We start from the raw sequence: 56,951 nt of genomic DNA, 5'->3' as shown, positions 1-56,951 counted from the left end.
TGCCGCTGCCGGCCCACATCGACGCGCACAAGGTCATCGAGGCCATCTCGCCGGCCAAGGACGTGGACGGTTTTCACGTCGCCAGCGCCGGCGCGCTCATGGTCGGCCAGCCGGGCTTCTGGCCCTGCACGCCTTACGGCTGCATGAAGATGCTGGAAAGCATCCACTACGACCTCAAGGGCAAGCATGCGATGGTGATTGGCCGCAGCAACATCGTCGGCAAGCCCATGGCACTGATGCTGCTGCAAAAAAATGCCACCGTCACGATTTGCCACAGCGCGACCAAAGACCTCAAGGCCATGACGCTGCAGGCCGACGTGATCGTGGCCGCCGTCGGCAAACGCAATGTGCTGACGGCCGACATGGTCAAGCCGGGCGCGGTCGTGATCGACGTGGGCATGAACCGCAACGACGAAGGCAAGCTCTGCGGCGACGTGGATTTTGAGGGCGTGAAGGAAGTCGCGGGCTACATCACGCCGGTGCCCGGCGGTGTCGGCCCCATGACCATCACCATGCTGCTGGTCAATACGCTCGAAGCCGCGGAACGCTGCTGAACGCTTTTCAGCCCGCGGCGGGCGGCGACTGAGCAGGTGGCGATGCTGGCACCAGGCGCCAAAGCGCCAAGCCGGCGCACAGCCATTGCACGACATACAAGGCCGTGCCCAGGCCATGCCAGAGCTTGAGATTGCCGCCTTCGGCGCGCGCACTGACGATGCGCGGCGCGATGCCAAACTCCACAACCAAAGCCAGCAACAGGCCGGCGACGACGAATTTCATCGCGGCCTGCGCTTGCCGCGCGAGGGTTGCGTCGTCCTTCTTATTGAGCACCACGAGTAGCAGCATGGCGCAGCCGGCACTGACCCAGGTTTGGGCGGTGAAAAGCTTGGCGGCCATGGCGCCTGCCACGGCGGGCGTGCCCAGGTTGGCGAACAGCATAGGGACTACGACGAAACCCAACGCTGTCAGGCTGCCCCACCAGAGGGCTGCCACCATCACATTGAAGCGCTGCTTCATCAAATTCAGTTTAGATGTACATCACCGCGATGATTTCATAGCGCTTGATGCCGCCCGGCGCCTGGACTTCGGCGGTATCGCCCTCGTCCTTGCCGATCAGGGCGCGCGCGATCGGCGAGCTGATGTTGACCCGGCCCTGCTTGATGTCGGCCTCGTCTTCGCCGACGATCTGGTAGGTCACCTTGTCGCCGGTGTCTTCGTCTTCCAGTTCGATGGTCGAGCCGAACACCACCTTGCCGCCGGCGTCCAGTTCGGACGGGTCGATGATCTGCGCGGCGGAAAGTTTGCCCTCGATTTCCTGGATGCGGCCTTCGATGAAACCCTGGCGGTCCTTGGCGGCGTCGTATTCGGCGTTTTCGCTCAGATCGCCCTGGGCGCGCGCTTCAGAAATCGAATTGATGACCCAGGGGCGGTCAACGGTCTTGAGCTGGTGCAGCTCGGCCTTGAGGCTTTCCGCGCCGCGCTTGGTGATGGGAATGGTGGCCATGTTTTTTGCTCCTGCAAAAGCGAAACCGCCACCAGTCACCTGGCGGCGGCGCTTGAATCCAAAATTTCAACGAAACAAGTTTAATGCAAATCGGGCCCGGCTCAAGCTGGGAATAGCCCTGGAAAAGCCCGGGAAAAACCCGGGCTACCCAGGCCGTCAGGCCAGCTGCGCGTGCAGCTCCTGCACGGAATACACCGGGAGGTTGTCCAGGTATTTCATGCCCTCCACGGCCGCTTCGGCGCCGGCAATGGTGGTGTAGGTCGTCACGCGGGCCAGCAGCGCCGAGGTCCGTATCTGGCGCGAATCGGTGATCGCGTTGCGCCGCTCTTCGACGGTGTTGATGACCAAGGCGATTTCGTTGTTCTTGATCATGTCCACCACGTGCGGCCGGCCTTCGGTGACCTTGTTGACCACGGTGCAGGCAATGCCCGCCGCCTGGATGGCCGCCGCCGTTCCCTTGGTCGCGACCAGCTCGAACTTCTGCGCGGCCAGCGCGCGCGCCACTTCCACGGCGCGCGGCTTGTCGTTGTTCTTGACGGTCAGGAAAACCTTGCCGGAGGTTGGCAGCTTGGTTCCCGCGCCCAGTTGGGATTTCACGAAGGCTTCGCCGAAGGTCTTGCCCACGCCCATGACTTCGCCGGTCGACTTCATCTCGGGGCCGAGAATCGTGTCCACGCCGGGGAACTTGACAAAGGGGAACACCGCTTCCTTGACGCTGAAGTAAGGCGGCGTGACTTCGTCCTTGATGCCTTGCGAAGCCAACGACTGGCCGACCATGCAGCGCGCCGCCACCTTGGCCAGCTGGATGCCGGTGGCCTTGCTGACGAAGGGCACGGTGCGCGAGGCACGCGGGTTGACTTCCAGCACGTAGATCACGTCCTTGCCGTCAATGTTCTGGATCGCGAACTGCACGTTCATGAGGCCCACCACAGTGAGCGCCTCGGCCATGGCCGCGGTCTGGCGCTTGATCTCGGTGACGGTTTCGGCGCTCAGCGAATACGGCGGCAGCGAGCAGGCCGAGTCGCCGCTGTGCACGCCGGCCTGTTCGATGTGCTCCATCACGCCGCCGATGAAAGTGCGGCCTTCAGGGTCGCGCAGGCAGTCGACGTCGCATTCGATGGCGTCGTTCAGGAAGCGGTCCAACAGCACCGGCGAGTCATGGCTGACCTTGACGGCTTCGCGCATGTAGCGTTCGAGGTCGCGCTGTTCGTGCACGATTTCCATGGCGCGGCCGCCCAGCACATAGCTGGGGCGCACGACCAGGGGGTAGCCCAGCGCGGCGGCTTTTTCGAGTGCTTCGGGTTCGGTGCGAGCCGTGGCGTTGGGCGGCTGGCGCAGCTTGAGTTCGTGCAGCAGCTTCTGGAAGCGCTCACGGTCTTCCGCCGCGTCGATCATGTCGGGCGAGGTGCCGATGATGGGCACGCCGTTGGCTTCCAGGTCCAGTGCCAGCTTCAAAGGTGTCTGGCCGCCGTACTGGACGATCACGCCCAGCGGCTTTTCCTTGTCGACGATCTCGAGCACGTCTTCGAGCGTCAGCGGCTCGAAATACAGGCGGTCGCTGGTGTCGTAGTCGGTGGAGACGGTCTCGGGGTTGCAGTTGACCATGATGGTCTCGTAGCCGTCTTCGCGCATGGCCAGCGCCGCGTGCACGCAGCAGTAGTCAAACTCGATGCCCTGCCCGATGCGGTTGGGCCCGCCGCCCAGCACCATGATTTTTTTCTTGTCGGTGGGCGCGGCTTCGCATTCGCTGCCTTCGGCCTCGTAGGTCGAATACATGTAGGCGGTGTTGGTCGCGAACTCGGCGGCGCAGGTGTCCACGCGCTTGTAGACCGGGCGCACGCCCAGCGCGCGGCGCTTCTCGCGGATCGCCGTGTCGGTGGTCTTGAGCTGCTTGGCCAGGCGGCGGTCGGAGAAGCCTTTTTGCTTGAGCGCGCGCAGCGTGACGGCGTCGATCTTGTCGAGCGAGGTGGTTTCGAGTTCAAGCTCGATCTTGACGATCTGCTCGATCTGCACGAGGAACCAGGGATCGATCTTGGTCAGCGCGAAAACTTCGTCGACGCTCATGCCCTGGGCGAAGGCATCGCCTACGTACCAGATGCGGTCAGGGCCGGGCGCGCCGAGTTCTTTCTCGAGCACTTCGCGGTCCTGGGTCTTTTCGTTCATGCCGTCCACGCCGACTTCCAGGCCGCGCAAAGCTTTCTGGAAAGACTCCTGGAAGGTACGGCCCATGGCCATGACTTCACCGACGGATTTCATCTGTGTGGTCAGGCGCGAATCGGCGGCCGGGAATTTTTCAAATGCAAAACGCGGGATCTTGGTGACGACGTAGTCGATGCTGGGCTCGAAACTCGCGGGGGTGGCGCCGCCCGTGATTTCGTTGCGCAACTCATCGAGCGTGTAGCCCACGGCCAACTTGGCGGCGACCTTGGCGATCGGGAAGCCCGTGGCCTTGGAAGCCAGCGCCGAGGAACGCGACACGCGCGGGTTCATCTCGATCACGACCATGCGGCCATCGACCGGATTGATGGAGAACTGCACGTTGGAGCCGCCGGTGTCCACGCCGATCTCACGCAGCACGGCCAGGGAGGCGTTGCGCAGGATCTGGTATTCCTTGTCGGTCAACGTCTGGGCCGGGGCCACCGTGATGGAGTCGCCGGTGTGCACGCCCATGGGGTCCAGGTTTTCAATGGAGCAGACGATGATGCAGTTGTCGGCGGTGTCGCGCACGACTTCCATCTCGTACTCTTTCCAGCCGAGCAGCGATTCCTCGATCAGCAGCTCGTTGGTGGGCGAGGCTTCGAGGCCGCGCTTGCAGATGACTTCAAACTCTTCGGAGTTGTAGGCGATGCCGCCGCCGGTGCCTCCCAGCGTGAAGCTGGGGCGGATCACGGTGGGGAAGCCGACGGTCTTCTGGACGGCCCAGGCCTCATCCATGCTGTGCGCGATGCCGGAACGGGCCGAGCCCAGCCCGATCTTGGTCATCGCGTCCTTGAACTTCAGGCGGTCTTCGGCCTTGTCGATGGCCTCGGGCTTGGCGCCAATCAACTCAACCTTGTATTTGTCGAGCACGCCGTTGTGCCAGAGGTCCAGCGCGCAGTTGAGCGCGGTCTGGCCGCCCATGGTCGGCAGGATGGCGTCGGGGCGCTCCTTGGCGATGATTTTTTCGACCGTCTGCCAGGTGATGGGCTCGATGTAAGTGACGTCGGCGGTGGCCGGGTCGGTCATGATCGTGGCAGGGTTGCTGTTGATCAGGATGACCTTGTAGCCTTCTTCACGCAAGGCCTTGCAGGCCTGCACGCCGGAGTAGTCGAACTCGCAGGCCTGGCCGATGATGATGGGGCCGGCGCCGATGATGAGGACGCTCTTGATGTCTGTGCGCTTAGGCATTTTTCTTCTCCCCAGCCTGTTCCATCAGCGCGGTGAAACGGTCAAACAAGTATGAAATATCGTGCGGGCCGGGCGAGGCTTCCGGGTGGCCCTGGAAGCAGAAGGCCGGCTTGTCGGTGCGGGCCAGGCCTTGCAGCGTGCCGTCGAACAGGCTGATGTGCGTGGGCCTGAGGTTGGCGGGCAGGCTTTTCTCATCGACCGCGAAACCATGGTTCTGGCTGGTGATGCTGACGCGGCCGTTGTCCAGGTCTTTGACCGGGTGGTTTGCGCCGTGGTGGCCGAACTTCATCTTGAAGGTCTTCGCGCCGCTGGCCAGCGCCATGATCTGGTGGCCCAGGCAGATGCCGAAGGTCGGGATGCCGGTTTCGATCAGTTCGCGCACCGCGGTGATTGCGTAGTCGCAAGGCTCCGGGTCGCCAGGGCCGTTGGCCAGGAAGATGCCGTCGGGTTTGAGCTTGAGCACGTCGGCCGCGGGCGTTTGCGCCGGCACCACTGTGATGCGCGCGCCGCGCTCGGCCATCATGCGCAGGATGTTTTTCTTCACGCCGAAGTCGAAGGCCACGACATGAAATTTCGGCGTGATCTGCACGCCGTAGCCCGCGCCGAGCTTCCACTCGGTCTGCGTCCATTCGTAGGTCTGCTTGACCGAGACGACTTTGGCCAGGTCCAGGCCGGCCATGCTGGGGGCGCCGCGCGCCGCCGCGACGGCTTTCTCGATCGCCGGCTGGCTCACCGCCTCGCCCGCGGGCAAGGCCAGGATGCAGCCGTTTTGCGCGCCCTTGGTGCGCAGGTGGCGGGTCAGCTGGCGGGTGTCTATGCCGGCGATGGCGACGGTGTTTTCCTTGACCAGGTATTCGGACAGGGTCATGGTCATGCGGAAGTTCGAGGCCAGCAGCGGCAGGTCCTTGATGATCAAGCCGGCGGCATGGACTTTTTCAGCTTCGACGTCTTCGGCATTGATGCCGTAGTTGCCGATATGCGGGTACGTGAGGGTGACGATCTGCTGGCAGTAGCTGGGATCCGTGAGGATTTCCTGGTAGCCGGTCATCGCGGTGTTGAACACCACTTCGCCGACCGTGGAGCCCGCGGCCCCAATCGAATTGCCGATAAAGACCGTGCCGTCTGCGAGCGCCAGGATGGCGTGAGGGGTGTTTCCCTGTAGAGACAAAAGCACTGGGTTCTCCGGGTTGGTTACGGTTCGCCCAAGCGTGCACAAGAAACGTCTCGGTCAAGACTCTTGCAGGCTGCTTTTGTGAGGGTGGTGGCTTTGTATGCGCTCGGGCGAAGCTGTGTTTTGAAAAGCCCTTGATTATAGCCTGAACACTGGCCCCCACGGTCGCTCACTGCGTGTAGCTCCCTGCCCCCTCGAGGGGGCCGCCCGCCTGCGGCCCGGCAAAGCCGGTTCCGCGGCTCATGCTGATGAAGAAAGGCCCCCACAGTCGCTCACTGCGTGTAGCTCCTTGCCCCCCCCGAGGGGGCCGCTGCGCCTGCGGCCTGGCAAAGCCAGTTCCGCGGCCCCGGCTGGAATTAAGAGCTCTTCACCAACGAGCTGGCATAGAGGCAAATCGCGGCGGCGGCGGCGACGTTGAGCGACTCCTCGCCGCCGGGCTGGTCTATGCGGACTTTGAGGGCTGCCCTGGCCATCAGGTCGTCGCCTACGCCCTGCCCTTCGTGACCCATGGCCCAGGCGCAGGGCATGGGCAGCTTTTGCTGGTGCAAAAAGTCGCCGTGGTGCGAGCTGGTGACGACGATGGGGACCGTCAACGCGGCCAGCGCCTCGGACTCCAGGCCTTCCACCAGTTGCAGGGCAAAGTGGGCGCCCATGCCGGCGCGCAAGACCTTGGGCGACCAGAGCGCCGCCGTGCCTTTGAGGGCGATGACCTGGCCGAAACCAAAGGCCGCGGCGCTGCGCAGGATGGAGCCGACGTTGCCGGCGTCCTGCACCCTGTCCAGGATCACCGAGGCCGCAGCAGGCTGCAGGCCGGTGGCGGCCGGCAAATCGAGCACAAAGCCCATGCGCGCGGGCGACTCCAGGCCGCTGATCTCGGGCAGCAAGGCGTCGGGGATGACGATGCTTTTGGGCGCAGCACGCGTCCATTCCGCGGGGGCGACCGGCCAATAGGATTCCGAAAAAACAGCCAGGGCAGGTTTGAGTCCCCGCGCCAGCGCCGCGCGGCACAGGTGATCGCCTTCCAGCCAGACGCGGCCCTGCTTGCGGTAGGCCGTGCTGTCCTGGGACAGCCTGCGCAAATCCTTGATCAGCGGGTTGTCGCGTGAGGTGACGTGGGTGACTTCGGCGGCAGGCCCGGAAGAGGAAGAAGAACCCTGGCTCACCGGAGGACCTCGGCCACCGGCGCGAAGGACCTGCGGTGCTGCGGGCAGGCGCCGTGCTCGCGCAGCGCGGCCAGGTGCTCGGCCGTGCCGTAGCCTTTGTGGTCGGCAAAGCCGTATTGGGGATATTCCAGGTGGAACTCGGCGCACCATCGGTCGCGGTGCACCTTGGCCAGGATGGAGGCCGCCGAGATGGCGGGCACCAGTGCGTCGCCGCCCACAATGGCTTCCGAAAGGATCACCAGCGTGGGCAGGCGGTTGCCGTCGACCAGCACCTTGTTGGGCTTGAGACGCAGGCCCTCCACCGCGCGCTTCATGGCCAGCATGGTGGCCTGCAGGATGTTGAGGCTGTCAATCTCTTCGACACTGGCCTGCGCAATCGAGCAGCACAGGGCCTTGGCACGGATTTCGTCGTAGAGCTTTTCGCGGCGCAGGGCCGTGAGCTTCTTGGAGTCGGCCAGTCCTTGGATCGGGTTCAATTCGTCAAGGATGACGGCGGCGGCCACCACCGGGCCCATCAAGGGGCCGCGCCCTGCCTCGTCAACGCCGGCCACCAGCCCGGGAATGTCCCAGGACAGCGCGGTTTGCTCAGCTTTCAAGAATTTGCTGGATCGCATCGGTCGCTAATGTTGAAGTATCCCGCCGCAGTTCGGTATGCAGCGCGGCGAATCGTTGTTCCACAGCCGCTATTTTGTCAGGTGCCGAGGATTTTGCCTCCACCCATTGCAGGACCGCCCCGGCCAGCGCCTCGGGCGTGGCCTGGTCCTGCAGCAGCTCGGGCACGACAAAGTCGCGGCACAGGATGTTGGGCAGGCCCACCCAGGGCTGCAGCTTTTTGCGCCGCATGATCTGCCAGGACAGCCAGTTCATGTTGTAGGCGATCACCATGGGCCGCTTGTACAGCGCGGCTTCCAGGGTGGCGGTACCGCTGGCGATCAGGGTGACATCACACGCGGCCAGGGCGGCGTGCGACTGGCCCTCAAGGATTTGCAGATGGGCCCGCATGCCAGTTTCGTCGGCGATGTGTTCGATCGTGGCTTTCAGGGCCGGGATGGCGGGCACGACGAACTGGATTGCGGGCTGCGACCTACGGATCAGGGCCGCAGCAGCGAAAAACCGCTGCGCCAGGTATTGGATTTCCGACTTCCGGCTGCCCGGCAGGATAGCGACCACGGTGCTGTCGTCCCGCAGCCCCAGCGCGCGCCGTGCGGCGGCGCGGTCGGGCTGCAGCGGAATGACACTGGCCAGCGGATGCCCGACATAGGTCGCGGCAATGCCGTGGGCGGCCAGCAAGGCCGGCTCGAACGGAAAAATGCACAGCACGTGGTCCACGCTGCGCCGTATTTTTTCAACGCGGTCGGCGCGCCAGGCCCAGATCGACGGACTGACAAAGTGCACGGTCTTGATGCCCTGCCCTTTCAAGGCGGCCTCGAGGTCCAGGTTGAAGTCGGGCGCATCCACGCCGACGAAAACATCGGGGCGCTGCGCCAGCAGGCGTTGTTTGAGTTGTTCGCGGATGCCGACGATCTCGCGGTAGTGGCGCAGCACCTCAACGTAGCCGCGCACGGCGAGCTTCTCGCTGGGCCACCAGGGCTCAAAACCGCGTTTGGCCATCTGCGGGCCGCCTATGCCGCTGGAGGCCAAAGCCGGCCAGCGGGCCTTGAGGCCGTCGAGCAGCAAACCCGCCAGCAGGTCGCCGGAGGTTTCCCCCGCGACCATGGCCACCTTGGGTGCGCGGCCGGCCGGCAGTGTTGCGGCGAGGCCGCCAGCCTCTCCACGGGCTGGCAGAGGGCTGGTCTCGAGAGACATGGCCTTACCGGACGATGCCGCGTTGCGGCGAGGTTTGCGCCAGGAAGGAGAGCATCATCTCCACGTCGGGCGCCGATTCCGGGTGTTTCGCGGTCAGTTCGGCAATGCGCGCGCGGGCCTGGTCGAGCGTGAGGTCGTCGCGGTACAGCGCCTTGTGCATGGCCTTGATGGCGGAAATACGATCGGGTGAAAAACCCCGACGCCGCAGCCCTTCGAAGTTCATGGACCGCGCCTCGGCCGGCTGGCCCTGTGCCATGACAAAAGGCGGCAAATCGGCGAACAGCAGCGAGCACATGGCGGTAAAGCTGTGGGCGCCGATTTTCACGAACTGGTGCGCGACGGTAAAACCGCCCAGGATCACCCAGTCGCCCACGTGCACATGCCCGCCCAGCTGGGTGTTGTTGGCAAAAATCGTGTTGTTGCCCACGACGCAGTCATGCGCCAGGTGCACATAGGCCATGAGCCAGTTGTCGTCGCCCACGCGCGTCACGCCCGTGTCGCCGGGCGAGCCGATGTTGAAGGTGCAGAACTCGCGAATGGTGTTGCGGTCGCCGATGACCAGCTCGCAAGGCTCACCCGCGTACTTTTTGTCCTGCGGGATGGCACCCAGCGAATTGAACTGGAAGATCCGGTTGTCGCGGCCTATGGTGGTGTGGCCTTCGATCACGCAGTGCGCGCCTATGGTCGTGCCCGCGCCGACTTTCACGTGGGGGCCGATGACGGTGTAGGGCCCGACGCTCACCGATTCGTGGAGTTGGGCTTGCGGGTCCACAAGGGCCGTGGCATGGACGCCCGGCGCGTTAGGGGATGCTGTCATGTCGCGCTCGCCTGGATGGTTGCGGCCCGGGTCACGCTATGGTGCGCATGGTGCACATCAGTTCGGCCTCGCAGGCAATGGTGTCGCCGACACGGGTCACGCCCTTGAATTTGAAAATGCCGGCCTTCATGCGGTCCAGCGTGACATCCATGATCAGCTGGTCGCCGGGCTCGACCGGGCGCTTGAAGCGCGCCCCGTCTATGCCGGCGAAGTAATAAACCGTCTTGTCGTCGGGCGTCACGCCCAATGTCTCAAAGGCCAGCAAGGCGGCGGCCTGCGCCATGGCTTCAAGCATCAGCACGCCGGGCATGACTGGGTGGTGAGGGAAGTGCCCCATGAAGAAAGGCTCGTTGATCGTGACGTTCTTGAGCGCCTTGATGCTTTTGCCTTTTTCGATTTCGAGTACGCGGTCCACCAGCAGGATGGGATAGCGATGCGGAAGCTGCTTGAGAATTTGGTGGATATCCATCATGATTTTTCTTCAATGTGTCCTGAGTTCAGAATGGCTTTTTCAGCCAGCCGCAGGCGCTCGCGCAGCGTGTGGAGCTGTTTGAGCGTGGCGGCATTTTTTTCCCAGACGGCATTGTCGTCGATGGGGAAGAGCCCGGTGTAATTTCCGGGCTTGAGGATGGACCGTGTCACGACGGATGCCGCGGAGACATGCACGTGGTCGGCCAGGCTCAGGTGGCCCAGCACGATGGCGCCGCCGCCCACAGTGCAGTGGGCGCCTATGGTGGCGCTGCCCGCGACGCCGGCGCAACCGGCCATGGCGGTGTGCTTGCCCACCCGCACGTTGTGGCCGATCTGGACCAGGTTGTCGAGTTTGACACCGTCTTCGAGCACCGTGTCCTGCAAGGCGCCGCGGTCTATGCAGGTATTGGCGCCTATCTCCACGTCGTCGCCGATCAGCACACCGCCCAGTTGCTCGATCTTGACCCACTGGCCCTGGTGCAACGCGAAGCCGAAGCCGTCGGCGCCTATCACCGCCCCCGGATGCACAATGCAGCGCGCTCCGATACGGCAGCCGTCCGCCACGGTGACGCGCGCCGACAGGCGGGTATCCGCCCCGACCTGAGCATGCCGCCCAACGACGCAATGCTCGGCAATGCGCGCACCCACACCGACGACGGCGCCCTCCCCTATGCAGGCGAAGGCCCCCACCGATACCCCACGCGCCAACGTGGCCGTAGGATCGATAAAGGCACTGGGGTGGATCTGCGGCACGGACGGGGGGGCATGCCGCTGCTTCCAGAGCTGGGTCACCAGCGCGAAGGCGTGGTAGGGGTCGTCCACCACGATGCAGGCGCCCCGGCTGAGGGCGGCTTGCCGCGCGGCGGGCGCCACGATGACACAGGCCGCGGCCGACCGCGCCAGCTGGGCCAGGTATTTGGGATGGCTGAGGAAGCTCAGGTCGTGGGGGCCGGCGGCCTCCAGGGTGGAGAGCCGCTCAATCTGCAGGCCGGGATCGCCGATCAATTCGGCATTGACACCGGCGAGGAACTGGGCGATATCGGCAAGACGGAGTGTCACACTGCGCCTGCCGTTTTGGCGATGGTGATCGTGGTGAACACCCCCGCGATCAACGGGCGGCGTTCAGCGCCTTGATCACTTTGTCGGTGATGTCGTGTTTCGGGTTGACGTACACCGACTCCTGAAGGATCAGGTCATATTTTTCGGTTTCAGCCAGGGTTTTCACGACCTTGTTGGCGCGCTCAATCACTTGCTGGAGCTCTTCGTTCTTGCGGGTATTGAGGTCTTCCTGGAATTCGCGGCGCTTGCGCTGGAAATCCCGGTCCTGGTCCACCAGTTGTTTTTGCCGCGTGTTGCGCTGGCTTTCGGCCAAAGTGGGAGCCTCGCGCTCGAACTTGTCGGACAGCGTCTTGAGCTGCGTTGCGAGGTCGTTCAGCTCTTTCTCACGCTTGCTGAATTCCTGCTCGAGCTTGGTCTGGGCGGCTTTGGCGGAATTGGCTTCGCGGAAAATCCGGTCCAGATTGACGACACCAACCTTGAACTCCTGTGCGCTTGCCGAGAAACCCGCCAACGCGACAACAAGGCCGAGGAAAATTTTGTTTGAAAGATGCTTCATTAGAAAGATGTACCAATTTGGAATTGCAACCGCTCTATTCTATCGCCTGGCTTTTTACGCAGCGGCGTCGCGATGGCGATGCGCAAAGGCCCCAACGGGGAAATCCAGCTGATGCCGATACCGGTGGAGATACGCAGGTCATTCAGCTTGTATTGTTCTTTTTCCCCGAACACATTGCCGGCATCGACAAAACCGTACAAACGCAGGGTCCTGTCATTACCCGCGCCGGGGAACGGCGCGATCACTTCGGCATTCAGGGTCAGTTTTTTCGGTCCGCCAATGGCCAGGTCGGAGGCATCGCGCGGGCCCAATGAGCCCTGCTCGAAGCCACGTACCGATCCCAGGCCGCCCGAATAGTAATTCTTGAACAGCGGATACGGCTGGCCGTTCAGGCCCTTGCCCCAGCCAAATTCGCCGTTCAGCGCGACGGTGAACTGCTTGTTCAGCGGAATGTACTGCTGGATCTGGTAATTGGCGCGCACGAACTTGATGTCGCCCGCGACACCCCAGTCGCCGTACACGCGCTGATAACGACCGGTGGTGGGAACCAGGGAGCTATCCCGGCTGTCGCGCGACCATCCCACCGTCAGGGGGATGGAGTCACTTTTGTAACCAAACTGATTGGCATAGGTCTGGTAGCTGGCCGGCAGGTTGGTGCCGGGGACAATGGTCAGCTGCTCGTAGCCGCTGCCGAAATAGACGGTGTCGTTCTCGGTGAACGGCACCCCGAAACGGATGCTCGCGCCGCGGGTTTTCAGGCTGTAATCACCGCCCTGTCCGGAAAGCGGTTTGGAGGTGCGGTCGTAAACGTCGATCGTGCGCGAAATACCATCAGCCGTGAAATAAGGATCGATGGTGCTCAGCACCAATTGGCGATTGGACTTGCTGGTGTTGAGCTCAATCCCCAGGTAGTTGCCCGAGCCGAACACGTTTTCCTGCTTGATGCCGAACAGCAGGGACACGCTGTCCGCGCTGGAGTAACCGGCACCGAGCTGCAGATTGCCGGTGGGCTTTTCCACCACGGTCATGGTCACATCGACCTGGTCGCTGGTGCCGGGCACCTCTTGGGTGTCGATGTTCACTTCGTTGAAGTATCCCAGGCGGTCCACACGGTCGCGCGAAAGGCGAATCTTGTCACCGTCATACCAGGACGACTCGAACTGGCGGAACTCGCGGCGCACGACCTCGTCGCGCGTGCGGTTGTTGCCGGCAACGTTCACACGCCGCACATAGGCACGGCGGGAAGGATCCGCCTGGATCACAAAGGCCACGCGGTTATTGCTGCGGTCGATCTCGGGCACTGCCTCGACGCGCGCAAATGCGAATCCGAAAGTGCCGAAGTAGTCGGTGAAGGCCTTGGTGGTTTCAGCCACCTGGTCGGCGTTGTAGGGCTCGCCGGGTTCAATCTTCACCAGGGTCTTGAACTCTTCTTCCTTGTTGAGGTAGTTACCTTCCAGCTTGACGCCCGACACCACAAAGCGCTCACCTTCGCTCACATTGACGGTGATGGCGATGCTTTGCTTGTCCGGGGAAATCGCGACCTGGGTCGACTCGACCTTGAACTCCAGGTAGCCGCGCGACAGGTAGTAGGAGCGCAGCGTTTCGATGTCGGCATTGAGCTTGGTGCGCGAGTAGCGGTCGGACTTGGTGTACCAGCTGAGCCAGCCCCCCGTGTCCAGGTCGAACAGGCCCAGCAGCGTGGATTCGCTGAACGCCTTGTTGCCCGTGACGTGAATTTCCTTGATCTTGGCCACGTCGCCCTCGACGACGCTGAACGTCAGGTTGACGCGGTTGCGTTCAATCGGCGTGACGGTGGTGATGACCTCGACGCCGTACAGGCTTTTGTTGATGTATTGGCGCTTGAGCTCCTGCTCGGCCTTGTCGGCAAGCGCCTTGTCAAAAGGCTGGCCGTCGGCGATGCCGGCTTCACGCAGGGCCTTCTTCAGCACTTCCTTGTCGAATTCCTTGGTACCGACGAAGTCCACGTCGGCCACGGTGGGGCGTTCTTCAACGATCACCACCAGCACGTCACCGCTGACCTCCAGCCTCACGTCCTTGAACAGCCCCAGGCCGAACAGTGCGCGGATGGCGGTCGAACCCTTGTCGTCGTTGTAGGTCTCGCCGACACGAAAGGGAAGCGACGCGAAAATGGTCCCGGGCTCCACGCGCTGCAAACCTTCAACCCGAATGTCGCGCACCGTGAAAGGGTCCACCGCCCAGGCGGTGCTGGCTGCAAAAAGACCGGCGGCGATGGCGCAGACTGCGCGAACTTTGAAGCGATTTACTTGTTTTTGCATGAAATGTATGGAATTAGCCCAAGAGCCGGGTGACATCGTTAAACAGGGCAACGCACATCATGCCCAGCAGGATCGCAACGCCACCGCGCTGCAACCGGTCCATCCAGGCGTCAGACACGCCTCGGCCAGTGATCCCCTCCCAAAGATAATACATCAGGTGCCCCCCATCCAGAACCGGCAGCGGGAGTAAATTCAGGACGCCCAGGCTCACGCTGACCAGGGCCAGGAAGGTCAGGTAATAGCTCAATCCGAGGCTGGCCGATTTGCCCGCGTAGTCGGCGATCGTGAGCGGCCCGCTGAGATTTTTGAGGGAAGCCTGGCCGGTCAGCATTTTCCCCATCAAGCGCAGCGTGAGGGTGGACACCTGCCAGGTGCGCACGGCGCCTTGCCACAAACCATCGACAAAGCCGTAGCGCACCGTCACGAGCTCCGCGGGCGCGCCCACATAGGCGTCAATCCGGGGCACCATGGTCCCGTTGACAGGCTTGAGTTCAGGGGTGACCTGCAGTGACAGGGGCTGGTCGGCCCGCATGATCTGCCAGCTTTGGGGCACAGCGGCCGAGGTGCGTATGAGTTCGCGCAAATGCGGCCCATCCATGACGGCGGTGTCACCGACGCGCAGCACCACGTCGCCGGAACGCAGGCCGGATTTTTCGGCCGCGCCGCCGGCCATGACGTCCCCAATCTCGGGCCGAGTCCACGGTCCCAGGATGCCGATCCTGCGGAACAGCTGGGCGTCGGCTTCGGGAGCACCCAGCGTGCTGAGCGGCAGCCGCACCGTCCGGCCCGCGCTTGCGCCATCGCCGCCCATCACCAGCGTGAGGTCACGGCCGTCCAGGGCGCCTTGAGTCAGGCGCCAGCGCAGATCCTCAAAGGAGCGGATCTCCTGGGGTTCATCGCCGTCCAAGGCCGCCTGCGCCACCAACTCCTGGCCGCGCAGCCCTGCTTTTTCCGCGAGCGAGCCGGCCACTGGGGTGGCCAGGACGGCCTTGGGCTCCTGCAGGCCGCTCCAGTTGAGGATGGCGTACAGCAGCACGGCCAGCAGCAGGTTGGCCGCCGGGCCGGCCGCGACCACGGCAGCCCGGGACTTGAGCGGCTGGGTATTGAAGGCCAGGTGGCGTTCGGCCGGGTCGACAGGCGCCTCGCGCTCGTCCAGCATCTTCACGTAGCCGCCCAGGGGCAGCATGCCGATGGAAAACTCCGTGGCCTTGTTTTTGAGTTTCCAGCTGTAGATCGGCTTGCCGAAACCGATGGAGAACTTCAGGACCTTGATGCCACAAGCCACGGCCACGCGGTAGTGGCCGTACTCGTGCACGGCAATCAGGATGCCCAGCGTCACGATGAAGGAAATCAAGGTCAACATGTCAAAGCTCCAGTTGTCCGGCGATTTGAAGGGCGACGCGGCGGGCCTGCCCATCCAGACCGAGCAGGCCTTCAACATCACTTACCTCTGAGGGCGCCAGCGCCTCCAAAGTTGCGTGATTTACATGGTGAATATGGTCAAAACGGATGCGTTTTTCAAGAAAGGCGGCAACTGCCACCTCGTTGGCGGCATTGAGCACGGCGGTGCTGCCGACGGGCCCGTTGAGCACCTCCCAGGCCAGCGGCAAGCCGGGAAAGCGTTCATCGTCCGGGACTTCAAAGGTCATGGTGGCCAGCGACCTGAAATCCAGGGCCTTGGCTCCCGACACCACCCGGTCGGGCCAGGCCAGGCCGTAGGCGATGGGAACGCGCATGTCGGGCGTTCCGAGCTGCGCCACCACCGAGGTGTCGCGGTACTGCACCATGGAATGGATGATGCTCTGGGGGTGGATCACCACCTCGATCTGTTCCGGCGTCAGGCCGAACAGGTATTTGGCCTCGATGACCTCCAGGGCCTTGTTCATCATGGTGGCCGAGTCGACCGAGATTTTCCGGCCCATCACCCAGTTCGGGTGGGCGCAGGCTTCGTCGGGCGTGACGTGGCGCAGGCTGGCGGCGTCCCGGGTGCGAAAGGGCCCGCCGGACGCGGTCAGGATGATTTTTTCGACCCGGTCGCCCCAGGTCGCGGCGTCCTCGGGCAGGGACTGGAAGATGGCTGAGTGTTCGCTGTCTATAGGCAGCAGCTTGGCACCGCCGGTGCGTACCGCCTGCATGAAGACCTCACCGCCCACCACCAGCGCTTCCTTGTTGGCCAGCAGCAGGCGCTTGCCCGCGCGGGCCGCCGCCATGCAGGGCGCAAGGCCGGCCGCGCCCACAATGGCCGCCATGACGGTGTCCACCGACTCGTGCGAGGCGATCATTTCGAGCGCATCGGGCGCCCACAGCACCTGCACAGGGAGCTGGTGGGCCTTGACCTTGTCCGCCAGCAGGCGGGCATGCGGCTCGCTCGCCATCACGGCGTAGCGCGGCTTGAACTGGACGCATTGCGCCAGCATCAGGTCGGTCTGGGTTGCCGCGCTGAGCGCGAACACGTCAAAACGGCCGGGATGGCGCGCAATCACGTCCAGCGTGTTGACGCCTATGGACCCCGTGGAGCCCAGAACGGTGATGCGCTGCTTGCTGAAGGGCATGATGGGCCTAGAGGGAGACCAGCATCATCGCCAGGGGCAGCGTGGGCAGCAGCGCATCGACACGGTCCAGCACACCGCCGTGGCCGGGCAACAGGCCGCTGGAGTCCTTGACACCCGCGCTGCGTTTGATCAGGGATTCGACCAGGTCGCCCACCACGCTCATGGCCGCCAGGAAAATGACCGCCAGAAGCATGACCAGCAGGCCGTGGTTTGCCACCAGCCGGCTGTAAAGCGTCGCCTCACCCCAGAAACCCGCGCCGCCGGCGGCGGCGCCCGCGTAGACCCAGGCGAGCGACAGCGCGACCACCCCGGCCATGCCGCCCCAGACACCCTCCCAGCTCTTGCCCGGGCTGATCGAAGGCGCCAGCTTGCCCTTGCTGAAGCGGCCACCAAAGGTGCGGCCCGCGAAGTAGGCAAAGATATCCGCCACCCAGACCAGCAGCAGCACGGACAACAGGAAATTGACACCGGCGACGCGCGCCTGGGCAACGGCCAGCCAGGCCAGCCACAGCGCGACCAGCCCCGCCACCAGGCGCAGTGCCTTCGGAATGCGCGGCCAGCCGGCCACCCCATTGCGCAGCAGCCAGCCACCGGCCAGTACCCACACAGCGCCGGCAGCGGCCCACAGCATGGGCAAAGGTTTTTCAAGCAGGCCGCCGTACCAGGACAGCGCGCAGGCCGCCACGCACGCAAAGCCCAGGCCTATGGAAACGCCCTGCCCGTAGCCGTTGAGGCGGCCCCATTCCCAGGCCCCCGCCGCGATCAGCAGCAGCGCCACGGCGCAGAAGGGCTGGGGCGTTTTGTAAAAAAGTGCGGGCAGCAAAATCGCCAGCAGGACAATCGCCGTGATCACACGCTGTTTAAGCATCAAGCCGCCTTTGCATTGTCGTTGTTGACCTGACCGCTGACCTGCGCGGAGGTCTGGCCAAAACGCCGTTCGCGGGTGCGAAAAACGGCAATCGCCTCGTCCAGCGCCGCCTCGTCGAACTCGGGCCACAGCTTGTCGGAAAAATGCAGTTCCGAATAGGCGGCCTGCCACAGCAGGAAGTTGCTGATGCGCAATTCGCCGCCGGTGCGGATCAGCAGATCCGGGTCGGGCACATGCGCCATCGCCATGGCCCGGTCCAGTGACAGCTCGGTGATGGCCTCCCCGCGGCTGGCCAGTTTTTGCGCGGCCTGGGCGATGTCCCAGCGCCCGCCGTAGTTGAAACACACATTGAAGACCAGCCGGCTGTTTGCCGAGGTGTCGCGCTCAGCCTTGGCCAGCCCGGCCTGCACCTTGTCGGACAGGCGCTGGCGATCACCCACGAAGTGCAGTTGCACACCGTTCTCGTTCAGGCTGGGCACTTCCTTGGCCAGCGACAGGGCCAGCAGCTCCATCAGGCCGGAAACCTCTTCGGACGGCCGGTTCCAGTTTTCTGAGGAGAACGCAAACACCGTCAGCACGCCGATGCCGCGCTCCAGGCAGGCGCGCACGCAGCGGCTGAGCGAATCGACGCCCTGCTTGTGGCCCGCAATGCGGGGCAGAAACCGTTTGGTCGCCCAGCGCCCATTGCCGTCCATGACGATGGCAATGTGGCGCGGGACCGGGTTAGTACTGATGGCCATGGACGATTCAGGCCGGACGCTGAAGCGTCAAACCGCCATGATGTCTTGTTCCTTGCCGGCGACCAGTTTGTCGACTTCAGCAATGAAACGGTCGGTGAACTTCTGGATGTCTTCCTGCGCGCGGCGCTCGTCATCCTCGGAAGCCAGTTTGTCCTTGACCAGCTTCTTGATGCCGTCGTTGGCATCGCGGCGCAGGTTGCGGATGGCGACCTTGGCGTGCTCGCCTTCGCCGCGCACGACCTTGGTGAGCTCCTTGCGACGCTCTTCGGTCATCGCCGGCATCGGAACGCGGATCAAATCGCCCTGCGCCGCCGGGTTGAGCCCCAGGTCGGAATCGCGGATGGCTTTTTCAATCTTGGCGCCCATGCCTTTTTCCCAGGGCGAGACGCTGATGGTGCGCGCATCGAGCAAAGACACGTTGGCCACCTGGCTGATGGGCACCATGGAACCGTAGTAATCCACATGCACGGTGTCGAGCAGGCCGGGGTTGGCGCGGCCGGTGCGGATCTTGGTGAGGCCGTTCTTGAACGAGTCGATGGACTGCAGCATTTTTTGCTCTGCCAGCTGCTTGACTTCAACAATGCTCATGGTCGAATCTCCGGATTTTTATAGCGAAAAAAAGCAAGCCAAGGACGGTCAGACGTGAACCAGCGTTCCCTCGTCTTCGCCCTGCACCACGCGCTTGAGCGCGCCGTGCTTGAAAATGCTGAACACTTTGATAGGCAGCTTCTGGTCACGGCACAGCGCAAAGGCGGTGGCATCCATGACCTCGAGGTTTTTGCCCATGGCCTCATCAAAGGTGATGTTGGTGTAGCGCGTGGCCTTCGGGTCCTTCTTGGGGTCCGCAGTGTACACACCGTCGACCTTGGTGGCCTTGAGCACGATCTCGGCGCCGATCTCGGCGCCGCGCAATGCGGCCGCCGTGTCGGTGGTGAAAAATGGATTGCCGGTGCCGGCCGCGAAGATGACGACCTTGCCCTCTTCGAGATACTGCAAGGCCTTGGGGCGGACGTAGGGTTCGACCACACGCTCGATCCCGATGGCCGACATCACGCGGGCGATGAGGCCGGCCTTGTCCATGGTGTCGCCCAAAGCCAGGGCGTTCATCACGGTGGCCAGCATGCCCATGTAGTCGGCGGTGGCGCGGTCCATGCCGACCGAGCCGCCGGCTACGCCGCGAAAGATGTTGCCGCCGCCTATCACCACCGCCACCTCGACACCCATGCGGGTGACTTCGGCGATTTCCTCAACCATGCGCACGATGGTGGCACGGTTGATACCGAAAGCGTCGTCGCCCATCAGGGCCTCACCTGACAGTTTTAACAAGATTCGCTTGTAGGCTGGCATGTGAGGAGCTTTCTGTGGTTAAAGTGAATTGGAGTTTAGCGGCCTTCCGGCTAGGCTGAGTGCTTAAGCGGCCTTGGCGGCTGCGACCTGGGCCGCGACTTCGGCTGCGAAATCGTCAACCTTCTTCTCGATGCCTTCGCCCACCACGTACAGCGTGAAGGACTTGATCGTGGTCGCCTTTTCCTTGAGCATCTGCTCGACGGTCTGCTTGTCGTTCTTGACGAAAGTCTGGTTGTACAGGCTGACTTCCTTCAGGTACTTTTGCACGCCGCCTTCGATACGCTTTGCAACAATTTCAGCGGACTGCACGGGCTTGCCTTCGGCTTGGGCCTTGGCGGCATCTTCAGCGGCCTTGGCGGCAGCCACCGAGCGCTCTTTGGCGACCAGTTCGGCGGGAACTTCGGCGCTGGACAGCGACACGGGCTTCATCGCGGCCACATGCATGGCGACGTCCTTGGCGGCGGCCTCGTCGCCTTCAAACTCCACCACCACGCCAATGCGCGTGCCGTGCAGGTAAGAGGCCAGCTTGCTGCCGCTGAAGCGCTTGAAGCGTCGCACGCTCATGTTTTCGCCGATCTTGCCGATCAGGCCCTTGCGCACGTCCTCGACCGTGGGGCCGAAACCGTCCAGCGACAAAGGCATCGCGCCCACGGCTTCCACGTCGGCCGGGTTGTTCTTGACGATACCTTCGACCACGGCCTTGGTGAAAGCGAGGAAGCTGTCGTTCTTGGTCACGAAGTCGGTTTCGCAATTGATTTCAACCAGCGCGCCCACATCACCTTCACGGTGCGCAGCCACGACACCTTCGGCGGTGACGCGGGAAGCGGCCTTGCCGGCCTTGCTACCGAGCTTGACACGCAGGATTTCTTCCGCTTTTTCGAAGTTGCCTTCAGCCTCGGTCAGTGCTTTCTTGCACTCCATCATCGGGGCGTCGGTTTTGGCGCGCAGTTCAGCGACCATGCTTGCAGTAATTGCCATTTTGATTCTCCGTTTTGTCGTGTTCACGGGGATGGGCCGACAGGACCCGCCCCCCTTAATGCTTAAGTTGTGAAAAAGGGGCTACGCGAGCCCCTTTTTCGCGTCTGGCGCAGAGCCGAAAACTATCAGGCGGCTGCGTTGTCCACTTCCACGAACTCGTCCGAGCTCTCAGCCGACACGGCCTTGACGACGTCGTTCACGGCGTTGGCACGGCCTTCCAGGATCGCGTCGGCGATACCGCGGGCGTACAGCGCCACAGCCTTGGAGGAGTCATCGTTGCCGGGGATCACGTAATCGATGCCGATAGGCGAATGGTTGGAATCCACCACACCGATCAGGGGGATGCCGAGCTTCTTGGCTTCCAGGATCGCGATTTTGTGGAAGCCCACGTCGATCACGAAAATGGCGTCCGGCAGTGCGTTCATGTCCTGAATGCCGCCGATGTCTTTTTCCAGCTTTTCGATTTCACGCTTGAAGGTCAGCTGTTCTTTTTTGCTGATGGAGTCGAGGCCGGCTTCCTGCTGGGCCTTCATCTCTTTCAGGCGTTTGATCGAGGTCTTGACCGTCTTGAAGTTGGTCAGCATGCCGCCCAGCCAGCGCTGGTCAACGTAAGGAACGCCGGCGCGCTTGGCTTCGGTCGCGACGATTTCGCGGGCCTGGCGCTTGGTGCCCACCATCAGGATGGTGCCGCGGTTGGCGGACAGCTGCTTGGCGAACTTCATCGCCTCCTGGTACATCGGCAGCGATTTTTCCAGGTTGATGATGTGAATGCGGTTGCGGTGACCGAAGATGTATGGAGCCATCTTGGGGTCCCAGAAACGGGTTTGGTGTCCGAAATGAACGCCTGCTTCTAGCATTTCGCGCATAGTGGTCGACATAAAAATACTCCAAAAGGTTGTGTCTAAAATCAGCGCTTATCGCCCTGAGGCTCTCTTTTTTGAGATTCCCGGGACAACACCTTGGTGTGGCTGATTTGCGATTTGCATTGCAAACAACAGAATCGTCATTCGCAAAGCCTGTCGAGTATAACATCCTCCCATACTCCTTTCCCGCACCTTCCCCCATCCCCATGAGCCAGACCCCCTTCCCAGGCGACCTCCATGCCGTCCGCCAGGCACTCCAGGCGGGCCATGTGCAAGCCGCGGACATCCTGGCGCAGGCTGCCCAGGCCGCGCAAAGCGATGCCTGCCGCCATGTTTTCATGCCCGGTTCGCTGGCAAATCCGCCCCAAACGCCGAAAACCGCCCCGTCTGGCGATGCCGGACCTACGCTTGCGGGAATTCCGGTTTCCATCAAGGATTTGTTCGACGTGGCGGGCCAGGTCACAGCCGCCGGGTCCAAAGTGCTGGCGCAGTCCGCCCCGGCCCAAGCCGACTGCCCCGCCGTGGCGCGCCTGCGGGCCGCCGGTGCGGCACTGGTGGGCCGCACCAACATGGTCGAATTCGCTTTTTCGGGCGTGGGCATCAACCCGCACTACGGAACGCCCGCCAACCCGGCCGATCCGGCCACGCCTCGCATCCCGGGCGGCTCGTCGTCAGGCGCGGCGGTGTCGGTGGCCACGGGCGCGGCCCTGGTGGGGCTGGGCTCGGACACAGGAGGCTCGATCCGAATTCCCGCGGCCTTGTGCGGCATCGTGGGTTTCAAGAGCACGGCCCGCCTGGTGCCAACCACCGGCGCCCTGCCCCTGTCCATCAGCCTGGACACCGTGAGCGCCCTGACGCGCTCGGTGCGCGACGCCGTCACTGTGCACGAGGTGCTGGCGGCACGCCAGGTGAGGCTGGCCGGCAAACCGCTGTCCGCCTGCCGCCTGGCCGTGGCCCGCACGCAGATGCAGGATGCGTTGAGCCGCACCGTGGCCCAGGCGTTTGAGCGCAGCCTGCAGGTCTTGCGCCGGGCCGGCGCCCATATCGAGGAGATCGCGCTGGAGGAAATCTCCGAACTGGGGGCCATCAACGCCACCGGCGGCCTGTCCGCGGCGGAAAGTTACGCCTGGCACCGCAGCCTGATCGCCGAACACCAGGCCAGCTACGACCCGCGTGTCGCGCAGCGCATCCTGCGCGGCGCCAGCATGAGCGCAGCCGACTACATCGACTTGGTGGCGGCCCGCAAGGCCTGGATCACCCGCATGGAAATCCGCCTGGACGGCTTTGACGCCGTGCTGTCGCCCACCGTGCCCCTTGTCGCGCCGCCGATTGCCGGCCTGCTCAACGACGACACCGAGTTCTTCAGGGTCAACGGCCTTTTGCTGCGCAACACCTCCGTGGTTAACATGCTCGACGGCTGTGCGATTTCCCTGCCCTGCCACACGCCCGGCCAGTTGCCCGTGGGCCTGATGCTGTGGCACGCGGCGCTGCATGATGACGATGTGCTGGACCTGGCCATGCAGGTGGAAGCCGCCCTGGCCCTGTCGCTGCAGCAATAACCGCCGCCGACCCATCCAGTTCGGGCCAGCGGCCTGCTTCACTTCATAAAAACAATGCAGAACACGTTTCACCATCCCGAGCGCTCCGCCTCCACCCCACGCCGCCGCGGCGCCCTCGTATGAGGATCGCCGTCATTGGTGCCGGCATCATCGGCATCACCACCGCCTACGAACTGGCCCTGGACGGCCATGACGTCACCGTGTTCGAACGCCGCGGCGCGGCGGCCGAGGAGACCAGCTTCGCCAACGCCGGCCTGGTCGCGCCCGGCTACGTCACACCCTGGGCAGCGCCCGGCATGCCGCGCAAGGTCCTCAGCCACCTGTTCAGCCGGCACGCGCCCGTCAAGCTCGCCCTGCCGCTGTCGGCCGGTGAACTGGCCTGGATGTGGAAATGGTTTCGCGCCTGCAAGCTCGATACCTACCTGGCCAATCGCGCACGCATGCAGCGCCTGGCCTTTTACAGCCGGGAACGACTGCACCACCTGACCGCCGAGCTGCAACTCGAATACGACGGCAGCCCCGGTTACATGGTTTTGCTCCGCTCCGAAAAGGATAGCAAGTTGGTGCAACCCGGCCTGGCGGTGCTGCGCGAGGCCGGCGTGGCCTTCAAGGAAATCGGCCCCGAGGAGGTCCTCAAGATCGAGCCGGCGCTGAACACGGACACACCCTTCCTGGGCGCGGTGCACCTGCCGAACGACGAGGTGGCCAACTGCCGGCAGTTTGCGCTGCTGCTCAAAAATGAAGCCCAGCGCCTGGGCGTGAACTTTGAGTTCAACACCACGGTGGCTGGGCTGGAGCAGGCACAGCCCGCCAGCCTGGTCATCGCTGGTGAAAACACGCCGCGCGGCTTCGACCGCGTCGTGATGTGCGCCGGCCTGGCCTCGGCGCAGCTCTTGAAGCCGCTGGGCCTGAAAATCCCGATGGCGGCGGTTTACGGCTACTCCATCAGCGCACCGATTCGCGAACCCCTGAACGCGCCACGCAGCGCGCTGATGGACGAACGCTACAAGGTGGCGATTTCACGCCTGGGCAATCGCGTGCGCGTAGCCGGCAGCGCCGAAATCGGCGGCTCGCTGGACAATAAACGGGCCGGCTCCCTGCAAACCCTTTACAAGGTTTTACATGATTGGTTTCCGGGTGCGGCCCAGCTCTCCAACATCGGCGCCAGCGTGCAGGAGTGGAAAGGCGCCCGGCCCATGCTGCCTGACGGGCCGCCCATCATCGGCGACAGCGGCATTCCCGGACTCTGGCTCAACCTGGGCCACGGATCCAGCGGCTGGGCACTCAGTTGCGGCAGCGCGCGGGCGCTGGCCGATCTGATGGCAGGGAAAAGCACGGACATCGACATGGAAGGGCTGGACGTCGCCCGCCTTGCCTGAAACCCGGCGAGTCCCGTTCCTGCGAGACACCGGGGGGCCGCACAATCGGGCCATGCGAAGAATTTCCAGCGCCCTCAGCGAGCCGCTTCACAGCGTGGCGGCTACCCGCGAACTTGAGCAGCTCGCCGCCGCCGGCCTGCCGCCGCACACGCTGATGCAACGGGCCGGCCTTTCGGTCGCCCGCCTGGCGCTGGCCCTGGCGCCGCACGCGCAGCGCATCTGGGTTGCCTGCGGGCCCGGCAACAACGGCGGCGACGGTTTCGAGGCCGCCATGCACCTGCACCGCTGGGGCAAAAACGTGACCCTCACCTGGACGGGCCCATCCCCCGGGAAAACCGGCCAGCCACCCGACGCCCAGGCCTCGCGCGAACGCGCCCTGGCGGCCGGCGTGCCCATGTCCGCGGAGCCGCCTGAAGGCTTCGATTTCTGCATAGACGCCCTGCTGGGCATAGGCGGCACGCTGGACCCGGCCCGGCCGGGCATGGCCCTAATGCTGGAATGGCTGGCGCGCATGCAGGCCGGTGCCGCACCGCGGCTCGCGGTGGACGTGCCGACCGGCCTGGACGCCGACACCGGGGTGTTCAAGCTTGAACTTGCGGCGGCACCAGATATCTTTACCTTGAGCCTTTTGACCCTGAAGCCGGGGCTGTTCACCGCGAACGGCCGCGACCGCGCGGGCCAGGTATGGTTTGACGGCCTTGGCACGGCGACGGCCGACGCACCGGAGGCCTGGCTGCTGGGTGCCGACCGGGCCTCGCAAGCACCAAGGCATACCAGCCCGCACGCCAGCCACAAGGGCAGCTTTGGCGACGTGGCCGTGCTGGGCGGCGAGTCCACCGCCCACAGTCATATGGCGGGCGCCGCCCTGCTGGCGGCGCGGGCCGCACTGCACGCGGGTGCGGGCCGGGTGTATGTGGCCCTGCTCGGCAAGCCGGCGCTCAGTGTGGATCCCCAGCAACCCGAATTGATGTTCCGCGCCCCCGAGGCGCTGGACCTGGCGCAGCAGGTGGTGGTGTGCGGCTGCGGCGGTGGTGACGCCGTGCGCGCGGTGCTGCCCAAGGTGCTGTCGGCGGCTCCCCGGCTGGTGCTGGACGCGGACGCGCTCAACGCGATCGCGGCGGATACGCAGCTGCAAACCCAGCTCACGTCCCGCCACCACCGCGGCTATGCGACAGTGCTCACGCCCCACCCGCTCGAAGCCGCCCGGCTGGCAGGAAGCAGCGCCAAAGAGGTGCAGGCCGGCCGGCTGGCGTCCGCCCGTCAATTGGCCGAGCGCTTTCAGTGCGTCGTGGTGCTCAAAGGCTCGGGGACCGTGATCGCCGCGCCGGGCCGGGCCAGCGCCATCAACAGCAGCGGCAATGCCCTGCTGGCCACTGCCGGCACGGGTGATGTGCTGGCAGGAATACTGGGCGCCCATATGGCCGGAGGCCTGGAGGCTTTCGAAGCGGCCTGCAGCGCCGTGTTTGCCCACGGCCGCAAGGCCGATGAATGGCCGGCGGGCCACGGTGGCCAGGCGCTGACGGCGTCGGCGCTGGCCGGCTGCTAGACGATGACCATCAAGGCAATCTGCAGCAGCACGATCAGCACCAGCGCCGAGATGTCGACCCCGCCCACGACGGGGATCACGCGGCGCAACGGCGCCAGCACGGGCTCCGTCAGGCGGCCCAGCAAGGCATAGGCGGGCGAGCCGGGCTGTATCCACGAGAGGATGGCAAAACCCAGCACCAGGATGAACAGGGTTTGCAATGCCACACGGACCAGCATCTTGAGCGCGAACGACAACAGCGACAGCAAGAGCAGGGGCGCCACGTCAAGCGCTCCCGGCAGCACGCCGGACAACAAGGCCCACAGCAGGGCATAGGCCAGCGCCAACACGGCGGCGGCGATCACGCTGGCCCAGTCCACCCGCGACTGCGCCAGCGACCTGGGCAATGCGCGGCGCAGGGGCTTGACCAGCCAGTCGGTCAGCGCCATCACAAAACTGCCCGGCTGGGCGCTCATGTTGACCCGGACCCAGTTCATCCACGCACGCAGCAGTGCCGCCGCAATCAGCAGGAAAAAAATGGTCTCAAGAAGAAACGACAGGATACGGATCAGCATGCGCGGCCTGCCCTGGACGAGAAAGGATGGGAAAAACAATCCATGGCTATTTCCGGATTCCTAGCGGCGCGGCTTCTTGCCCTGTTTGCGCCCGGCGCTGCCGGCGGCTTTCTTGACGGCCGCCTTCAGCGCCTGGATGGGCGACTTGGGCGTGCGTTCGCTGCCGGCGCCGCCGGTGCTCCGGCCTGAACCGCTGCTGCGGCTACTGGAGCGGGTTTCCGCGTGCTTGCCCACCGGCTTCTTGCCGGCCTTGCCGGTTCGGGGTTCGCCGGCGTGGCGCGCGGCGCCGCGTTCCTGGGCCGGCAACTCCGTCGCATGGCCGCCGGTCTTGTCCTTCATGGCACGGCCGACCAGGTCCTGGCCCTCGTTCACCAGGCGGAAATCAATCTTGCGGCCGTCCAGGTCCACCCGGCTGACCTGCACCCTTACCCGCGTGCCGATGGCGTAGCGGATGCCGGTGCGCTCGCCGCGCAGCTCCTGCCGCGCTTCGTCGAAGCGGAAGTATTCGCCGCCCAGTTCCGTGATGTGCACCAGGCCTTCGACGTACATCGCATCCAGCGTGACGAAGATGCCGAAGCCCGTGGCCGCCGTGACGACACCGCCGAACTCCTCACCGAGGTGCTCGCGCATGTATTTGCACTTGAGCCAGGCCTCGACGTCTCGGCTGGCTTCGTCGGCGCGGCGTTCGTTGGCGCTGCAGTGCAAGCCGGCCGCTTGCCAGGCGAGTTCGTCGGCACTGGCTTTTTTCGGCTTCTGGGTCGGCTCCTTGACGCGCGAGGCCAGCCGTTTGGACAGCTTGGCCTCGGCCTCTCCCGGCGTGGGCAGGGTCGGCAATTGGTATTTGGCCTTGTTCAGCACTGCCTTGATGACGCGGTGCACCAGCAGATCTGGGTAGCGCCGGATCGGGCTGGTGAAGTGCGTGTAGGCCTCGTAAGCCAGGCCGAAGTGGCCGCTGTTCATGGGCGTGTAGATGGCCTGCTGCATGGAGCGGAGCAGCATCGAGTGGATTTGCTGCGCGTCCGGCCTGTCCTTGGTGGCCAGCGCGATGCGCTGGAACTCGCCCGGTTCCGGGTCATCGCTGATGGTCATGCCGACGCCGGCCACCTTCAGGTAGTTGCGCAGCATCTCCTTCTTCTCGGGCGTCGGGCCTTCGTGCACACGGTACAGGCCCACATGCTTGCTCTGGGAAATAAAGTCGGCCGAGCAGACGTTGGCGGCCAGCATGGCCTCCTCGATCAGGCGGTGGGCCACGTTGCGCGTGCGGGGCACGATTTTTTCGATACGTCCAGCTTCGTCGCAGACGATCTGCGTTTCGGTGGTTTCGAAATCCACGGCTCCGCGCACGCCGCGCTCCTTGAGCAAGGCCTGGTAGACGTCGTGCAGGTCGAGCAAATGCGGCACCAGTGCCTTGCGCTGCGCGGCTTCGGGGCCGCGTGTGTTGGCCAGGATGGCGGCGACCTCGGTATAGGTGAAGCGCGCCTGGCTGAACATCACGGCCGGGTAGAACTGGTAGGCATGGACCTCGCCCTTGGCGTTGACCAGCATGTCGCAGACCATGCACAGGCGCTCGACGTTGGGGTTGAGCGAACACAGGCCGTTGGAGAGTTTCTCCGGCAGCATGGGAATCACGCGGCGCGGGAAGTACACGCTGGTGGCGCGGTCGTAGGCGTCGATGTCGATGGCGCTGCCGGTTTCCACATAGTGGCTCACGTCGGCAATCGCCACCAGCAGGCGCCAACCTTTGCCGCGGCCGACCTTGGCCGGCTCGCAGTACACGGCGTCGTCAAAGTCGCGGGCGTCTTCGCCGTCGATGGTGACCAGCGGAACGTCGGTCAAGTCGATGCGGTGTTTTTTGTCGGCCGGCCGCACGGCGTCCGGCAGGGAACGGGCCAGGGCCAGGGCTTCGTCGCTGAATTCATGCGGCACGCCGTATTTGCGCACCGCGATTTCGATTTCCATGCCGGGGTCGTCGATCTCGCCCAGCACTTCCTTGACGCGGCCCACAGGCTGACCGAACAGCGCCGGTGGCTCGGTGAGTTGCACCACCACCACCTGGCCAACTTTAGCCGTGCCGGTGGCGCCCTTGGGGATCAATACGTCTTGGCCGTAGCGCTTGTCTTCGGGCGCGACCAGCCAGACGCCGCTTTCCTGCAACAGGCGGCCAATGATGGGGTTGGAGGAGCGCTCGATGATCTCGGTCACGCGGCCTTCAGGCCGGTTTTTGCGGTCATGCCGCACGATGCGCGCCTTGACGCGGTCCTTGTGCAGCACCGCGCGCATTTCGTTGGGCGGCAGGTAAATATCCGCCTCGCCGTCGTCGCGCAATACGAAACCATGGCCGTCGCGGTGGCCGGAAACGGTGCCCTCGAATTCAGCGAGCAGACCGGAGGAATGGGCGGACGATCCGCCCGCATGGGAGTGAGTTGTTTTGATAAAAAGTCTCTATTTGTTGGAGGCTGCTGGCTTTGAGTATGCAGCCGAAATATTTCAGGAAAATTTGCGGGCCGAGGCCTCAGAAAGCATTCAAGTAATGGTACACTGCTAGCTGTGCCCGGGTGGCGGAATTGGTAGACGCGCACGGTTCAGGTCCGTGTATCGCAAGATGTGGAGATTCGAGTTCTCTCCCGGGCACCAGATACACCAAACAGCTTTGCCAGACTCTGAAACGAGCTCTGGAAGAAAGCAAGATTAAAGCCACTGCGACCCAGTGGCTTTTTTTATTGCTGGAATTTCCGGGCCTCATCTTCCGGCCCGGTCTTTCGCCCTCAATCTTGATCAAACGGGCACGGCCACCAGGTCGTGGCCCTGGGTCCCGACGATGCGGGCCCGGGTGAATTCACCGACTTTCAGCGTCTTGCTGATTTTCTCGGGCGGCAGCAGCTTGACCACGCCGTCGATCTCGGGCGCATCGGCATAGGAACGCCCGGTGCCGCCCTTTCGGCCCAGCGCCGGGGCCGAATCCACCAGCACCTGCATGGTCGCGCCTATGCGTTGCTGAAGCTTCTGGCTGGACACCGCCTCGGCAACCGCCATGAAACGGGCGCGCCGCTCTTCACGCAATTCCATCGGCAGCATGCCGGGAATGTCGTTGGCCGTCGCGCCTTCCACGGCGCTGTAGGCAAAGCAACCTGCGCGGTCGATTTTGGCCTCGCGCATGAAGTCCAGCAGGTGCTCGAATTCCGCTTCGGTTTCACCGGGAAAACCGGCGATAAAGGTGCTGCGGATCACGATCTCTGGGCAGATTTCGCGCCAGCGCGCAATGCGCTCGAGGTTTTTCTCGCCGCTGGCCGGCCGCTTCATGCGCTTGAGCACATCCGGATGGCTGTGCTGCAGCGGAACATCAAGGTAAGGCAAGACCTTGCCGGTGGCCATCAGCGGCAGCACCTCGTCCACACTAGGGTACGGATACACGTAATGCAAACGCACCCAGGCACCGTAGGGCTCGGCGATTTCGCCGAGAGCCTGCACCAGCTCCAGCATGCGCGTCTTGACGGGCTTGCCATCCCAAAAGCCGGTGCGGTATTTCACGTCCACGCCGTAGGCCGAAGTGTCCTGGCTGATGACCAGCAGCTCCTTCACGCCGCCCTCAAACAGTGCACGCGCCTCATTGAGTACGTCGCCTATGGGCCGCGACACCAGGTCGCCGCGCATCGAGGGGATGATGCAGAAGGTGCAGCGGTGGTTGCAACCTTCGCTGATTTTCAGGTAGGCGTAGTGCCGGGGCGTGAGCTTGATGCCGGCAATGCCGAAGGCGTTGGGCACCAGGTCCACAAAGGGATCATGCGGCTTGGGCAGGTTCAGGTGGACCGCGTCCATGACTTCCTGCGTCGCATGCGGACCGGTCACGGCCAGTACGCTGGGATGCATCTGGCGCACCAGGTTGCCGCCGTCGTCGCCGGCCTTGGCGCCCAGGCAACCGGTGACGATGACCCGGCCGTTTTCGGCCAGAGCCTCGCCGATGGTGTCCAGGCTTTCCTTGACTGCATCGTCGATGAAGCCGCAGGTGTTGACGATCACCAGGTCCGCGCCTTCAAAGGTCTTGGAGGTCTGGTAACCCTCGGCGCTCAATTGCGTGAGGATCAATTCGGAATCAGTCAGGGCCTTGGGGCAGCCCAGGCTGACAAAGCCGACGCGAGGGGCGGCTTTGGGAGTGGCGGGTGCGGGTGGGAAAATAACTTCGCTCATGGGGTCTATTGTCTCAGGGTAAGCATCAGGGCGAACCGTGGACCCCGGATGGCCTTCAACGGCCTGTCAACGCACGGGCACATTGCCCGGCATTCAGTTCATTTTTTCAAGCCGAAGGCCTGCAGCATCTGCTCGCTCTGCTTTTGCATCTGCTCTTGCATCTGCGTAAAAACGGTTTTGGATTGCTCCACGTAAGTGCCCATCATGCCCTGCATCATGGGCGACTGGGCATTCATGAACTGCGCCCACATTTCAGGGCTCAGCCCTTTGGACTGCTCAGCCATCTTGACCTGCAGGTCCATGAAGCTCTGGACGTTTTTCTCCAGGTAGGCGCCCATGAAACCCTGCATCGCATTGCCGTAAAAACGGATGATGTTGGCCAGCACGGCCTCTGTGAACATGGGCTCGCCGCCGCTCTCTTCTTCAAGAATGATCTGCAGCAGGATGCTGCGCGTCAGGTCTTCATTGGTCTTGGCATCGCGCACCACAAAATCAGCACTGTCCATCACCAGCTGGCGAACCTCGGTGAGCGTGATGTAGGTCGACGTTTCGGTGTCATAGAGCCGGCGGTTCGGGTATTTCTTGATCACGCGGGACGCCGCAGCCTTGCCGGCAGACCGGCCGCTTTTGGCGCCGGAATTGCCGTCGGCAACCGCTTCGCCTTGTGAAGGCGGAAGGCCGGATGCCGGGCTGGTGGATTTGCTTTTTGGCACTGATTTCTCCTCTGAATGACGGCCGGCATTGAGATGCCGGAGTTCCATACATTCTAGGAATTCTGATGTACTCAATCCCCTTGGTTTACCCTGTGTGATGGGCCCCGCATCACCGTGGATGCGAAAGCCTGGACAGGAACCATTCTGAGGGAATTGGTAGGCGCGATTGGACTCGAACCAACGACCCCCACCATGTCAAGGTGGTGCTCTAACCAGCTGAGCTACGCGCCTAAGGACTGTTCGAAGCTAGCAGTATAGCATTTATTTTTGCCCCCACGTTCGCTCACCGCATTCCATGAGGGGAGCACTCAGCGCCTGCGCGCCGAGCGCACGCCCGGCACCTCGGCCACGATGCCCAGCACCTGGTTGAGGCGGCCTGATTGCGCGACTTCGACGGTGAAGGTCATCCAGGCGGTGCCGCCGCGGTTGTCTTTCACCGACTGCGTCTGCACGCCGATGACGTTCATTTTTTCCTTGGCGAACACCTCGGAAATATCGCGCAGCAGGCCCTGCCGGTCGGCCGCTTCCACGGCAACGTCCACCGGATAGACCGCGCCGTCGGGCGTCTTGGGCGAATTCCATTGCACTTCGATTACGCGGTCCGGGCTGCCGGCCGCCATGTTGCGGAAGTTGCTGCAGTCGCTGCGATGAATGCTGACGCCTTTGCCCTTGGTGACGAAGCCAAGAATCTCATCGGGCGGCGCGGGCTTGCAGCACTTGGCCAGTTGCGTCAGCAGGGATCCCATGCCGACAACCAGCACGCCGCCCCCTGCCTTCTTTGCATTCGCGTTGGGCGCACGCGCCTTTTTTGCCAGCACGTAATCGTCCTGGCTCAACACCGGCTCGGGCGGCCTGAGCATGTTCTCTATCGTGCGCAGGGACAACTCGTCTTTGCCCACGACCTCAAACAAGTCCTCCGCCGCCTTGAAGCCGAGCTGCGCCGCCAGGTCGTCCAGCTTCATCGCCGTCTTGCCTTCGCGTTGCAGCAGTTTTTCGACGGCCTCGCGGCCGCGAGCCACGGTCTGCTCCATCGCCAGCGCGTTGAACCAGGCGCGCACCTTGGATTTCGCGCGGTGGCTGGACAGAAAGCCCAGTTCAGGATTGAGCCAGTCGCGCGAAGGCCCGCCTTCCTTGACGGTAATGACCTCCACGGTCTGGCCGTTCTGCAGCGGTGTATTGAGCGGCACCATGACACCGTCGATGCGCGCGCCTCGGCAGCGGTGGCCCAAGCTGGTGTGCACGCTGTAGGCGAAGTCAACCGTGGTCGCGCCTTGCGGCAACTCCACAATGGCGGCGTCAGGCGTCAGCACATAAATGCGGTCTTCAAACAGCCCTTGTTTGTCATCGCGCGCGCGCTGGGCGGCGGGGCCCGAGAGATCGCGCTCCCAGGCCAGCAGTTGCCGCAGCACGGCGATCTTGGCGTCGTATTCGCTGCTGGCCGACACACCGCCATAACCCTTGGTGCCGGCCTCCTTGTAGGCCCAGTGCGCGGCCACACCGTGCTCGGCGTGGTCGTGCATGGCCTGGGTGCGCACCTGGATTTCCACCGCCCTGCCCGCGTCGTCGCGCACCACGGTGTGCAGCGACTGGTAGCCGTTGGTCTTGGGCTTGGCGATGTAGTCGTCGAACTCGCCATCCACCGGCGTGAAGCGCGAATGCACGAAGCCGAGCGCCGCGTAACAGCCCTTCACGTCGGCGGCGATCACGCGCAGCGCGCGGATGTCGAAGACCTGTTCGAAGTCCAGCGACTTGCCGCGCATTTTCTTGACGATGCTATAGATATGCTTGGGCCGGCCCTGCACCAGCGCGGCGATGCCGTTCTGGTTCAGTTCACGCTCCAGCTGCGCGCGCAGGGCTTCCATGAAACCCTCGCGCTCCACACGCTTTTCATCGAGCAGGCGCGCCGTCTGCTTGTAGGTTTCGGGCTCCAGGAAGCGGAAGGCCAGGTCTTCCATTTCCCATTTGATCTGCCAGATGCCCAGGCGGTTGGCCAACGGTGCGAAGACGTGCAGCGACTCATAAGCCAAAGACAGCGGCGCGGCCTGCCGCGTCGCGGCATAGTGGCGCAGGGTCTGCAGGCGCGATGCCAGCCGCAGCATCACCACACGCAAATCGCGTGAGAACGCCAGCAGCATCTTGCGCACGTTCTCGGTCTGCGCGGCCGGGTCGTCCAGCAACTGCGCCTTCGCATTGGCGCTGCGCGCCTGGCGCTGCACCTGCACCAGCTTGGTGGTCTCCATCGCCAGCGCGGCATAGTTGGCGCCGAAGGCCTTGGTGATCACTTCCTGCGGCTTGGTCAGGTGCTGGCACGCATAGACCAGGTAGGTGGCCGCCTGCATGGCTTCCGAGCCGCCTATGGTTTTCAGGATGGAGGCGACCGCATCGGCGTGCACCAGGATGTTCTCGCCCGTGTCGTGCGTTTCAGTGGCGATCAGGGGTTCGGCGAACGCGCGGGCCCGGGCCAGCGCATGCGGCTGGTCCGGAAGGCTGTCGGCCGTGGCGGTCACGATGGAGGCATTCGCCCCCTGGGAGGCTGTCGGGCCACCGGGCCCGACCACATTGCTTTTCATGTAACTTCAGTCAAATAAGTTGGCGGGCCTCAGCCCAGCAGAAATCCCGTCACGGCGGCGACTTGGTCGGCGGCAACCAGAGTGGGCGCGTGCCCCACTCCCGCAAATTCCACCAGGCGGGCGCGCGGCGCGCGCTGCGTCATGGCCTGGGCTGTCTGGATGCTGAGCAGGTCGGACTGCTGGCCCCGTATCACCAGGGTTTCAGCCTTGATATTGTCGTAGAGCTGCCAGAGCATGGTTTCACCCTGGCGTGCGGATTCCTCGGTTTCCAGCTTGAAAGGCACAGCGATGGCCGGGTCGTAATGCAGGCGCCACTTGGCATCGGCGGCGTCCGAGACGCGCCTGAGCATGGGACGCGACAGCGCCAGCCACTGCTCGGGCGTGTGCGGGCCGAAGCTTTGGGAAATCGCCCACATCGCATCGGCCGCCTCCTGCACCGATCCGAAGTGGCCGGCCTGGCCCAGATAGGTGCCGATCCGCACGATCGCCTGCCACTCGATGGCCGGCCCCACGTCATTAAGTACCAGGCGACGCACCGGCGCCGGCAGGGGCAAGTCAGGCGTTCCACACACCGCCACGCCGATCAGCCCGCCCATGCTGGTGCCCACCCAGTCCAACGAGGTAACTGGCGCCTGGGCGTGCAACTGGCCCAGCATCGCCAGCATGTCGCCCGCATAAGTGCGCAACTGATAGCCCATAGGCTCCTTGAGCCAGTCGCTTTCCCCGCGGCCCACCACGTCGGGGCAGACCACGCGTATGCCGTCCCGCGCCTGCTCGGACAAGGCCCGCGCCAGCGTATCGAAATCGCGCCCCTGGCGCGACAGGCCATGCACGCACACCACCAGGTGCTCGCTGTCCGGCCTGCCCCATTGCCAGTACGCCATGCGGTGGCCGCCCGAGGCGTCGGGGCAATTTACGTAGTTCAGCGTAGGTTGGGTCATGGCGCGGCAGTTCAATTCAAAGGCTTGATAATTGCTTGAGAAATCAACCAGGCGCGGCGTGCACAACGCGAGGCCCGGTCTCCCAGTTCAACCATCGTAAATCATCCGGAGAAACAATATGCTCAAAGGTAAAACAGCCCTCGTCACCGGCTCGACCAGCGGGATAGGCCTGGGCATCGCCAAGGCGCTGGCGGCGCAAGGCGCCAACATCGTCATCAACGGCTTCGGCGACGTGGACGGCCCCAAGGCCGAAGTGGAAGCGCTGGGCGCGCGCGTGGCCTACCACGGCGCCGACATGAGCAAGGTCGCCGACATCGAGGACATGATGCGTTACGCCGCCGCGCAGTTCGGCCAGGTCGACATCCTGGTCAACAACGCCGGCATCCAGCACGTGGCCCGCGTCGAGAACTTCCCGGTCGAACGATGGGATGCCGTGATCGCCATCAACCTCAGCAGCGCCTTCCATGCCACCCGCTTGGCCCTGCCCGCCATGCTGGCGGCCAACGGCGGCAGGGGCTGGGGCCGCATCATCAACGTGGCGTCGGTCCACGGCCTAGTCGGTTCCGCCGAAAAATCCGCCTACGTCGCCGCCAAGCACGGCATCGTCGGCCTGACCAAGGTCACCGCACTCGAGAACGCCACCACGGGCGTGACCTGCAATGCCATCTGCCCCGGCTGGGTGCTCACGCCGCTGGTGCAAAAACAGGTGGACGCCAAGGCCGCCGCCGGCAACATCAGCAACGAGGCCGCCACCAGGCAGTTGCTGGGTGAAAAGGAGCCCTCCATGCAATTCACCACGCCCGAAGAGCTGGGCGCGCTGGCAGTGTTTTTCTGTTCGCCGGCCGGCAACAATGTGCGCGGCGTGGCCTGGAACATGGACGGCGGCTGGGCGGCGCAGTAAGCGCCTTCGCTTTTCTCTTTTCTCGTTACAGCATCCGGCTGACGTATTCGCCTATCGCGAGCGAACTCGTCAGCCCCGGCGATTCAATGCCAAAAAGATTGACCAGGCCCGCCACCCCGTGCTCGCGCGGGCCCTGGATCATGAAGTCCCTGGCGGCCTCATGGGGCGCCTGGATTTTGGGGCGTATGCCGGCATAGCCCGGCGTCAGCGCACCGTCGGCCAGCGCGGGCCAGTATTTGCGTACCTCGGCATAAAAGGCGTCACCGCGCGCCGGGTCCACCACCAGGTCGTCGGGCGAATCCACCCATTGCACGTCGGGGCCGAACTTGGCCTGGCCGCCCATGTCCACTGTGAGGTGCACGCCCAGGCCCGCGGCTTCGGGCACCGGGTAGATCAGGCGGCTGAAAGGTGAGCGCCCCGGCAGCGTGAAGTAGTTGCCCTTGGCGTAATGGCTGGGCGGCACATGCTGCGCGGGCAGGCCCGCAAAGCGCGCGGCCAGGTGCTGGGCCTGCAAGCCCGCGGCGTTGACGACGGTGGTGGCTTCGAGTTCAGTGCCGTCTTCCGCGGTGAGATAAAGGGCGCCTGGTGTGCATTCCGCACGGGCCAGCGGCGAACTCAGCGCGACCAGCCCGCCCGCGTTCTCCAGGTCGCCCTGCAGTGCCAGCATCAGGCCGTGGCTGTCGACAATGCCGGTGCTGGGAGAATGCAGCGCGGCCACGCATTCGAGTTGCGGCTCCAGCGCAAGGGCTTGCTTACGCGTCAGCAGCACCAGGTCGTTCACGCCGTTGGCGGCTGCCTTGTCGCGTATGCCCTGCAGCTGCGCGACCTGGGCCTCATTGGTCGCCACGATCAGCTTGCCGCAGCGCCTGTGGCCTATGCCGCGCTCGGCGCAGTAGGCGTACAACAAGCCCTTGCCTTCAACGCACAGCTGCGCCTTGAGCGAGCCTTGCGGGTAATAGATGCCGGCGTGGATCACCTCGCTGTTGCGCGAACTGGTGCCCGTGCCTATCGCATCGGCGGCCTCCAGCACCATCACTTCCCTGCCCCGCAGCGCCAGCGCGCGTGCCACGGCCAGGCCCACCACGCCCGCGCCAATCACCACACAATCGACTTTGTCCATCAGCGGCCTTCAAAACCTTCAATGACGTTGACGGCATTGGTGCCCAGCGCGGCGGCCGCATAGCCGCCCTCCAGCACGAACACCGTGGGCAGGCCCAGCTTGCCCAGGCGTTCGCCAAGGCGGATAAAGTCGCCGGGCTGCAGCGCGAACTTGGAAATCGGGTCTTCGGCAAAGGTGTCCAGCCCCAGCGACACCACCAGCGCGTCGGCGCTGAAGGTGTTGATGCGCAGGCAGGCTGCTTCCAGCGCCTCGAACCAGCGCGGCACCGTGCAGCCAGCCGGCAGCGGCAGGTTCAGGTTGAAGCCTGCGCCCTCGCCCGCACCGGTCTCGTCGGCATGGCCCAGATAGAACGGGTACTCGGTCATGGGGTCGCCGTGCACGCTCACGAAGAGCACGTCGGCGCGGTTGTAAAAAATGCTTTGCGTGCCGTTGCCGTGGTGGTAATCGACATCGAGCACCGCCACGCGCGTCGCGCCGCCGTCGCGCAAGGCCTGGGCCGCCACAGCGGCATTGTTCAGGAAACAATAGCCGCCCATGAAGTCGGGCCCGGCATGGTGGCCGGGTGGGCGGCTGCAACAAAAGGCGGCGCGCTCACTGCCGCTGCCCAGCAAGGCCGCGGCGCTGGCGGCGGCGTCCGCGCCGGCCTTGGCGGCCTGCCAGGTGCCGGCCGACAACGGCGAGCCGTTGTCCATCGAATACAAGCCCAGCCGCGCGGTGAAATTGACGGGCTCCACGTCGCTGCGCAAGCTTCGTACCGGCCACACCGAGGGAAAAGGCTGGCGGCCATCGTTGCCTTCCTCCAGCACCACCCAATCGCGCCAGGCATGCTCCAGAAATGCCAGGTAGCGGGCGGTGTGCACCTTGGCCAGCACCCCGCGGCTGTCGGCATGCGGCGTGCGCAGGACGTGGCCGCGTTCGCTCAGCCGGGCTTTGACGTACTCGGCGCGCGCCGGCGTCTCAAAACAGGGCACACGCTCACCGCGGAAAAACTCGTACTGCGGGGCATGGGCGTGGTGGCTGTCGCTGAAAAAGGTGAGCATGGTGAACGTACCTGGGTAAAAAGTGCAGGCGACCGCTGACAGGTTTCAGAGCTTGCGCGGGTCGGTCCTGAGCAGCAGCTCGACCAGCGAGCGCAAGCTGGCCTTGAGCGGTTCGGCGCCCGGCGCCAGCGCGAAGGTGCTTTCGTCCATATAAAGCTTGCGGTTGATCTCGAGCTGGATGCTGTGCCGGTGTTCGGCCGGCCGGCTGTAGCGCCGGACCAGCTCCACGCCTTTGTAAGGATGGTTGTAAGCCACGCTGTAGCCGCGCGCCTTCAGGTGCTCGCATACCAGCCTGGACAAGGCCTTGCCCGCGGTGGTGCCTTCACGGTCGCCCACCACGAAGTCAGCGTGCGCCTCACCCGGAAAATCCGTGGCGCTGCTGGACGCCACCGCGGGCATGGAATGGCAATTGATGTGAATGCTGTAGCCGTGCTGCGCGTGGGCGGTGTCAATCGCCCTCGCAACGGCCGCGTGATAGGGCTTCCAGCACTGTTCAATGCGTGCCTGGATTTCCGCCACGCCCAGCTTGCGGTCATACAAGGGCACGCCCTCGTCCGTAGTACGCCAGATCAGGCCTTTGCCCAACCGTACCTTGGACAATATTTTGGGATCGGTCTCCACCGGCCCGGGCCACAGGCCGTCCAGCAAGCTCACGTCCATTTCGGTGGTGTTGCGATTCGCATCGAGATAGCTGCGCGGAAAATGCGCCTCAATCCAGTGCACGCCCAGGCCGGAGGCAAAGTCGTAGAGCTTTTCAACGTGGGTGTCTTCGGCGCTGCGAAGCACGGCAAGCGCGCAAGCGTGCCTGAAATCCGCCGGGTACACCGTCCCGCTGTGGGGAGAATCCAGGACCAGCGGGGTGCTTCCGGGCAGGTGGGTAATGAGCTGCATGACCTTGACTTTAGCACCGCAAAAACCGACGCCAGCGCCGCGCAAGGCGGCACACCATCGCTTTCCCGCCGCGCGCAAACTTCCGTTTGTCCTACAGGGATTTAACTGTTGCACCCACAAAAGTGGGCCCGCACGGCCCTTAAATTTCACGACGGAAAGCAACAACACGCGGCTGTTTCGCCACAAGCGTGACGCCGTCCATTTATCTCTTGAAGGAAGCAACATGCCATCATTGACTCGAACCTTTTCAGCCACCGTAATGGCCGTCGCCGCGTTGGCGGCAGCCACTGGCGCACAAGCGCAAAGCTCCACGTCCAGCTCCGGCATGTCGAGCAGCAACTATTCGTTTTATGCACCGGGCTCTCGCTATTTCGGGCTCAACGTCGGCCAATCGGACTTCTCGCTGCCCAGTGGCGCAGGCGCCTTCCCTTCGGACAACAAGGACACCTCGTACAACCTCTACGGCGGTAGTTATTTCAACAACAACTTCGGCCTGGAACTCGGCTATACCGATTTCGGCAAGGCCAACCGCGGCGGCGGACAGACAGAGGCGCAAGGCATCAACCTGAGCCTGGTAGGCCGCCTGCCCCTGAGCAACTCCTTCAACCTGCTGGGCAAGGTCGGCACGACCTACGGGCACACCCGCGTGTCCGCCTTGCCGGCTTCCGGCCTCGCCTCCGGCAGCGAGAGCAACTGGGGTATCTCTTACGGCATAGGTGCCGAATGGGCCTTCACCCCGGCCCTGTCGGCCGTGCTGGCATGGGACGAGCATGACTTGAAGTTCGTCGGCACCGGCAAGGAGCGCGTCAGCACCACCAGCCTGGGCCTGCGCTACCGCTTCTGATAGGCCTCCGGGCGCGCCCGCCGCACCCGCCTGCCACCGGCCCGCACGCCTTCACAGGCCGCGGGCTTTTTCACATCTCCGGCAGGCTCCCGCCTGGGTTCGCGGGCCTCGCAGGCGCCAGCATTTCCTGCAGCAGCCAGGTGCCGGCACGCCCCAGAGGGCGCTGGCGCGACCATACGGCATCAACCGGCACCCGCCGCGGCCAGCCGCGCGCGTCGAGTTCCGCCAGCTTGCCGGTGGCAAAGCGCGTGACCATCCAGCGCGGAATCGCCGCCCAGCCAAAACCCAGCACCGCCATTTCCATCAGCATGAGGTAGCTGGGCGCCGACCAGGCGCGGCGCGACTGGGGCAGGCCCTGGGCGCCCTGCTCCATATAAGTATCCAGCCGCAGCTCGCGGTAGTCGGCCAGCAGGTCGGGCGTCAGGTCCTGGAGGCTGGCGAGCGGATGGGCGGTGGCGACGAACAAGGTGATTTCAGACTGCTCGGCAATCGTGGCCGAGCCGATGTCCGGTGGGTAAGCGTTTTGCGCGGCCACCACGCCGATGTGCGCCCGCCCGGTCTGCACCAGCGAGACCAGGTCGCCGTGCTCGGCAATCAGGCATTCGAATTCAAGGTCGGGAAAGTGCCGCTCAAAAGCCAGCAGCATTTCCTCGAAGCGGTCGGACTGGTAGGTGTCCGACCAGACCACACTGAGCTTGGGCTCCATGCCGCCGCCGAGCTGGCTGGCGGCGCGGTCCAGCCGGTCGCTGGCGGCCAGGATTTCCTGCACCTTGCCCAGCATCACCCGGCCATGCTCCGTCAACGCCGGCTTGCGGGTGCTGCGGTCAAACAGGGTGATGCCCAGGTCGATCTCCAGGTTGGCGATCGCGGTGCTCACGGTCGATTGGCTTTTACCCAGCTTGCGCGCCGCAGCCGAAAACGAGCCCAGGGTGGCAGCTTCGGCAAAGGCGGTCAGTGCTTCCGGGGAATGGCGCATGGCGCGACTTTCTATCTATTTAATAGATGATTATTGATTTTAATCCATCCAAAATAACGATAAAAATACAACCATCGCCACCCAATATCGAGCTTGGGGCCCCGACATCAAGCAGAAAGTGAAGTGCACCGTGAGTCCGCAGAAATCAGTCAAGGAACGTTTTTTCCACGCCCTGGGGTTCGAAATCCTGGCCATCGCCATTTGTGCGCCACTGGGCGCCTGGCTGCTTGGCTATTCGCTGGCGCACATGGGCCTGCTGACCTTGATGGTCTCGCTCATGGCCATGAGCTGGAATATGGCGTTCAACGCCCTCTTCGACCGGGCGCAGCAACGCATGGGCTTTCAGCGCACGCTGGGCGCCCGCGCCGTGCACGCCGTGCTGTTTGAAATTGGCCTGATCATCGCGGTGGTTCCGCTGGCCGCCTGGTGGCTGAACATCGGCTTCTGGGAAGCCTTTGTGCTGGACATCGCCATCGTGCTGTTCTTCCTGCCCTATACCTTCTGCTTCAACTGGGCATACGACCACCTGCGTGCCAAGGTCGTCGCCCGCAACAGCCGCCAGAAGCAGAAAGCATGTGCCTCGGCGGCCTGCGCAACCCGGGGCGGCACCGCCCCGTTCATCATTTCATCTGCACAGAGCCCGACACGTTGACCAGCACCGTGCTTTTGCCGGCTTCCACAGGAACCGATGAATCGGCCATTTCGGCTTTGGCCGACATCGCCATCATGCGGGGACGCGGCGGCGGATTCTGGTCGTTGGCGTTGATGGAAACTTCGCGCAGGCTGTAGCTCGAAAAGCCGAAACTGCGCGCCACTTCGCCGGCCTTGGCCTTGAAGCGCTCAATGGCCTGCGCCTGGGCTTCGCCCTCCACCCTGGCGCGCTGTTCACGGCTCAGGGCAAAACTCACGTTGCTCATCGTGAGGGTCTGGATCTTGCCCGCCGTGCCGGTGATGCGCGGAAAGTCCCGGCCCTCCAGCACCAGTTCGGTGGAACCCTGCCAGCCGTTGATCTTCCCATCCTTGCCGTAGCGCGGGTAGAGGCTGAAGTTGCCGGTGCGCACGTCCATCTGGCCCGGCGCGGCCGCCTGCTTGGCCTGCGCCAGCGCGGTATCCAGCGCCTGTTTGAGCTGGGTCTGCACGACGCCGGCATCAGTGCCGTCGCGCGTGGTGCTCAGCGAAATCGACAGCAGGTCCTGCTGCACTTCCACAGAGCCTGTGGCCGACAGCTGGGCCACGTTCTGCAGGGTTTCAGGGCGCATGGTCTGGGCCATCACGCCGGAGGCGATGGCAGCGCCCGCCAGCAGAACACAGACAGCAATCAATTTGGAAGTTCGCATTGGAATTTACCTTTCAGGTGGTTGATCTTGCTTTTGGCCACAGTTGTGCGGCCGCGAAAGACATGAAACGAAAAAGAAAACAAAAAGGGGTTGGGGAGGCCAGGAATAAAGGCCAGGAATTTGGGGATTTGGCAAGTCGTGCCTGCCACGTGCATGCCGGCAGCCGCTCGGTCCGCCGGATTTTTCCGCTTGGCAAGTGACCGTTTTGAAGGGCCACAGGCGTTTCGCACAACGCGTGGGCCGCGATTTTCACATGCTCTTTTCCCAGGAGGTGTAGGAGGATTTCCACAATCAAATCCCACGCGTGCATGCAGCCGCAACTTATGTAACAGTGTGTCAAAGTGACTGAAAAACGAGACATCGCGTGTTTTCAGCCTTCAAAATGGCTCTGTTACAAATTACCAGACGACTATGACCCAAGCCCAACCCAACGCCCGTGCCGACAAAATCCTGATTCTTGACGACGATGCCCGCATCCGCGACCTGTTGCGCCGCTACCTGGCCCAGGAGGGTTTCGAAGTGATCCTGGCCGAAGACAGCAAGGCCCTGAACCGCATCATGCTGCGTGATGCCGTCGACCTGATCGTCCTGGACCTGATGATGCCCGGCGAAGACGGCCTGTCCATCTGCCGCCGCCTGCGCGCCGCCAACGATCGCACGCCCATCATCATGCTGACCGCCAAAGGCGAGGACGTGGACCGCATCGTCGGCCTGGAAGTCGGCGCCGACGACTACCTCGCCAAGCCCTTCAACCCCCGCGAGCTTCTGGCCCGTATCCACGCGGTTCTGCGCCGCCGGCCGACAGCCGAAGTGCCCGGCGCCCCGTCCAGCGACCAGGAAGTCATCACCTTCGGCCCCTTCTCGTTCGACATGGGCCTGCGTACCCTGCACAAGAACGGCGAAGAACTGCCGCTGACCACCGGCGAATTCGCCATGCTGAAGACCCTGGTGCGCCACCCGCGCCAGCCCCTGTCCCGCGAAAAACTGGCGCAGCTGGCCCGCGGCCGCGAGTTCGAGCCCTTCGATCGCAGCCTGGACGTGCAGGTTTCCCGCCTGCGCAAGCTGATCGAAGTGGATGCGGCGGTGCCTCGCTACATCCAGACGGTCTGGGGCATAGGCTACGTGTTCGTGCCGGATGGCACTAACTAGCCCCCACGCTTTTCACTGCGCCTTCGGCTTCGTGTAATGCGCTGCCCCCCGAGGGGGCCGCCCGCCTGCAGTCCGGCAAAGCCGGCCCTGCGGCTCATGCTGGTAAAAACAAATGCTTCCACTGGCCCACATGACGCGCGCCCGCAACAGGCGGCAACAGCTTGCATGCCGCCGCGCTGGCTCATCGTGCTAACGTCCATCGATTGATCGCCCGCATTCGCGGCACGTACCCACTTTTTTATGGACGCCACCAACCCGGTCCCCCTTGAAACCGCCCCGGCACCGCTGGAGATGCGCCCGCGGCGCGGCTTCAGCCTGTTCTGGCGGACGTTTTTCTTCCTGTCGCTGCTGCTGTTCGGCTCCATCGTGGCTTGGCTGCAGACCTTCCGGGCACTCGAATCCGAGCCGCGCGCCATCCAGAGCGCGCAGCAGCTGGCCTCGCTGGTCAACCTGAGCCGGGCCGCCCTGCGTTATTCCGACGCCATCGCCCGCGTTTCGCTGATCAAGACCCTGGCCGACGAGGAACGCGTGCGCATCACGCCACGCGAGCCCAAGGACAAGTTCGAACTGTTCGAGAGCGACGAGCTCGGCGAGCGCACCGCCGAAGAGCTCAAGGCCCGGCTGGGCAGCGGCACCGTCGTGGCCAGCAACGTCAATGGCCAGAAGGGCCTGTGGGTGGGTTTCGCCATCGACGGCGACTCCTACTGGCTGCTCACCGACCCTTCCAAGATAGGCCCGTCCCGCAACAGCACCTGGGTCATCTGGCTGATCACCGCCGCGGCGCTGTCGCTGGCGGGCGCGGCCTTTATCGCCAGGCTGATCAACCGGCCGCTCAAGCAGCTGTCCTTCGCGGCCAGCCGCATGCGCGACGGCGACTTCGATGCCAGCCTGCTCGACGAAAAAGTTGCGACCAGCGAGATCCGCGAGGTCAACATCGGCTTTAACCGCATGGCCGAGCAGCTCTCCAAGATCGAACAGGACCGGGTCATCATGCTGGCCGGCATTTCGCACGATTTGCGCACACCGCTGGCGCGCCTGCGCCTGGAAACCGAGATGAGCGTCACCGACGCCGATGCCCGCGAACACATGGCGGCCGACATCACCCAACTCGACGCCATCATCGACAAATTCCTCGACTACGCCCGGCCCGAGCCGCCGCGGCTGGAGCGCGTTTCGCTCAATGCCGTGGTCGATGCCGCGGTCTATGCCGTGGCCGACTACGAAGACATGCGCGTGACCGTCGCCATTCCCGATGACATGGCAGTCCTGGCCGACGAGGTCGAGCTGTCACGCGTGATCTCCAACCTGCTGGAAAACGCCAGGCGCTACGGCAAGACGCCCGAAACCGGCATCGCGCTGGTGGACATCGCGGCCAAGAGCCGCGACCAGTGGGTGCTGATCAAGGTGCGCGACCACGGCATGGGCGTGGCGCCCGAAACCTTGTCCAAGCTCACGCGGCCGTTTTTCCGCGGCGATGCGGCGCGCACGGCGGCCACGGGCGCGGGCCTGGGCCTGGCGATTGTCGAGAAAACCGTTCACCGCATGGGCGGCGTGTTCGGCCTGGCCAACACCGGTTCGGGCGGACTGGCCGCGCACATCAAGCTGCGCCGTAGTTAAGCGCTCAGTACAGCAACACCACCGCGCGCGCTTCCATGCTCAGGCCCTGCCCGACCGGGCCCAGCTTCTCGGCGGTTTTGGCCTTGACGTTCACCTGGCCCACGTCCAGCCCCAGGGTTTTGGCGATGTTCGCCCGCATAGCCACGATGTAGGGGGCCAGCTTGGGCGCCTGGGCAATCACGGTGCTGTCGATGTTGGCGATGCTGTGGCCGCGTTCCTTCAGCAGGCGCCCCACTTCCGCCAGCAGCACCGACGAGTCGGCGCCCTTGAAACGCGCATCGGTGTCGGGGAAATGGGAGCCGATGTCGCCCAGGGCCGCAGCGCCCAGCAAGGCGTCGGTGACGGCATGCAGCAGCACGTCGGCATCCGAATGGCCGAGCAGGCCCACGGAGTGGGGAATATCAACCCCTCCAATGATCAGTTTGCGACCGGGCACCAGCGCATGCGTGTCCCAGCCCTCGCCGATTCGAAAGTTGACGCTGCTCATGGATGCCTTTGTCGGAGTTGTGGTGGAATTCGGGGCCTATTTGCCGCGCCGCCCGAAAATCGCTTCCGCCAGCGCGAAATCTTCCGGGTAGGTGACCTTGAAGTTCTCCGCGCTGCTGCTCACCAGCCGGGGCGCCAGGCCCACAGCCTCCATCGCGCTGGATTCGTCGGTGACGCGGTCGCCGGTTTTCTCCAGTGCGTCGATCAGCATGCCGATGCGGAACATCTGCGGCGTCTGCGCCAGCCATTTTTCGCTGCGGTCTATGGTGCTCGCCACACGGCCGCCGCGCTCGCTTTTGAGCGTGTCCGGCAGTTTTTGCGCCAGCAGGCCGCCCACGGCATCGTTGCGGCAGGCGGCGATCAGGGCCTCGATCTGCTCGGGCATGACCAGGCAGCGCGCGGCATCATGCACCAGCACCCAGTCGTCCAGCGTGGCGCCGCCGGGCTGCGCCACCATGGCCTTGAGGCCGTTGAGCACCGTCGCCGCCCGCGTCGCACCGCCGCCCGGCAGCAGGTGCTCGTTTTGCTGCTTGTAATCGGGGAACACGCTGAGAAATTCCCTGTCGGACGGCGAAATCACCACCCAGAGCGCGGCAAAAGTGCCCGAGAGCGCCCGAAAAGCCTCCACGGTGTGCCGCACCATGGGCAGTCCGGCGATCACCTGGTACTGCTTGGCCTGGACCGTGCCGGCACGGCTGCCCTGCCCGGCACAGGGGATCAGGGCAAAAAAACGGGACCCGGAATGGATATTGGCGCGGCTTGTCGTCATAACTTCATCATAGATTCTAAAATCAGGGGATTGAATACACGCAGGCACCCCACTCCGGATGGTTTGGGGTGCCTGCCTTTTGCCGAATGATTTTCCGATTGACTTGTTGAAAACCTGGCCAGCCGCGCACAGCTCAATGCACCTACCTCCACTCGCCTCCGGCAAACGCTACACCCTGCCCCAGCCCGCCGGTTCCGCCGATGCCCTGCTGCTGGCACGCCTGGGCACCCGCGAAAAAGCCGCCGGCAAGCTCACCGCCATCATCACCTCTGACGCCACCACGGCCCAGCGCCTGATGGACGAGATCGCATTTTTCGCGCCGGAGCTGCGCTGCGCCCTGTTCCCCGACTGGGAAACCCTGCCCTACGACACCTTCTCGCCGCACCAGGACCTGATCAGCGAGCGCCTGGCCACGCTGTGGCGCATCCAGCAGCGCGACAAGGAAACCGGCGCCGACGTGGTCATCGTGCCCGCCACCACGGCGCTGTACCGGCTGGCGCCGCCCAGCTTCCTGGCCGGCTACACCTTCCACTTCAAGGTCAAGCAAAAGCTCGACGAAACGCGCCTGAGGGCCCAGCTCACGCTGGCGGGCTACAGCCACGTCACCCAGGTCGTCAGCCCCGGCGAATACGCGGTGCGCGGCGGGCTGATCGATTTGTTCCCCATGGGCTCGGCCGTGCCCTACCGCGTCGACCTGTTCGACAACGAGATCGACAGCATCCGCACCTTCGACCCCGACAGCCAGCGCAGCCTTTATCCCGTGCCCGAAGTGCGCTTGCTGCCCGGCCGCGAATTCCCCATGGACGACGATGCGCGCGCCAAATTCCGCAGCCGCTGGCGCGAACTGCTGGACGGCGACCCGACCAAGAGCCGCATCTACAAGGACATGGGCAATGGCGTAGCGACCGCCGGCATCGAGTACTACCTGCCGCTCTTCTTCGAAGAAACCGCCACGGTGTTCGACTACCTCGGCAACGATGCGACCGTGGTGCTGCACGGCGACCTGGAGCCGGCCTTCCAGCGTTTCTGGCAGGACACCAAAGACCGCTACCGGCTGGTGCGCGACGCACCCGACCGCCCGGCGCTGCCGCCTGAATCGCTGTTCCTGGGCACCGAGCAGTTCTACGCGCGCGCCAACGACTACGCCCAGCTGGCGATACGCGCCACGGTCGAAGACGTGGCCGACAACGCCCAGTTCCAGAAGCTCGGCGAAATGGCCGTGGTGCGCGGCGCCGAAGACCCTCTGGCCAAATTCAAGGGCCATGTGCGCAACACGGCACACCGCGTGCTGGTGCTGGCCGAAAGCGAGGGCCGGCGCGAGAGCCTGCTGGACTTCCTGCGCGCCAGCAGCGTCAGCCCGCCCGCGTTCGATTCCCTCGAAGACTTCCAGGCCAGCGACGAAAAACTCGGCATCGCCACCGCGGCGCTTAACACCGGCTTCAGCTGGCTAGAGGAAGGCATTGACTTCATCACCGAGACCGAGCTGTTCGCGGCCGGCGTCACGGTGCGCCGCCGCAACAAGAAGCAGGAACAGGTCAGCGATGTCGAAGCGCTGATCAAGGATCTCTCGGAACTCAACGTCGGCGACCCGGTGGTGCACAGCGCCCACGGCATAGGCCGTTACCGCGGCCTCATCAACATGGACCTGGGCCAGGGCGTGAATGCCGACGGCACACCGCTGCTGCAGGAGTTCCTGCACCTGGAGTACGCCGACAAGGCCACGCTCTACGTACCCGTCAGCCAGCTGCACCTGATCAGCCGCTACACCGGCGTCAGCGCCGAGGAAGCCCCACTGCACAAGCTGGGCAGCGGCCAGTGGGAAAAAGCCAAACGCAAGGCCGCCGAGCAGATCCGCGACTCGGCCGCCGAGCTGCTCAACATCTATGCCCGCCGCGCCGCGCGCGAAGGCCATGCCTTCCGCTACTCGCCCGGCGACTACGAAACCTTCGCCAACGACTTCGGTTTTGAAGAGACCGCCGACCAGCGCGCCGCCATCCACGCCGTGATCCAGGACATGATCAGCCCGCGGCCCATGGACAGGCTGGTCTGCGGCGACGTGGGCTTCGGCAAGACCGAGGTCGCGCTGCGCGCCGCTTTCATCGCCGTCACCGGCGGCAAACAGGTGGCGCTGCTGGCGCCTACCACGCTGCTGGCCGAGCAGCACTACCAGACGCTGGTGGATCGCTTCGCCAAATGGCCGGTCAAGATCGCCGAGATGAGCCGCTTTCGGTCGGGCAAGGAAATCACCGCCGCCATCAAGGGCCTGGCCGACGGCACGGTCGACATCGTGGTCGGCACCCACAAGCTGCTGAGCCAGGACGTGAAGTTCGAGCGCCTGGGACTGCTGATCATCGACGAGGAGCACCGCTTCGGCGTGCGCCACAAAGAGGCCATGAAAGCCATGCGCGCCGAGGTCGACGTGCTGACCCTGACGGCCACGCCGATTCCGCGCACGCTGGGCATGGCGCTCGAAGGCCTGCGCGACCTCAGCGTGATCGCCACCGCGCCGCAGCGCCGCCTGGCCATCAAGACCTTTGTGCGCAGCGAAAACAACGGCGTGATCCGCGAGGCCGTGCTGCGCGAGTTGAAGCGCGGCGGCCAGGTCTATTTCCTGCACAACGAGGTCGAGACCATCCAGAACCGGCGCGAGAAACTCGAGGAGATACTGCCCGAGGCGCGCATCGCCGTGGCCCACGGCCAGATGCCCGAGCGCGAGTTGGAGCGTGTGATGAAAGACTTCATCGCCCAACGCTACAACCTGCTGCTGTGTTCCACCATCATCGAGACCGGCATTGACGTGCCGACCGCCAATACCATCGTCATGAGCCGCGCCGACAAGTTCGGCCTGGCGCAGCTGCACCAGTTGCGCGGCCGCGTGGGCCGCAGCCACCACCAGGCTTATGCCTATCTGATGGTGCCCGACATCGAGGGCCTGACCAAGCAGGCAGGCCAGCGGCTCGAGGCCATCCAGCAGATGGAAGAACTCGGCTCGGGCTTTTACCTGGCCATGCACGACCTCGAAATCCGCGGCACCGGCGAAGTGCTGGGCGAAAACCAGAGCGGCAACATGCTGGAGGTCGGTTTCCAGCTCTACAACGAGATGCTCGGCGAAGCCGTGGCCTCGCTCAAGGCCGGGCGCGAGCCGGACCTGCTGTCGCCGCTCAGCGTGACCACCGAAATCAACCTGCACGCCCCGGCCCTGCTGCCCAACGACTACTGCGGCGACGTGCACCTGCGCCTGTCCTTCTACAAAAAGCTGGCCACCGCCAAGAACACCGACCAGATCGACGCGCTGCTCGAGGAAATCGTCGACCGCTTCGGCAAGCTTCCGCCGCAGGCACAGACGCTGATCGACGTGCACCGCCTGCGCGTGATCGCCAGGCCTTACGGCGTGGTCAAGGTCGATGCCGCGCCCGGCGCCATCAGCATCACCTTCAAGAAGGACCCGCCCATCGACTCGATGGCCATCATGCAGCTGATCCAGAAAAACCGGCACATCCGGCTGGCCGGCAACGACAAGCTGCGCATAGAGCGCGAGCTCGAAAACCCCAAGGACCGCGCCCAGATGGTGCGCGACGTCCTGCGTTCACTCGGACAACCCACCACGCCCACCACGGAAGCCACTCCCGCATGACCCCCGCAGAAATCTCTCCCGGCCTTGTCGTCAACGTCTCCACGCCTGATTTGAAACTCGACGGCTTCAAACTGATTGCCTTCGACATGGACTCCACCCTCATCAACATCGAGTGCGTCGATGAAATCGCCGATGCCGCCGGCCGCAAGGCTGAGGTGGCGGCCATCACCGAGGCGGCCATGCGCGGCGAGATCGCCGACTACAAGGAGAGCCTGCGCCAGCGCGTGGCCTTGCTCAAGGGAGTCGGCGTCGCCAGCATGGACCAGGTCTACCACGAGCGCCTCAAGCTCAACCCCGGCGCCGCCGAACTGGTGCACGCTTGCAAGGAAGCCGGCATGAAGGTGCTGTTGGTCAGCGGTGGCTTTACTTTCTTCACCGACCGCGTGCGCGACGAGCTCGGCATCGACTACACGCGCTCCAACGTGCTGGAAGTCGAGGACGGCTTTCTCACCGGCCGCATGGTGGACCAGCCCTGGGGCGACATCTGCGACGGCGAGGAGAAGCGCAGGATGCTGCTGGAGACCTGCGGCAAGCTGGGCATCAACCCGCTGCAGGCGATTGCCATGGGCGACGGTGCCAACGACCTTCCCATGATGGGTGTGGCCGGCCTCTCGGTGGCCTACCATGCCAAGCCGCGCGTGCGCGAGCAGGCCATGGTGGCCATCAACGAGGGGGGCCTGGACCGCCTGCTGGAGCTTTTCAGTTGAGGCGCCCACACACGGCCACATCTCCTGCGGCGCATCAATCCCTCCAGAATAAGTCAACGATCCCGCAGCCATAAGGCCTTATAAGCAGGAACCTGCATCCAAAGACAAGCGACATCCATGGTTTTTTTCAAGCGATTCGAAAGCCAGCTTCCCGCCTATCCCGAAGCCGATCCCTCCCTGCCGCCCAAGGGTTTCATGGCCTTTCTGTGGGCCTGCACCGAAGGCGCGCGCGGCTACATCCTGCAGCTGGCGCTGCTCTCGGCGGTGCTGGCGATTTTCGAGGCGCTGCTGTTCGCCATGCTGGGCCGCATCGTCGACTGGTTGGGCGCAACCGCGCCCGCCAATCTGTGGGCAGAGCACGGCACCGCGCTGACCTGGCTCGCGCTCATCGTTGTGGGCAGCATCGCGGCTGTGGCGCTGCAGACCACCGTGAAGCACCAGACGCTGGCCATCAACTTCCCGATGCGGTTGCGCTGGAATTTTCACCGCCTGATGCTGGGGCAAAGCATGTCCTTCTACCAGGATGAGTTCGCCGGCCGGCTGACCACCAAGGTCATGCAGACCGCGCTGGCCGTGCGCGACACGCTCTTCGTGCTGGCCGACGTGCTGGTCGCCATGGGGGTCTACATCGCCACCATGACGGTGCTTGCCGCTGCCTTCGACATGAAACTGGTGGCGCCCGCGACGCCATGAGCGAGTTCATGAAGACCGGCTATAGCCAGATGCGCCTCGTCAGCGCCTTCGAGATCGTTAACCACGCGCTCAGCATGGGCCTGATTCTCGGCATGGCCGGCACCTCGCTGTGGCTCTGGCACCTGGGCCAGGTCGGCGCGGGCGCGGTGGCCGCGGCCACCGCCATGGCGCTGCGCCTGCAGGGCATGTCGCACTGGATCATGTGGGAGACCACCAGCCTCTTTGAAAGCGTGGGCACCGTGCAGGACGGCATCAATACGCTGTCGCGGCCTCACACCATCGTGGACGCGCCCGGTGCGGCCGCGCTGGACGTGCCGCGCGGCGAAGTGCGCTTTGAAGCCGTGAACTTCAGCTACGGAAAAAACAAGCCGGTGATCGACCAGCTGACGCTGACCGTCAGGCCGGGCGAAAAGATCGGCCTGATCGGCCGCTCTGGCGCCGGCAAATCGACGCTGGTCAACCTGTTGCTGCGGTTTTATGACCTCGACGGCGGCCGCATCCTGATCGACGGCCAGGACATCGCCACCGTGACGCAGGACAGCCTGCGCGGCCACATCGGCATGGTGACGCAGGACACCTCGCTGCTGCACCGCTCGGTGCGCGACAACATTACCTACAGCCGTCCCGGCGCCAGCGACGAAGACATGCGCATGGCCGCGCGGCGCGCCGAAGCCGACGGCTTCATCGCCGACCTGACCGACCCGCATAACCGCCACGGCTATGACGCCCACGTGGGCGAACGCGGCGTGAAGCTTTCCGGCGGACAGCGCCAGCGCATCGCGATCGCGCGTGTGATGCTCAAAGACGCCCCGATCCTGCTGCTGGACGAAGCCACCAGCGCACTCGACTCTGAAGTCGAAGTTGCGATCCAAAGCAGCCTGAACACGCTGATGCAGGGCAAGACGGTGATTGCGATTGCCCACCGCCTCTCGACCATCGCCGCCATGGACCGCCTCATCGTGCTGGACCAGGGCCGCATCGTCGAGGAAGGCGACCACCGCACGCTGCTGGCCAACGGCGGCCTGTACGCGCGCCTCTGGGCGCACCAGAGCGGCGGCTTCCTGAGCGACAACCTCGAGGAAGAAGCGGAACTGGCGGCCTGAGCTGCGGCACACGATCGCGTTCCGGGCGGGTATTTCCCGCAATGAAAGTCCGGCTGCGGACAATTGACCCGAGAAGCGCCCATGGCCTCCCGTATGGTTCAAATTTGAACACTACTGCAGGGAGGTCGAGGTGCATCACCCCGAACCTGAGCCGGTGCATCCGGCGCACTTCAAACGTAAAACATCGAACAAGCGGAGGCCGCCAAATGCCGTGCGCGGCAGCTTGTGGCTGGCCGGCCTGCCGCTGTTGTTCGCGGCCTTCAACGCGCCGGCCGCCGACCTGCTGGAGGTATACCGCCAGGCCCAGGCACGCGATCCTGTTTACCGGGGCGCCGTCTATGCGCTGCAGGCCGCACGCGAACGGCTGCCCCAGGCGCGCGCCGCCCTGCTGCCCGCGGTCAGCCTGGTCGGCGCCGCCAGCCGCCAGGCCGGGCAGGCCTCTTTCAATGAACTGGCGCCGGTGGCGCGCGACGTGCACAACCGCAGCTGGAACCTGCAGCTGACCCAGCCCCTGTGGCGCGCGACCAGCCGGGCGGCCCTGGACCAGGTGGGGCAGCAGGAGTTGCTGGCCGAGGCGCAGTTCCGTCTGGCCGAGCAGGACCTGATCCTGCGCACTGCGCAGGCCTACCTTGACGTGCTGGTGGCCCAGGAAGCCGAGCAGGTGGCCCACCTGCAGACAGGCGCCATGGAGCAGCAACGCAGCCTGGCCCGGCGCACTTTCGAAGGCGGAACCGGCACCGTGACCGATGTATACGAGGCCCAGTCGCGGCTGGACCTGTCTCGCGCCCAGGCGGTGGTGGCGGGCAACGAACTGCAGAACAAGCTGGCCGAACTGACGCGCATCCTGGGGATTTCCCATGCCCGCCTGGCGGCTTTGCGCGCTGACAGCCCTCTGCCGCGGATCCAGCCCGAAGGCGCCCAGCCCTGGCTGGACAGCGCCCGCGAACAATCCATCCAGGTGCGCATCGCCCAGGCCACACTGGAAGTCGCCGACCGCGAGATCGCCAAAAGCCAGGCGGCGCATTCGCCGACCCTGGACCTGACCGCTTCTTACGGCAACAACTACACCTCGGGCAGCATCACTTCCCCGGCCGATATTTCGGTGCGTTCACGCTCCGGCCAGGTCGGCATGAGCCTGACCATTCCTCTCTACGCCGGCGGCGGCGTGCAGGCGCGCGTTCGCGAAGCCGTGGCCTTGAAGGGCAAAGCCGGGGAAGACCTGGAAGCGGCGCGCCGCCAGGCGGCAACCCAGGCGCGCCAGGCCTTCGCCGGCGTCGTCAACGGAACGGCGCAGGTCCAGGCGCTGGCTTCGGCCATCGCGTCCAGCAAAAGCTCGCTGGACGCCAACAAGATCGGCTACCTCGTCGGCACGCGCATCAACATGGACGTGCTCAACGCCGAGCAGCAGCTGTACGCGGCCCAGCGCGACTGGTACAAGGCGCGGGCCGAAACCTTGCTCCAGGGACTGCGCCTCAAAGCCGCGAACGCCACGCTGGACGAGGCCGATCTAAGCGTCATCAACGGGATGCTGGAAACCGGCCCGCTCTGAAGTTCAAGTCAGCAAATGGCCAGGTACTCCAATCTTCTCGCCGGCGATCCGGCGCCCTGGTTCCGGCAAAAATCCTTTGCGAACCCGCGCTATGCCCTGCATGCCGCGGCCGGCCGCTACATCGTGCTGTGCTTTTTTGGGAGCGCCGCGCATCCCCTGGCCCGGGCGGCCATCGACATGGCCTTGAAGCGGCCGGATATCTTCAACGACGCGCACTGCTCTTTTTTCGGCGTCAGCCTGGACCCCGGCGACGAACGCGAGCAGCGCGTCACCGACCGCTACCCCGGCTACCGCTTTCTCTGGGACTTTGACGCGCAGGTCAGTGCGCTTTATGGGGCGGTCCCGGTAGATGCGGACCTGGAACAAAAACGCGCGGGGACGCGCCGCCTGTGCTTTGTCCTGGACCCGACGCTCAGGGTGCTGAAGGTGCTGCCTCTCGGTGATACCGGCGACATCCTCGCGCTTTTGTCATACCTCGACGGGCTGCCGGCGCCCTCGTGTTTCGCGGGCATCGAATTACAGGCGCCCATCCTCGTGCTGCCCAATGTTTTTCCGCCGGAGTTTTGCCGCGAGCTCATCGCACTTTACGAAACCCATGGAGGCCGGGAGTCGGGTTTTATGCGCGAGGAGAACGGCAAAACCGTCCTGGCCCATGACCACGAACACAAGCGACGCGAAGACTACGACATCATCGATCCCGCCACCATGAAAGCGGCGCAAGCCTGGATTCACCGCCGGGTGGTTCCCGAGATCGCCAAGGTGCACCAGTTCAAGGCTACACGGATGGAGCGTTACATCATCGGTTGCTACAGGGCCGACCAGGAGGCTCATTTCCGCGCCCACCGCGACAACACCACCCGCGGCACGGCCCACAGGCGCTTCGCCGTGTCCATCAACCTCAACCATGATTTCGAGGGCGGCGAGGTCTGCTTCCCGGAATACGGCACCCGGTCGTACAAACCCCCCGTGGGTGGCGCGGTGGTGTTCTCCTGCTCCTTGCTGCATGCCGTGTCCACGGTGACGCAGGGGCGGCGTTATGCCTTCCTGCCCTTCCTCTATGACGATGAGGCCGCGAAGGTGCGCGAGGCCAACAAGGCCTTCCTGGACAAAGGCCTGTCGGCGAACTACAAGGCCTAGGCGGCAAGACTGCCGGCTGCCGCCGGACTCAGGCTTTTTCGACCACCGGCCGCCCGGCCTGCACCGCGAAACGCGCCAGCGTCTGCACCCCGCTGTCGGCGCGTGTCACATCGTCCACCGCGCGCAGCGTGGTCGTCAGCATGCCCGGCGTCAACTCCACCACGCCATAGCCCCTGCGTTCAGAATCGGCGAACACGAAGTGCGGGTTCTCGGCCAGGGTGTCGGGGGTTTTGGCGCCGCTGGACGAGCGCGAGCTGATGCTGGTTCCGCAAAATTCGGTGCCGACGGCCGCGCTGGCCGCGTCCTCATAGTCGGCCTTGATGTGGCCCACCCAGTTCTCGTGCACGTCGCCGCCCAGCAGCACCGGGTTGGCCACGGCGTGCTTGCGCAGCGAATCCGTGAAGCGTGTCCGCGCCGCCGCATAGCCGTCCCAGCCGTCGTTCCAGAGCACCTGGCCGGGCCCGGGGCGGAAATCGCGCCGGCCGAAAAGCGACTGCTGGCCCACAAGGTTCCAGCCCGTCGCCTTGCCGGCGCCGCCGCCCCATTCGGCATCGAGCCAGCCTTCCTGCTGCGCGCCCAGCATGCTGCGCGCCGGGTCTTTCCAGGCAGCGCAGCCGGCCGGGTTCAGCGTGCTGGAGCCGGCCCGCCAGTCACGCGTGCAAACCTGCGCGTCCTTGTATTGCCGCGCGTCCAGCATGTAAAGCGAAGCCAGCCGGCCGTAAGGCACGCGCTGGTAGATACGCATCTCGGCGCCGCCGGCCAGGCCGGCCACCGCGCGCGTGAGCACCGAGGCGCGCACCGGCATGTGCTCATAAAAGGCCTGGTAGGCCGCCGCGCGCCGGGCCGCGAAATCAGCCGCCGGCGGCCCGCTGTTGCCGGGCGATGCACCCGCGTAGTCGTTCTGCACCTCGTGGTCGTCCCAGGTCACCAGCCAGGGGCAGGCCGCGTGCATGGCCTGCAGGTCGGCATCGCTTTTGTGCAGGGCATAGCGCCGGCGATAGTCGTCCAGCGTCAGCACCCAGCCGCCGGTGGGCACGCGCACGGCCTGGCCGGCATTGGGGTATTCATAGATGTAGTCGCCCAGGAACATCACCAGGTCGAGGTTCTCATCCCGCATGTGCCGGTAGGCGCTGTAATAGCCGTGCTCCCAGCGCTGGCAGGACGCATAGGCCAGCCGCAGCCGCGCCACCACCGCATCGGCCGCGGGAAAGGTGCGCGTGCGACCGGTGGCGCTGAGGGCGCCGCCCACGGCGAAACGGTAGAAATACCAGCGGTCGGGCTCCAGTCCCTGCACCTCCACATGCACCGAATTCGCCAGTTCCGCCACGGCCTGCGCCTGGCCGGCCTGCACGATGCGGGTGAAAGCTTCGTCATGCGCGAGTTCCCAGCGCACGGCCACCGGCGCGGACAGCAGCCGCAGGGCCTCTTCACCGTCCAGGGCCAGCCGGGTCCAGAGCACGACCGAGTCATGGGTGGGTGAACCGCTGGCAACGCCCAGCGTGAAGGGATTGCCGGAGAGCCGAACTTGCGCAGCCGCCCTGCCCGGCAGGTAGCAGCCGGCACCGGCCAGCGCCAGCGACTGGAGCAGCCGGCGCCTTTGGATCATGAGCGGCGAGGTCATGCTGGCCCGGTCAATGCCGCACCGGCAGGCGCACGGTAAACGTGGTCCCCGAGCCCGCGCTGCTGCGCACGTCTATGGTGCCGCCGTGGATGTCGACCGCGTTGCGCACGATCGCCAAGCCCAGGCCCGTGCCCTGGATGGTGCCGACATTGCTGGCGCGGTGGAAGGACTCGAACAGGTGCGGCAGCTCGTCCTCCGGAATGCCTATGCCTTCGTCCGCGACTTCCAGGATGACCACGTCCTGCTCGGTGCGCACGCGGAACAGCACCAGGCCGCCCAGCGGCGAGTACTTGACCGCGTTCGACAGCAGGTTGCTGAAGATGTGGCGCAACAACTTCTCGTCGTAAAGGCCCT

At 64.5% G+C, this 56,951-nt stretch carries 49 protein-coding genes, 2 tRNA genes and 1 pseudogene (2 of these 52 cut by a window edge); 16 read left to right on the top strand and 36 right to left on the bottom strand.

Features of this window, described 5'->3' with window-relative positions; translation table 11 throughout:
* A protein-coding gene (gene folD / locus AC1D1F_RS02140) for a bifunctional methylenetetrahydrofolate dehydrogenase/methenyltetrahydrofolate cyclohydrolase FolD (RefSeq protein WP_477696914.1) crosses the window boundary here: on the top strand, window positions 1–554 show its 3' portion. Its footprint begins 292 nt before the window's first position; 554 of the gene's 846 nt are visible here — the last part of the coding sequence; its start codon lies off the left edge, out of view; its stop codon occupies window positions 552–554.
* 7 nt (window positions 555–561) lie between these two features.
* Here the strand turns inward: folD and AC1D1F_RS02135 are convergent, their stop codons facing one another.
* From AC1D1F_RS02135 to rpsB, 20 genes are all read right to left on the bottom strand, one after another.
* Complete coding sequence (locus tag AC1D1F_RS02135; RefSeq protein WP_477677249.1) at window positions 562–1,014, bottom strand: DUF4149 domain-containing protein; 453 nt, start codon at window positions 1,012–1,014, stop codon at window positions 562–564.
* A 10-nt stretch (window positions 1,015–1,024) separates the two neighbouring features.
* Window positions 1,025–1,501, bottom strand: a complete 477-nt coding sequence (gene greA / locus AC1D1F_RS02130; RefSeq protein ID WP_477652175.1) for a transcription elongation factor GreA — start codon at window positions 1,499–1,501, stop codon at window positions 1,025–1,027.
* Window positions 1,502–1,657: 156 nt separating this feature from the next.
* Window positions 1,658–4,888 carry a carbamoyl-phosphate synthase large subunit gene (gene carB / locus AC1D1F_RS02125; protein WP_436154250.1) on the bottom strand — a complete coding sequence of 1,077 codons (3,231 nt, stop codon included), beginning with the start codon at window positions 4,886–4,888 and terminating at the stop codon, window positions 1,658–1,660.
* Window positions 4,881–6,062: a glutamine-hydrolyzing carbamoyl-phosphate synthase small subunit gene (gene carA, locus AC1D1F_RS02120; RefSeq protein ID WP_436154249.1), complete on the bottom strand. Its 1,182-nt coding sequence runs from the start codon at window positions 6,060–6,062 to the stop codon at window positions 4,881–4,883. Before carA ends, carB begins: the two co-directional genes overlap by 8 nt.
* Window positions 6,063–6,415: 353 nt before the next feature.
* Window positions 6,416–7,222 carry a TrmH family RNA methyltransferase gene (locus AC1D1F_RS02115; protein ID WP_477677505.1) on the bottom strand — a complete coding sequence of 269 codons (807 nt, stop codon included), beginning with the start codon at window positions 7,220–7,222 and terminating at the stop codon, window positions 6,416–6,418.
* On the bottom strand, window positions 7,219–7,836 hold the full coding sequence (rnhB, locus tag AC1D1F_RS02110) for a ribonuclease HII (protein WP_436154247.1): 618 nt from the start codon (window positions 7,834–7,836) through the stop codon (window positions 7,219–7,221). The genes AC1D1F_RS02115 and rnhB overlap by 4 nt, the downstream gene beginning before the upstream one ends.
* Window positions 7,808–8,938, bottom strand: coding sequence for a lipid-A-disaccharide synthase (gene lpxB / locus AC1D1F_RS02105; RefSeq protein WP_477696922.1), 1,131 nt, complete (start codon window positions 8,936–8,938; stop codon window positions 7,808–7,810). Before lpxB ends, rnhB begins: the two co-directional genes overlap by 29 nt.
* A 94-nt stretch (window positions 8,939–9,032) precedes the next feature.
* Window positions 9,033–9,845, bottom strand: coding sequence for an acyl-ACP--UDP-N-acetylglucosamine O-acyltransferase (gene lpxA, locus AC1D1F_RS02100; RefSeq protein WP_477677504.1), 813 nt, complete (start codon window positions 9,843–9,845; stop codon window positions 9,033–9,035).
* Between the two features lie 31 nt (window positions 9,846–9,876).
* Window positions 9,877–10,317 (bottom strand): 3-hydroxyacyl-ACP dehydratase FabZ, encoded by a 441-nt coding sequence (fabZ, locus tag AC1D1F_RS02095; RefSeq protein ID WP_122956731.1) that lies wholly within the window; start codon window positions 10,315–10,317, stop codon window positions 9,877–9,879.
* Window positions 10,314–11,375: a UDP-3-O-(3-hydroxymyristoyl)glucosamine N-acyltransferase gene (gene lpxD, locus AC1D1F_RS02090; protein WP_477696915.1), complete on the bottom strand. Its 1,062-nt coding sequence runs from the start codon at window positions 11,373–11,375 to the stop codon at window positions 10,314–10,316. The genes fabZ and lpxD overlap by 4 nt, the downstream gene beginning before the upstream one ends.
* A 49-nt stretch (window positions 11,376–11,424) precedes the next feature.
* Entirely contained in the window at window positions 11,425–11,931 is a 507-nt protein-coding gene (locus tag AC1D1F_RS02085) for an OmpH/Skp family outer membrane protein (protein WP_477652181.1), read from the bottom strand.
* Window positions 11,931–14,228 (bottom strand): outer membrane protein assembly factor BamA, encoded by a 2,298-nt coding sequence (gene bamA, locus AC1D1F_RS02080; protein WP_477696916.1) that lies wholly within the window; start codon window positions 14,226–14,228, stop codon window positions 11,931–11,933. Before bamA ends, AC1D1F_RS02085 begins: the two co-directional genes overlap by 1 nt.
* 13 nt (window positions 14,229–14,241) lie before the next feature.
* Window positions 14,242–15,591 carry an RIP metalloprotease RseP gene (rseP, locus tag AC1D1F_RS02075; protein WP_477677501.1) on the bottom strand — a complete coding sequence of 450 codons (1,350 nt, stop codon included), beginning with the start codon at window positions 15,589–15,591 and terminating at the stop codon, window positions 14,242–14,244.
* 1 nt (window position 15,592) lies between these two features.
* The gene (gene ispC / locus AC1D1F_RS02070) at window positions 15,593–16,780 is read right to left on the bottom strand and encodes a 1-deoxy-D-xylulose-5-phosphate reductoisomerase (RefSeq protein WP_477696917.1); all 1,188 of its coding nucleotides are present in this window, start codon (window positions 16,778–16,780) and stop codon (window positions 15,593–15,595) included.
* 7 nt (window positions 16,781–16,787) lie between these two features.
* Window positions 16,788–17,648: a phosphatidate cytidylyltransferase gene (locus tag AC1D1F_RS02065; protein ID WP_477696918.1), complete on the bottom strand. Its 861-nt coding sequence runs from the start codon at window positions 17,646–17,648 to the stop codon at window positions 16,788–16,790.
* A complete protein-coding gene (gene uppS / locus AC1D1F_RS02060; RefSeq protein WP_477678689.1) occupies window positions 17,648–18,388 on the bottom strand; it encodes a polyprenyl diphosphate synthase in 741 nt (246 codons plus the stop codon). The genes AC1D1F_RS02065 and uppS overlap by 1 nt, the downstream gene beginning before the upstream one ends.
* A gap of 27 nt (window positions 18,389–18,415) precedes the next feature.
* Complete coding sequence (frr, locus tag AC1D1F_RS02055) at window positions 18,416–18,976, bottom strand: ribosome recycling factor (protein ID WP_436154238.1); 561 nt, start codon at window positions 18,974–18,976, stop codon at window positions 18,416–18,418.
* 48 nt (window positions 18,977–19,024) lie between these two features.
* Window positions 19,025–19,735 (bottom strand): UMP kinase, encoded by a 711-nt coding sequence (pyrH, locus tag AC1D1F_RS02050; RefSeq protein WP_036838012.1) that lies wholly within the window; start codon window positions 19,733–19,735, stop codon window positions 19,025–19,027.
* A gap of 63 nt (window positions 19,736–19,798) precedes the next feature.
* A complete protein-coding gene (tsf, locus tag AC1D1F_RS02045) occupies window positions 19,799–20,713 on the bottom strand; it encodes a translation elongation factor Ts (RefSeq protein ID WP_477652189.1) in 915 nt (304 codons plus the stop codon).
* Between the two features lie 125 nt (window positions 20,714–20,838).
* A complete protein-coding gene (rpsB, locus tag AC1D1F_RS02040; RefSeq protein WP_007866397.1) occupies window positions 20,839–21,591 on the bottom strand; it encodes a 30S ribosomal protein S2 in 753 nt (250 codons plus the stop codon).
* Between the two features lie 191 nt (window positions 21,592–21,782).
* On the opposite strand from rpsB, the gene AC1D1F_RS02035 reads away from it, so the two are divergent.
* The 3 genes from AC1D1F_RS02035 (at window position 21,783) to AC1D1F_RS02025 (ending at window position 26,060) form a co-directional block, all read left to right on the top strand.
* Entirely contained in the window at window positions 21,783–23,135 is a 1,353-nt protein-coding gene (locus tag AC1D1F_RS02035; protein ID WP_477696920.1) for an amidase, read from the top strand.
* A gap of 119 nt (window positions 23,136–23,254) precedes the next feature.
* The gene (locus tag AC1D1F_RS02030) at window positions 23,255–24,514 is read left to right on the top strand and encodes a D-amino acid dehydrogenase (RefSeq protein WP_477696921.1); all 1,260 of its coding nucleotides are present in this window, start codon (window positions 23,255–23,257) and stop codon (window positions 24,512–24,514) included.
* Between the two features lie 52 nt (window positions 24,515–24,566).
* Complete coding sequence (locus tag AC1D1F_RS02025) at window positions 24,567–26,060, top strand: NAD(P)H-hydrate dehydratase (protein ID WP_477675573.1); 1,494 nt, start codon at window positions 24,567–24,569, stop codon at window positions 26,058–26,060.
* On the opposite strand, the gene AC1D1F_RS02020 is transcribed toward AC1D1F_RS02025, so the two are convergent.
* Window positions 26,057–26,614: a YggT family protein gene (locus AC1D1F_RS02020; RefSeq protein WP_477675574.1), complete on the bottom strand. Its 558-nt coding sequence runs from the start codon at window positions 26,612–26,614 to the stop codon at window positions 26,057–26,059. The two genes, AC1D1F_RS02025 and AC1D1F_RS02020, sit on opposite strands and share 4 nt — an antisense overlap.
* A 60-nt stretch (window positions 26,615–26,674) precedes the next feature.
* Window positions 26,675–28,996 carry a ribonuclease R gene (gene rnr / locus AC1D1F_RS02015; RefSeq protein ID WP_477675590.1) on the bottom strand — a complete coding sequence of 774 codons (2,322 nt, stop codon included), beginning with the start codon at window positions 28,994–28,996 and terminating at the stop codon, window positions 26,675–26,677.
* Between the two features lie 167 nt (window positions 28,997–29,163).
* Here rnr and AC1D1F_RS02010 point away from each other — a divergent pair.
* Window positions 29,164–29,248: transfer RNA gene (locus AC1D1F_RS02010), tRNA-Leu, on the top strand.
* Between the two features lie 141 nt (window positions 29,249–29,389).
* Here the strand turns inward: AC1D1F_RS02010 and rimO are convergent.
* The 5 genes from rimO to AC1D1F_RS01985 form a co-directional block, all read right to left on the bottom strand.
* A complete protein-coding gene (rimO, locus tag AC1D1F_RS02005; RefSeq protein ID WP_477675575.1) occupies window positions 29,390–30,799 on the bottom strand; it encodes a 30S ribosomal protein S12 methylthiotransferase RimO in 1,410 nt (469 codons plus the stop codon).
* Window positions 30,800–30,897: 98 nt separating this feature from the next.
* Entirely contained in the window at window positions 30,898–31,512 is a 615-nt protein-coding gene (phaR, locus tag AC1D1F_RS02000; protein WP_477700642.1) for a polyhydroxyalkanoate synthesis repressor PhaR, read from the bottom strand.
* A 154-nt stretch (window positions 31,513–31,666) separates the two neighbouring features.
* A tRNA-Val gene (locus AC1D1F_RS01995) sits at window positions 31,667–31,743 on the bottom strand.
* A 77-nt stretch (window positions 31,744–31,820) separates the two neighbouring features.
* Window positions 31,821–34,082: a RelA/SpoT family protein gene (locus tag AC1D1F_RS01990; protein ID WP_477697205.1), complete on the bottom strand. Its 2,262-nt coding sequence runs from the start codon at window positions 34,080–34,082 to the stop codon at window positions 31,821–31,823.
* A gap of 29 nt (window positions 34,083–34,111) precedes the next feature.
* A complete protein-coding gene (locus tag AC1D1F_RS01985; protein ID WP_477675577.1) occupies window positions 34,112–35,023 on the bottom strand; it encodes an alpha/beta fold hydrolase in 912 nt (303 codons plus the stop codon).
* Between the two features lie 118 nt (window positions 35,024–35,141).
* Between AC1D1F_RS01985 and AC1D1F_RS01980 the strand changes: the two genes are divergently transcribed.
* Entirely contained in the window at window positions 35,142–35,924 is a 783-nt protein-coding gene (locus tag AC1D1F_RS01980) for a 3-hydroxybutyrate dehydrogenase (RefSeq protein ID WP_477675578.1), read from the top strand.
* Between the two features lie 25 nt (window positions 35,925–35,949).
* Here the strand turns inward: AC1D1F_RS01980 and AC1D1F_RS01975 are convergent, their stop codons facing one another.
* From AC1D1F_RS01975 to AC1D1F_RS01965, 3 genes are read right to left on the bottom strand one after another with little or no spacing between them, the layout of a single operon-like run.
* Window positions 35,950–37,044 carry an NAD(P)/FAD-dependent oxidoreductase gene (locus AC1D1F_RS01975; RefSeq protein WP_477675579.1) on the bottom strand — a complete coding sequence of 365 codons (1,095 nt, stop codon included), beginning with the start codon at window positions 37,042–37,044 and terminating at the stop codon, window positions 35,950–35,952.
* Complete coding sequence (locus tag AC1D1F_RS01970) at window positions 37,044–38,084, bottom strand: histone deacetylase family protein (RefSeq protein WP_477675580.1); 1,041 nt, start codon at window positions 38,082–38,084, stop codon at window positions 37,044–37,046. The genes AC1D1F_RS01975 and AC1D1F_RS01970 overlap by 1 nt, the downstream gene beginning before the upstream one ends.
* Window positions 38,085–38,129: 45 nt before the next feature.
* Window positions 38,130–38,975 (bottom strand): N-formylglutamate amidohydrolase, encoded by an 846-nt coding sequence (locus tag AC1D1F_RS01965; RefSeq protein WP_477675581.1) that lies wholly within the window; start codon window positions 38,973–38,975, stop codon window positions 38,130–38,132.
* A 223-nt stretch (window positions 38,976–39,198) separates the two neighbouring features.
* Between AC1D1F_RS01965 and AC1D1F_RS01960 the strand changes: the two genes are divergently transcribed.
* Window positions 39,199–39,819 carry an outer membrane beta-barrel protein gene (locus AC1D1F_RS01960; protein ID WP_477675582.1) on the top strand — a complete coding sequence of 207 codons (621 nt, stop codon included), beginning with the start codon at window positions 39,199–39,201 and terminating at the stop codon, window positions 39,817–39,819.
* Window positions 39,820–39,889: 70 nt separating this feature from the next.
* On the opposite strand, the gene AC1D1F_RS01955 is transcribed toward AC1D1F_RS01960, so the two are convergent.
* Window positions 39,890–40,795: a LysR family transcriptional regulator gene (locus tag AC1D1F_RS01955; protein ID WP_477675583.1), complete on the bottom strand. Its 906-nt coding sequence runs from the start codon at window positions 40,793–40,795 to the stop codon at window positions 39,890–39,892.
* Between the two features lie 130 nt (window positions 40,796–40,925).
* Between AC1D1F_RS01955 and AC1D1F_RS01950 the strand changes: the two genes are divergently transcribed.
* A complete protein-coding gene (locus AC1D1F_RS01950; RefSeq protein WP_477675584.1) occupies window positions 40,926–41,447 on the top strand; it encodes a multidrug/biocide efflux PACE transporter in 522 nt (173 codons plus the stop codon).
* On the opposite strand, the gene AC1D1F_RS01945 is transcribed toward AC1D1F_RS01950, so the two are convergent.
* Window positions 41,416–42,132, bottom strand: coding sequence for an SIMPL domain-containing protein (locus AC1D1F_RS01945; RefSeq protein WP_477675585.1), 717 nt, complete (start codon window positions 42,130–42,132; stop codon window positions 41,416–41,418). The two genes, AC1D1F_RS01950 and AC1D1F_RS01945, sit on opposite strands and share 32 nt — an antisense overlap.
* On the opposite strand from AC1D1F_RS01945, the gene AC1D1F_RS01940 reads away from it, so the two are divergent.
* From AC1D1F_RS01940 to AC1D1F_RS01930, 3 genes are all read left to right on the top strand, one after another.
* A complete protein-coding gene (locus AC1D1F_RS01940; protein ID WP_477675586.1) occupies window positions 42,132–42,332 on the top strand; it encodes a hypothetical protein in 201 nt (66 codons plus the stop codon). The genes AC1D1F_RS01945 and AC1D1F_RS01940 overlap by 1 nt on opposite strands.
* 211 nt (window positions 42,333–42,543) lie before the next feature.
* Complete coding sequence (gene ompR / locus AC1D1F_RS01935) at window positions 42,544–43,281, top strand: osmolarity response regulator transcription factor OmpR (protein WP_007866319.1); 738 nt, start codon at window positions 42,544–42,546, stop codon at window positions 43,279–43,281.
* A 240-nt stretch (window positions 43,282–43,521) separates the two neighbouring features.
* Entirely contained in the window at window positions 43,522–44,898 is a 1,377-nt protein-coding gene (locus AC1D1F_RS01930) for a sensor histidine kinase (RefSeq protein WP_477675587.1), read from the top strand.
* Between the two features lie 4 nt (window positions 44,899–44,902).
* On the opposite strand, the gene ispF is transcribed toward AC1D1F_RS01930, so the two are convergent.
* Together ispF and ispD are read right to left on the bottom strand one after the other, a co-directional pair.
* Window positions 44,903–45,385, bottom strand: coding sequence for a 2-C-methyl-D-erythritol 2,4-cyclodiphosphate synthase (ispF, locus tag AC1D1F_RS01925; protein ID WP_477675588.1), 483 nt, complete (start codon window positions 45,383–45,385; stop codon window positions 44,903–44,905).
* Between the two features lie 36 nt (window positions 45,386–45,421).
* Window positions 45,422–46,153, bottom strand: a complete 732-nt coding sequence (gene ispD / locus AC1D1F_RS01920; protein WP_477675589.1) for a 2-C-methyl-D-erythritol 4-phosphate cytidylyltransferase — start codon at window positions 46,151–46,153, stop codon at window positions 45,422–45,424.
* Between the two features lie 136 nt (window positions 46,154–46,289).
* Between ispD and mfd the strand changes: the two genes are divergently transcribed.
* The 5 genes and pseudogenes from mfd to AC1D1F_RS01895 all read left to right on the top strand — a co-directional run bounded on the left by mfd (window position 46,290) and on the right by AC1D1F_RS01895 (window position 54,976).
* Window positions 46,290–49,787 carry a transcription-repair coupling factor gene (gene mfd, locus AC1D1F_RS01915; protein ID WP_477700641.1) on the top strand — a complete coding sequence of 1,166 codons (3,498 nt, stop codon included), beginning with the start codon at window positions 46,290–46,292 and terminating at the stop codon, window positions 49,785–49,787.
* Entirely contained in the window at window positions 49,784–50,494 is a 711-nt protein-coding gene (gene serB, locus AC1D1F_RS01910) for a phosphoserine phosphatase SerB (protein ID WP_477697133.1), read from the top strand. Before mfd ends, serB begins: the two co-directional genes overlap by 4 nt.
* 117 nt (window positions 50,495–50,611) lie before the next feature.
* Window positions 50,612–52,290 (top strand): annotated as a pseudogene (locus AC1D1F_RS01905) (ABC transporter ATP-binding protein).
* A 211-nt stretch (window positions 52,291–52,501) separates the two neighbouring features.
* Window positions 52,502–53,839, top strand: a complete 1,338-nt coding sequence (locus tag AC1D1F_RS01900) for a TolC family outer membrane protein (RefSeq protein WP_477697131.1) — start codon at window positions 52,502–52,504, stop codon at window positions 53,837–53,839.
* 15 nt (window positions 53,840–53,854) lie between these two features.
* Window positions 53,855–54,976 (top strand): 2OG-Fe(II) oxygenase, encoded by a 1,122-nt coding sequence (locus tag AC1D1F_RS01895; protein ID WP_477697130.1) that lies wholly within the window; start codon window positions 53,855–53,857, stop codon window positions 54,974–54,976.
* Window positions 54,977–55,004: 28 nt separating this feature from the next.
* Here the strand turns inward: AC1D1F_RS01895 and AC1D1F_RS01890 are convergent, their stop codons facing one another.
* Both AC1D1F_RS01890 and AC1D1F_RS01885 read right to left on the bottom strand, forming a co-directional pair.
* Complete coding sequence (locus tag AC1D1F_RS01890; RefSeq protein WP_477678681.1) at window positions 55,005–56,597, bottom strand: alkaline phosphatase D family protein; 1,593 nt, start codon at window positions 56,595–56,597, stop codon at window positions 55,005–55,007.
* A 10-nt stretch (window positions 56,598–56,607) separates the two neighbouring features.
* A protein-coding gene (locus tag AC1D1F_RS01885; RefSeq protein WP_477700640.1) for a 7TM diverse intracellular signaling domain-containing protein crosses the window boundary here: on the bottom strand, window positions 56,608–56,951 show its 3' portion. The gene runs 2,455 nt beyond the window's last position; 344 of the gene's 2,799 nt are visible here — the last part of the coding sequence; its start codon lies off the right edge, out of view — the gene reads right to left on this strand; its stop codon occupies window positions 56,608–56,610.

The sequence above is a fragment of the Polaromonas sp. P1_H6 genome, assembly GCF_056405195.1.
This window is presented reverse-complemented; position numbering and strand designations above follow the sequence as displayed.

Excerpts from the sequence above, each read along its gene's own strand:
- AC1D1F_RS02135 (WP_477677249.1), bottom strand. The coding sequence starts at position 1,014 with ATGAAGCAGCGCTTCAATGTGATGGTGGCAGCCCTCTGGTGGGGCAGC.
- greA (WP_477652175.1), bottom strand. The coding sequence starts at position 1,501 with ATGGCCACCATTCCCATCACCAAGCGCGGCGCGGAAAGCCTCAAGGCC.
- carB (WP_436154250.1), bottom strand. The coding sequence starts at position 4,888 with ATGCCTAAGCGCACAGACATCAAGAGCGTCCTCATCATCGGCGCCGGC.
- rnhB (WP_436154247.1), bottom strand. The coding sequence starts at position 7,836 with ATGCGATCCAGCAAATTCTTGAAAGCTGAGCAAACCGCGCTGTCCTGG.
- lpxB (WP_477696922.1), bottom strand. The coding sequence starts at position 8,938 with ATGGTCGCGGGGGAAACCTCCGGCGACCTGCTGGCGGGTTTGCTGCTC.
- lpxA (WP_477677504.1), bottom strand. The coding sequence starts at position 9,845 with ATGACAGCATCCCCTAACGCGCCGGGCGTCCATGCCACGGCCCTTGTG.
- fabZ (WP_122956731.1), bottom strand. The coding sequence starts at position 10,317 with ATGATGGATATCCACCAAATTCTCAAGCAGCTTCCGCATCGCTATCCC.
- AC1D1F_RS02085 (WP_477652181.1), bottom strand. The coding sequence starts at position 11,931 with ATGAAGCATCTTTCAAACAAAATTTTCCTCGGCCTTGTTGTCGCGTTG.
- bamA (WP_477696916.1), bottom strand. The coding sequence starts at position 14,228 with ATGCAAAAACAAGTAAATCGCTTCAAAGTTCGCGCAGTCTGCGCCATC.
- rseP (WP_477677501.1), bottom strand. The coding sequence starts at position 15,591 with ATGTTGACCTTGATTTCCTTCATCGTGACGCTGGGCATCCTGATTGCC.
- ispC (WP_477696917.1), bottom strand. The coding sequence starts at position 16,780 with ATGCCCTTCAGCAAGCAGCGCATCACCGTTCTGGGCTCCACGGGGTCC.
- AC1D1F_RS02065 (WP_477696918.1), bottom strand. The coding sequence starts at position 17,648 with ATGCTTAAACAGCGTGTGATCACGGCGATTGTCCTGCTGGCGATTTTG.
- uppS (WP_477678689.1), bottom strand. The coding sequence starts at position 18,388 with ATGGCCATCAGTACTAACCCGGTCCCGCGCCACATTGCCATCGTCATG.
- frr (WP_436154238.1), bottom strand. The coding sequence starts at position 18,976 with ATGAGCATTGTTGAAGTCAAGCAGCTGGCAGAGCAAAAAATGCTGCAG.
- pyrH (WP_036838012.1), bottom strand. The coding sequence starts at position 19,735 with ATGCCAGCCTACAAGCGAATCTTGTTAAAACTGTCAGGTGAGGCCCTG.
- tsf (WP_477652189.1), bottom strand. The coding sequence starts at position 20,713 with ATGGCAATTACTGCAAGCATGGTCGCTGAACTGCGCGCCAAAACCGAC.
- rpsB (WP_007866397.1), bottom strand. The coding sequence starts at position 21,591 with ATGTCGACCACTATGCGCGAAATGCTAGAAGCAGGCGTTCATTTCGGA.
- AC1D1F_RS02035 (WP_477696920.1), top strand. The coding sequence starts at position 21,783 with ATGAGCCAGACCCCCTTCCCAGGCGACCTCCATGCCGTCCGCCAGGCA.
- AC1D1F_RS02030 (WP_477696921.1), top strand. The coding sequence starts at position 23,255 with ATGAGGATCGCCGTCATTGGTGCCGGCATCATCGGCATCACCACCGCC.
- AC1D1F_RS02025 (WP_477675573.1), top strand. The coding sequence starts at position 24,567 with ATGCGAAGAATTTCCAGCGCCCTCAGCGAGCCGCTTCACAGCGTGGCG.
- AC1D1F_RS02020 (WP_477675574.1), bottom strand. The coding sequence starts at position 26,614 with ATGCTGATCCGTATCCTGTCGTTTCTTCTTGAGACCATTTTTTTCCTG.
- rimO (WP_477675575.1), bottom strand. The coding sequence starts at position 30,799 with ATGAGCGAAGTTATTTTCCCACCCGCACCCGCCACTCCCAAAGCCGCC.
- AC1D1F_RS01990 (WP_477697205.1), bottom strand. The coding sequence starts at position 34,082 with ATGAAAAGCAATGTGGTCGGGCCCGGTGGCCCGACAGCCTCCCAGGGG.
- AC1D1F_RS01985 (WP_477675577.1), bottom strand. The coding sequence starts at position 35,023 with ATGACCCAACCTACGCTGAACTACGTAAATTGCCCCGACGCCTCGGGC.
- AC1D1F_RS01980 (WP_477675578.1), top strand. The coding sequence starts at position 35,142 with ATGCTCAAAGGTAAAACAGCCCTCGTCACCGGCTCGACCAGCGGGATA.
- AC1D1F_RS01975 (WP_477675579.1), bottom strand. The coding sequence starts at position 37,044 with ATGGACAAAGTCGATTGTGTGGTGATTGGCGCGGGCGTGGTGGGCCTG.
- AC1D1F_RS01970 (WP_477675580.1), bottom strand. The coding sequence starts at position 38,084 with ATGCTCACCTTTTTCAGCGACAGCCACCACGCCCATGCCCCGCAGTAC.
- AC1D1F_RS01965 (WP_477675581.1), bottom strand. The coding sequence starts at position 38,975 with ATGCAGCTCATTACCCACCTGCCCGGAAGCACCCCGCTGGTCCTGGAT.
- AC1D1F_RS01960 (WP_477675582.1), top strand. The coding sequence starts at position 39,199 with ATGCCATCATTGACTCGAACCTTTTCAGCCACCGTAATGGCCGTCGCC.
- AC1D1F_RS01955 (WP_477675583.1), bottom strand. The coding sequence starts at position 40,795 with ATGCGCCATTCCCCGGAAGCACTGACCGCCTTTGCCGAAGCTGCCACC.
- AC1D1F_RS01945 (WP_477675585.1), bottom strand. The coding sequence starts at position 42,132 with ATGCGAACTTCCAAATTGATTGCTGTCTGTGTTCTGCTGGCGGGCGCT.
- ompR (WP_007866319.1), top strand. The coding sequence starts at position 42,544 with ATGACCCAAGCCCAACCCAACGCCCGTGCCGACAAAATCCTGATTCTT.
- AC1D1F_RS01930 (WP_477675587.1), top strand. The coding sequence starts at position 43,522 with ATGGACGCCACCAACCCGGTCCCCCTTGAAACCGCCCCGGCACCGCTG.
- ispF (WP_477675588.1), bottom strand. The coding sequence starts at position 45,385 with ATGAGCAGCGTCAACTTTCGAATCGGCGAGGGCTGGGACACGCATGCG.
- ispD (WP_477675589.1), bottom strand. The coding sequence starts at position 46,153 with ATGACGACAAGCCGCGCCAATATCCATTCCGGGTCCCGTTTTTTTGCC.
- mfd (WP_477700641.1), top strand. The coding sequence starts at position 46,290 with ATGCACCTACCTCCACTCGCCTCCGGCAAACGCTACACCCTGCCCCAG.
- serB (WP_477697133.1), top strand. The coding sequence starts at position 49,784 with ATGACCCCCGCAGAAATCTCTCCCGGCCTTGTCGTCAACGTCTCCACG.
- AC1D1F_RS01895 (WP_477697130.1), top strand. The coding sequence starts at position 53,855 with ATGGCCAGGTACTCCAATCTTCTCGCCGGCGATCCGGCGCCCTGGTTC.
- AC1D1F_RS01890 (WP_477678681.1), bottom strand. The coding sequence starts at position 56,597 with ATGACCTCGCCGCTCATGATCCAAAGGCGCCGGCTGCTCCAGTCGCTG.